Source organism: Elusimicrobiota bacterium (genome assembly GCA_041660925.1).
In the GTDB taxonomy this organism is placed as follows: domain Bacteria; phylum Elusimicrobiota; class Elusimicrobia; order UBA1565; family UBA1565; genus JBAZUV01.
This window is the reverse complement of the sequence record JBAZVI010000002.1, coordinates 513,564-556,426: the sequence shown is the minus strand read 5'-3', so window position 1 is coordinate 556,426 and position 42,863 is coordinate 513,564. Positions and strand designations below refer to the sequence as shown.

Here is a 42,863-nt window from a genome sequence, read left to right as displayed (position 1 = left end):
CCTTGCGCAGGTCGTTGGCGATGGCCACGAGCTTGTCGATGAGCGCCGGGTCCACCTTGTCGAAGAAGATGCGCAGCAGCGCCGCCTCCTCCTCCGCCGGCAGGTACTTCACGTCGAGCGTCATGCCGAAGCGGCTGGAGAGCTCGCCGCTGGGCGGCTCGCCCTTGTAGGGGGGCTTGACCGGGTTCATCGTGCCGATGACCCAGCTCTTCTTCTTGTCGTACTTGATGACCCGGCCGTCGGGGAGGCGGTACTCGCCGTTCTGGAGCACGTTGTTGAGGACCGCGATGCCCTCCAGCGGCTTGTGCATCTCGTCGAGCAGGAGGACGCCGCCCTCCTGCATCCAGCGCAGGACGGTGGAGGCGGTCAGGCCGGTGCGGCCCTTGCCCTCCTCGCCGAAGGTCTCGCGCGCGATGAGGTCCTTGTTGCGCGTGTACTCGTTCATCGAGACCATCCAGAGCTCGTTGCCGGTGAGCTTGGCGATCATCTCGGCGATGTAGGTCTTGCCGCCGCCGGTCTCGCCGATGTAGAGGACGTGCTGACGGAGCGTGAAGGCCTTCAGGGTGTCGTAGATGACCTTCTTGTTGGTCGGAAGGTTGACGGCCTTCCAGTCCTTCTCGCTGATGCCCATGGCCTCGGCCGCGGCCGGCACCTTGCGCAGTCCCAGCGCGCGCAGGAGGCCGCCCCACGTCCGCTGGAGGAAGGACTGGGGCTTCGCCTTCTTCTCGGCGAGGGGGAAGGAGAAGTCGCCGATGTGCAGGGCCCCGTCGTGGATGGACATCGGGTTCATCTGCGACCAGAGGCGCACCTTGGAGACGCCCGAGTCGAGGTAGGCCTTGGCCTCCGCGATATCGAGCTGGAAGAGCTTCGCTCCGGCCGTGAGGAAGGCCTTCTGGACGCGGGTCTCCTTGTTGTCGAGCGTGACCTGCAGGGTGATGGGTCCGCCCGCCGCGGCCTCCTGGAGTCCGGGGACCGCGAAGACGCGGTAGCGGGCGTTGAGGGAGTCCCACTCGAGGAGGCCGTCCTCGACGGCGGCGAGGTAGACGCCGCGCTCGGGGGTCTCGACGACCGACTTCACAGCGAAGGGGAGAAGGCCGACGTCGGCGACCTCGGTGTCGCTGCCCTGCCAGGACTTGCGCCAGACGCGGGTGCCCTCCTCGGTCTTCTGGAGGTAGAACTTGTCTCCCGCCGCGTGCAGGCCGGGGACGCCGCCGAACTCGTTGTAGACCTGCTCTTCGGTGACGGGCATGCGGAAGAGCTGGGCGCCGATCCAGAAGACGCGGGCGCCTTTGACGCGGAGCATGGCTCCGGAGACCGGCTTGCCGTCCTTGCCCGCGACGCTCACGGGGAGGATGGACGCCGGCCCCTCGACCTTGAGCGTGGTCGCGATGACCTTGGTGGTGTTCTTGCTTCCGAGATAGATGCGTTGGAAGATCCCGCCGACCACCGCGTAGACGAAACCGCCGTCGGCGCTCGCGGCGAAGGTCTCGACGGGGGCGGGGAAGGCGATGCGGTAGGTCTTGCCCGCGTTGAGGTCGTGGTAGCGGAAGACCCCGTCCTCGGTGAGCCAGACGAAGCCGTGCTCGACCTGGGCGGCCTGCACGACCTTGCCGGACATGGCCCACTGCGAGCGGACGACCTTGTCGTCGCTCTTTTCGGCCGAGGTCACGGTGCGGAAGGTCCCTTCCTCTTCGGTGAACTCCAGCTTCTCCTGGAAGGTCCAGTCGGCCTTCTCCTCTCCGATGAGCTCCGGCTCGCCCATCTTGTAGCGCGCGCCGACCTGCTTCTCCTGCGGGCCGGCCGCCTTCTTCCAGATGGGGGAGACCTCGGGGAGTGGGAGCGCCGGCGAGGTGCGAAGATACTCCTCGGTCCCGGCGTCGGAGACGCCGGCGCGCGAAAGGGCGGCGGAGCGCAGCTCCGAGGCGCGGCCCTGGACGGGGGAGGACCCTTCCGCCGGGGCGGTCCGGGAGCCGTCGAAGATCATCCCGAGCATGCGCTGGAGGATGGAGACGGAACCGCGGGTCTCCTTGGGGGAGACCGCCGCGCTTGCACCGCGCAGGGCCTGCACGGGAGAGGCGTCTGCGCCCTTGCCGGAGAGGGCGTCCTCCTGGAAGGAGGCGAGCTCCGAGGGCAGCTTCGGCATGCGCGGGCCGGGGTTCGAAGGGGTCGCGCGGTCGCGCGAGGGGAGGTCGTTGTCGCGGGTGCGCGGGAGTTCCGGAGTCGTCGCGGCGGCCGGGACGGAGACCGCGACCGAGGCCGCGGCCGTTTTGGGCGCGACGGTCGGGCTCACGGCCTGTAGGACCGGGAGACTGCGCTGGAGGGGCGCGATGGACGCGGGGCCGGCGATGGGCACGGCGCCGGGAAGAACCGCGTGCGCGCCGATGCCCGCGACGCCGGGGGAGGCGCTCGAGGCCCCGGCCTGGGAGCCCGCGACGGTCTGGGCGAGGGCGCCGGAAGGGCCCGTCAGCGCGAGGATGGCCGCGAGGAGCGCGGCGGGGTATCTGGAAAGGCGGTTCTGGTCGTTCATACTATGAAGGATATCGGCGGGGGCACCCCCTCGAAAGAATCGTTCGGCCTACGCTGCGCGCGTAAGAAGACCCACGGGCGCGTGGGTCGTATGGAATGGGAAGTTGTCAAACGGGGCCCGTGCGCAACAGCCGGGAATAGGTCGAAGGGCCCAGGGCCGCATATAGGTCCAAGGGGGCTTGACGATAGGCCTAAAGACCTATTAGGTTATAAGTGTCATCCGCGCATACGGAGGACTTTATGGACGACCACAAACTGCCCGGCCAGGACCCGACTTCTCCCATCATCCCCGACCTGAAGAAGAAGGATGAGGAGGAGAAGAAGAGGGGCGCCGGCTGGTTCAGCCGCGCCGGCGGCTCGGGAGCGACGGTCCGGACCGGGAGCTCCCTCCTGCGCTCTCCCTCGAGCCTCCTCGGCTCGCTCGAACGCGTCGCGCAGAGCATGGCCCGCTCGATCGGGCTCGGCAACCCGCTCGGACGCCTGCTCATGTCCAAGGCCGGGGCCTGGCTCGTCCTCGCCGCCGCCTGCGCTCCCGCCGCCCTCTTCCTGGTGGCCGGCATCCTCGGGACGCCCGACACGACCGGGCGCTACGGCTCCTCCTCGCCGCTCTCGGCGCCGCTCTCCTCCGGGCGGATCCATTCCGGACGCGCCGGAGCGGGGCTCGACATGGTGGCCAACGCGAACAAGGGCATGTACGACGAAGGGGCCTCCCCGTCCGTCGACGCTCCGGCCGCCTCGGCTCCCGCCGCGGAGAGCCCTGCGCCCGCGGAGCCCGCCGTGCCGGAGACCCCCGCCGCGCCCGCGGCGCCTGCCGGTCTCTCTCACGAGGGCTTCGCGCAGAAACTCGCCGGCGCCGTCGGAGGCGGCGGCGGCGGCGGCGGACACTACTCCGCACCGGCCGGCCAACTCAAGGACAAGGGCATCGAGATGAAGCTCGGCAACAGCTTCAAGTCTCCGCTCGCCGGCGGCGGCAAGCTCTCCTCGCTCTCCCGCGCCGGCCGCGTCCCGGCGAACAATCGGCTCTCCGCGGTGCGGGGGAAGAGCAACAAGGCCATGGGCCAGCTCAAGCTCGCCGATAACCTCTCGCGGGCCGGCGCGAAGGCCGGAGGGGACTCCTCGAAGCAGTACGCCGCCGACGCCTTCGACCAGCAGCGCAGTCAGGGCGCCGCGACCGACGGCGGAGGCCTGAACACCGGGGCCGTGACCACTCCTTCGAGCGGAGGCGCCGCGGACGTCACGGACACCCCGTCGGTCGGCGCCGGCCAGAACGTGACGCCCTATCAGGACAAGGTGGACAGCGCGAAGTCGAGCTCGAACATGGCGCTCATCCTGACGCTCATCGGCGCGGCGCTCATCGCGCTCGGCTACTACCTATACTCGCAGGCGGAGACGCTCGGGATCTCCGCGGCCATCGGGGCCGTCGTCATGGCCCTGGGGGCGATGATGGTGCTCATGGGCCTGCTCTCGGCGAACGCCGCCAAGCAGAAGGGCGAAGAGATCAAGGACAAATACGGGCAGGAGGCGCAGGGCGAGGTCATCGACGAATGCGCCGATCAGGCCACGAACAAGCAGAACTGCAATCCGAAGCCCGTGGACCAGAAGCCGAACACGGTGAAGACGGACGCGACGAAGGAGAGCAACGCGACCTACGACAACGGAGGGCCGATCAGCCAGTAGCCGCACGGAGCAGCCTGAAAGAGGAAGGGCCCGCGCGAGCGGGCCCTTCCCCTTTGTATGAGGTGCACCCTCCCTCTCGAGGGAGGGTGAACGGCTACTGAAGGGAAGCGGCGGAGGGGTCGGGGGAGAGGGAAGGGAAAGCGTTCGCCTGGGCGTCCGAGCGGCGGAAGGTCGTGACTTCCGAGTTGTAGAACAGCATCACGTTGCGGACGTAGGAGCGCGTCGAGGGCTTCCAGGAGGTCCCGTTGAGGGCGCGCGGACCGGCATGGTAGGCCGCGATGATGCGCTGCATGACCCACGGCGGGGCGTCGACGTAGCGCACTCCCTGGAGGCCGAACTTCTTCCAGGCCGAGCGGTAGAGCAGATGGATGTAGGCGGAGCCGGCGACGATGTTGGGCTCGGGATCGGAGAGGTTGTTCTTCGGGAGGCCCATCTCCTGAGCCGTGGCCGGCATCATCTGCATGAGGCCCTCGGCGCCTTTCGGGGAGCGGGCGCGGGGGTCGAACTCGGACTCGGCGGCGATGATGGACTTGAGGAGGCGCGCGTCGAGGCCGAAGCGGCGCGCCTGGACGAGCACGTGCTCGTCGAAGCGGTCGGTGAAGCGCGGATTCTCGAGGAGATGGCGGAAGGTGCGCAGATAGGCCGGCGAGGGGAGGGGGACCTTCACGACGAGCGGCATCTCGCGGCGGACCCGCTCGCCCTTCGTCAGGCGGGGCTGCGGCGCGGTCAGCGGCTGGGGCCGCACGGTCCGGTGCGCGGGGGCCTGGGCATGGCGGACCTGAAGGTAGCCCGGCTCGGCCGGCGGGAGGCCCGCAGGGGAAGCCAGGGCGAGGAAGATGAAGCCGTCGCCCGAGGGGGCGGCGGTATCGGCGTTAGTCCGGGCTTCCGCTTGCGGCGCGGAGAGCAGAAGGAAGGCCCAGACGGGGAGGGACGTCGCGAGGGACAGCAAGACGAACATTATAGCAAAACTTCGACGGGGAGAGCAGGTCCACCGGGGCTGTCTTCTCATCGCTCACATGAGTATAAGGTCCAGGTCCTCCTCCCGGTTGGGCTCAAGGGGCAGGTTTCCGGAGGCGTAGGGCCTAGGCCCCCATAGGACTTTAGGGGGCCTAGCCTCTCCCATGGGATGGGAGAGGGGGGGGTGATAATGGTTTCATAACGCCCCCCGGGGGTATCCTGATGGCATGATCGAGCGCCTGAAGGGGCTGGTCCTTGGGAAGCCGCGGGACATCCGGGACCCGGACGTCTTCCATAAGATCTCCCTGGTCGCGTTCCTCGCGTGGGTGGGGTTGGGGGCCGACGGCCTGTCGTCCTCGGCCTACGGTCCCGACGAGGCCTATCGCGCGCTCGGCGCCCATACGCATCTGGCCCTCTTCCTCATCATCATGACGGCGGTGACGATCTTCGTCATCTCCATCGCCTATTCGAACCTCATCGAACACTTCCCGGGAGGCGGCGGCGGCTATCTCGTCGCGACCAAGCTTCTGGGGCCGCGAGCCGGGGTCGTCTCGGGCTGCGCCCTGCTCGTCGATTACGTCCTGACCATCTCCGTCTCGATCGCCTCGGCATGCGACGCCCTTTTCTCGTTCCTGCCGCCGCATTGGGCGGCGACCAAGCTGGCGGCGGCGGGACTGGCCATGCTGTTCCTGCTCCTGCTCAACCTGCGGGGCGTCAAGGAGTCGGTGACCACCCTCGTGCCGATCTTCCTCGTTTTCGTGCTCGCTCACCTGGGCATGATCCTCTATGCCGTGGGCAGCCATCTGACGCGATTGCCCGAGATCTTCGCGGGGGCTTCCATGGATATGCACGCTTCCGTCGCGAGCCTGGGCTTCTTCCCCGTGGCCTTCATCCTCCTGCGAGCCTACTCCATGGGCGGAGGGACGTACACCGGCATCGAGGCGGTCTCCAACGGCGTCGTCATGCTCCGGGAGCCGCGCGTGCAGACCGGCAAGCGCACGATGCTGCTGATGTCCACCTCCCTGGCCTTCACGGCGGGCGGCATCCTGCTGGGGTACCTGCTCACCCAGGCGGTCCCGGCGGAAGGCAAGACCATGAACGCCGTCCTGCTCGAGAACCTCTACGCGAGCTGGAGTCCGGGCGGACTGCCGCTCGGCCGCGTCCTCATCATCCTGACGCTGCTCTCCGAGGCGGCGCTCCTGCTCGTGGCGGCGCAGACGGGCTTCCTGGACGGTCCCCGCGTCCTGTCCAACATGGCGGTGGATTCCTGGGTGCCGCACAGCTTCTCGCGGCTCTCCGACCGTCTCGTCACGCAGAACGGCGTCCTCGTCATGGGCGCCGCCGCCGCGGCCACGCTCCTCTATGCGAAAGGGGACATCACGACGCTCGTCGTCATGTACTCGATCAACGTCTTCCTGACTTTCTCGCTGACCGAGCTGGGCATGTCGCGGTATTGGGTCACGCATCGCGGCTCCGAGCCGCGCTGGCTCAGCCAGCTGGCCATCCACGGCACGGGCCTGGTGATGTGCGTCAGCATCCTCGGCGTCACCCTCCATGAGAAATTCATGGAGGGCGGCTGGATGACGGCCGCCATCACGAGCGTGACGGTCGCCGGCTGCTTCTGGGTGCGCGCCCACTACCGGGAGGTGGGGGAGAGTCTCCGGAGCTTCGAGAAGCTCCTGGACGCGTCCCCGCTGAGCGACGAGCCGGTCGAGCCGCGTCGGCTGGACCCCGGTGCGCCGACCGCGGTCCTGACCGTCTCCGATTTCTCCGGCTATGGTCTGCACCATGTGCTGGCCATCCAGCGTCTGATGCCGGGCTACTTCAGGAACTTCATCTTCGTCTCCGTGGGCGTGCTGGATTCCGGCAACTTCAAGGGCAGCGACGCGGTCGTCCAGCTCGAGGCGGAGAAGCGCGCGCACCTGGAGAAGTACGTGGCCTGGTGCCGCCAGCGCGGGCTCGACGCCGACTCCCGCTTCCGGCTCGGCACGGAGATGACCGACACCCTGGAAGACGCGCTCATCGAGCTCTCGCGCGAGTATCCCCGCATGATCGTCTTCACCGGCAAGCTCATCTTCAAGGAACAGCACTGGTATCAGCCCATGCTGCACAACGAGACGGCCGAGGCCATCCAGCGTCGCCTCCAGTTCAACGGCATCCAGGTCGTCGTCCTCCCCGTGCGGGTCTACTGAAAGCGCTATGATGGACGCGATGTCCGGTCTACTGAAGGAGTACGCGCTGGCGCTCGGCGCGGGCGCCGCCTGCACGGCCGTCTGCTTCGCCCTGTTCCCCGTCCTGGCGCTCACCGACCTCGTCATGGTGTATCTGGTCGGCACGCTGGCCGTCGCCCTGCGCGGACGCCGGGGACCGGCGGTCCTCTCCTCCTTCCTGGGCGTGCTCTGCTTCAACTTCTTCTTCGTGCCGCCGCGCTTCACCTTCCAGGCGGAGCACCCGCGGTATCTGGTCACCTTCGCCGTCATGCTCGCGGTGGCACTGCTCATCAGCCACCTCGCCGTCCGCGTCCGGAGCCAGGCGGAGGCCGCCAAGCGCTCGGAGGTCGTCGCCGAGACCGAGCGCCTGCGCAGCTCCCTGCTGAGCGCGGTCTCGCACGAGCTGCGCACGCCGCTGGCCGCCATCATCGGCTCGGCGAGCACGCTGCTCCAGGCGCCCCAGGGCGGGGGAGGCGATCGCCCGGAGCTCCTGGAGAACATCCGGAGCGAGGCCGAGCGGCTCGCGCGCCTCGTCCATAACCTCATCGAGACCACGCGTCTGGAATCCGGGGCCGCCCGGCTCCGTATGGAGCCGTACCCCATCGAGGACGTCATAGGGACCGCGCTCGAGCGCCTCGAGAAGCCCCTCGCCGGGCGCCCCGTCGACACCGACCTGCCGGAGAACCTTCCGCTCGTCGCCGTGGACCCCGTCCTCATGGAGCTCGTCTTCGTCAACCTCATCGAGAACGCCCTGCGCCACGCGCCCGGGGCGGCGCTCGAGATCATGGCGCGGGAGCGTATGGAGGTCCTCGAGGTCTCCGTCGCGGACCGCGGCCCCGGCCTGGCGCCCGAGGACCTCGCCCGCGTCTTCGAGAAGTTCTACCGGGCGAACGCGGCCGCCGGCGGCGCCGGCCTCGGCCTCGCGATCTGCAAGGCGGTCGTCGAGGCGCACGGGGGGGCGATCTGCGCGGAGAACCGGCCCGGGGGAGGCGCCTCCTTCCGCTTGACCCTGCCGCTGCCGAGGGGCGCGTGAGCGGCGGTGCGAAGACGGTCCTCATCGTCGACGACGAGGCCGCGATCCGGCGCTTCCTGCGCGCGTCGCTGGAGGAGAACGGCTTCGCCGTGCTGGAGGCTGCGGGAGGCCGAGCCGCCCTCGAGCTCGCCGTCGCCCGCAAGCCGGAGGTCATCCTCCTCGACCTCGGCCTCCCGGATCTCGACGGCCTGGAGGTCCTCGCCCGTCTGCGCGAATGGACCTCCGCCCCGGTGCTCGTCGTCTCCGCGCGGGGGCTCGAGTCCGAGCGCATCGCCGGCCTCGACGCCGGCGCCGACGACTACCTCGTCAAGCCCTTCGGCGTCGAGGAGCTCCTCGCGCGCATCCGGGTGGCCCTTCGGCATGCGGAGCGCGCCGCGCGCGACCCCGAACCGGTCTACGAGCACGGCGACCTCAAGATCGATCTGACGCTCCGGCGCGTCTGGGTCGCGAAGAAGGAGGTGCGCCTTTCGCCGCTCCAGTACGCGCTCCTCGCGGCCCTGGTCCGCGACGCCGGCCGCGTCGTCGGGCAGAAGAAGCTCCTCCAGGAGCTCTGGCCCGAGGGGGGGAGCACCCCCGAGGCCCTGCGCATCCTCGTCCATCAGACGCGCCACCGCATCGAGCGCGAGCCCGTCCGGCCGCGCCACCTCAAGACCGAGCCCGCCGTCGGCTACCGCCTCGAAGACCCGGACTAATAACGGTCCGATAACGGGCCGCCAATGGAGCCGCAACGGCGGCTGGGGCTACCATGAGGGCATGGCATCCCTTTTCGCCGAGTGCGGCGTGCTGGCCTGTATCCCGGAAGACGAAGCGTCCCCGGAGGAGGTCCTCCGCGCGGCGGCGCGCCTTGCCGCGCGCCTGGGAGTCCCGCTGGGAGTCGTGCACGTCTCTCCCGTGCGCGGCCGCGCCGAGCCGGACAGCGTACGGGCGGACGCCCGCGCACGCCGCTTCGGAGCGGCCTCCTGGCATCTGCGCAGCGACGCTCCGGCCGCGTCCCTGCGCGCCTTCGCCCGCCGCTGCAGGGCCGTCCACGTCGTCCTCGGTCCGGCCGGCCGGAAGACGTGGGGCGGCGAACCCTACCCCTGAGGCCGAAGCCCCCGGCGCTTCCAGAGATAGAAGACCGGCGGGTAGACCAGCAGTTCGAGCAGGAAGCTCGTGAGGAGGCCGCCGACCATCGGGGCGGCGATGCGCTTCATGAGGTCGGCCCCGGTCCCCAGCGACCACATGATGGGGACCAGGCCCATGAAGGCGCAGGCGACCGTCATGAGCTTGGGCCGGACCCGCTTGACCGCCCCGTGCACCACGGCCTCCGTCAGGTCCTCCTCGTTCCTCATGCGGCCCGCCTGGACGGCGTCCGCGTGGGCCAGGTCGAGATAGAGGAGCATGAACACCCCGGTCTCCGCGTCGAGCCCCATGAGGGCGATCATCCCCACCCAGACCGCGATGGAGACGTTGTAGTCCAGCAGCCACAGGAACCAGACCGCTCCGACCAGCGAGAAGGGCACCGCCAGCATCACGATGCCGGTCTTGGCCCAGGAGCCGGTGTTCAGGTGCAGAAGGAAGACGATGAGGAACAGCGTCAGCGGGATGACGAGCTTGAGGCGCTCCTGGACCCTCGCCATGTTCTCGTACTGGCCGCTCCACTGCAGGGAGTAGCCGGCGGGCAGGTGGAGGGAGGCGGCGATCTTCTTCTTCGCTTCCGCCACGTAGCCGCCGATGTCCCGGTCCGCCACGTCCACGTAGACGTAGCCGGCCAGGAGCCCGTTCTCGTCGCGGATCATCGAGGGCCCGAGCTTGAGCCCGATGTCGGCCAGCTCCGCCAGCGGGATGTGGGCCCCGCTCATGGTCGGGACCAGCACCCGCTTGAGTTTGTCGAGGTCGTCGCGCAGCTCTCGCGCGTAGCGGACGCTCACGGTGTAGCGCTCGCGGCCCTCGACCGTCGTCGTGACCGGCTCGCCTCCGATGGCCGTCAGGATGGCCGTCTCGGCCTCCTTGACGCTGAGGCCGTAGCGCGCGAGCTGCTCGCGCTTGAGCGTGAAGTCGACGAAATAGCCGCCGGCCGTGCGCTCCGCGTAGACGCTGCGGGTGCCGGGGAGTCCGCGCAGGAGACCCTCCACCTCGGTGCCGACGCGCTCGATCTCGCCGAGGTCGGCCCCGAAGACCTTGATGCCGACGGGGGTGCGCACCCCGGTGGTGAGCATGTCGATGCGCGCCTTGATGGGCATGGTCCAGGCGTTGGAGACCCCGGGGAAGCGCATCTTCGCGTCGATCTCCGCGATGAGCTCGTCGTAGGAGAGCCGGTCGTACCATACGCGGCGCAGCGGCCCCTTGAGGAACCCCGGCATCCACGAATACCAGCGCCGCTTCTCGCGCCACTGCTCGTGCGGCTTCAGAACGACCGTCGTCTCCATCATCGAGAACGGCGCCGGGTCCGTGGCGGTCTCGGCGCGGCCCGCCTTGCCGAAGACCCGTTCCACCTCGGGGAAGCTCTTGAGGATGCGGTCCTGGACCTGGAGCAGGTTCCCGGCTTCGGTGACCGAGATGCCGGGCAGGGTGGTGGGCATGTAGAGGATCGTGCCCTCGTTCAAGGGGGGCATGAACTCGGACCCCAGGAGGAAGTAGACCGGGACCGTCGTCAGCACGACGAGCAGGGCGGCGCCGAGGGTCTCCCGTGGACGACGCAGGACCCAGCGGCAGACCGGCTCGTAGACCTTGAAGAGCCGGGCGCTCACCGGGTGCCGCTCCTCCGGATAGTACGTCCCGACCGCGACCGCGTTGGCCGTCCTGCACAGCCAGGACGGCTTGAAGTCGAAGTCGTGCATCCGGGAGAAGAGCATGCGCACGGCCGGGTCGAAGGTGACCGCCAGCACGGCCGCGATGGCCATGGCCAGGTTCTTGGTGTAGGCCAGCGGCTTGAAGAGACGGCCTTCCTGGTCGACCAGCGTGAAGACCGGCATGAAGGCCACGGCGATGACGAGCAGCGAGAAGAACACCGCCGGGCCGACCTCCTGCAGGGCCTTGAGGCGCACCTCGTGGAAGTCCCCTCGGCGCCCGCCTTCGATCCAGAGCTGGAGCTTCTTGTAGGCGTTCTCGACCTCGACGACGGCGCCGTCCACCAGGATGCCGATGGAGATGGCGATGCCTGAGAGGGACATGATGTTCGAGGTCAGGCCCATGAGGTACATGGGGATGAAGGTCAGGAACACCGCGACGGGGATGGTGATGATGGGGATGAGCGCGCTCGGGATGTGCCAGAGGAAGAAGAGGATCACGAGGCTGACGATGACGAGCTGGAGGACGAGCTCCTCCTTGAGGGTCGCGATGGCGCGGTGGATCAGGTCGGAGCGGTCGTAGGTCGTCACGAGCTCGACGCCCTCCGGGAACGAGGAGCGGACCTCCTCGAGCCGTGCCTTCACCCGGGCGATGACGTTGAGGGCGTTCTCTCCGTAGCGCATGACGACGATGCCGCCGACCGCGTCGCCCTCTCCGTCGAGGTCGGCCACGCCGCGGCGGAGGTCCGGACCGAGGGCCACCCGGGCGATGCTCTTGATCAGGATGGGCGTGCCGCCCTTGCCTCCGCCCACCACGATGTTCTCGATGTCCTGCACCGACTTCGCGTAGCCGCGGCCCCGGACCATGTACTCCTTGCCCGAGAACTCCACGAGGCGGCCGCCGACGTCGTCGTTGCCGTCCCGGACGGCCTCGACGACCTTCGCCAGGGGGATGCCGTAGGCGATGAGCGCGTTGGGGTCGACGCTCACCTGGTACTGCTTCTGGAAGCCGCCGACCGAGGCCACCTCGGCGACGCCCGGCACGGACTGCAGGCGATAGCGCAGGGACCAGTCCTGGAAGGAGCGCAGCTCCGCCAGGGTGTGCCGGCCGCTCTTGTCGACGAGGGCGTATTGGTAGACCCAGCCCACCCCGGTGGCGTCGGGCCCGAGCTCCGTGCGGACGCCTTCCGGCAGCCCGGCCTGGATCTTGCTGAGGTACTCCAGGACGCGGCTGCGCGCCCAGTACGGGTCGGTGCCGTCCTGGAACACGACGTAGACGAAGGAGTAGCCGAAGTCGGAGAAGCCCCGCACGGCCTTCACGCGCGGGGCGCCCAGCAGGGCGCTCACGATGGGGTAGGTGACCTGGTCCTCGATGACGTCGGGGGAGCGGTCCCAGCGCGAGTAGACGATGACCTGGGTGTCCGAGAGGTCCGGGATGGCGTCGAGGGGGGAGTTCCGGACGCACGCGTACGACGCCCCCAGGGCCCCCGCGACGAGGGCCAGCACGACGAACTTGTTGCGCGCCGACCAGGCGATGAGCCGCTCGATCATGGCTTGCTCCTGGTCAGGACCGCCGAGCGCAGCTTCGACTCGGAGTCGATGAGGAACTGCGCGCTCGTGACGGCTTTCTCGCCCTCGGAGATGCCGGAGAGGAGGTCGTAGTAGCCCTCGGCCTTCTGCCCGACGCGCAGCTCCCGGGGCTCGATGCGGCCGTCGCCGAGATCGACGAAGGCGAGCTTCCGCTCGCCGGTGTCGAGGAGCGCGCTCTCCGGCAGGGCGAGCCGGCGCCCCAGCTCGACGCGGATCGCCGCGTCGACGAACATCTCGAGCTTGAGCGCGCCCTCGCGGTCGGGGACCTCGATGCGGACCTTGAGCGTCCTCGTCTCGGCCGAGAGGTTGGGGTCGACGCCGCGGACCGTGCCGCGGAAGGTCCGGCCCGGGTAGGCCGGGGTCGTGATCTCCGCGCGCTGGCCCGCCTTCACGAGGCCGATCTCGTACTCGTAGATCTGCGCGTAGACCCAGACCGAACCGCCGCCGCCGATGAGGAGGTTCACGGGGGAGCCCTCCTTCGCGCTCTTCTCGATCTGGGCATCGCTCAGTCCGAGCTGGCGCAGGCGCAGCGCGGAGGCGCGCATGAGGGCGTCCGCGCGCTCGAGGGCGTCGGGGTAGGGACTGCCCTTCACCCTTTCGCGGGCCCGGACCGCCTCCCCGTACTCCGAGATGGCGTTGTAGAGGTCCGGGTCGTAGGCCACCTTTCCGCTGGCGCGTACGAGGGCGCTCAGGTCCCTGCGCTTCAGGGGCTCCGACTTCAGGCCGATGAGCCGGCGGCGCTCTTCCGAGAGCGTGACCTCCGCCTGGCCCTCCACCCCGCTCTTGAGCGCCTTCTCCGCGTAGACGGGGACGTAGTCCATCCCCATCTCGTCCTTCTTCGGGGTCGGCGAGGTGACGTCCGGCCGCATCGGATGGCGGTAGTAGAGCGGCTTCGCATCCGGGGCGGGGTCGAACACGACGGTGCCGCAGACGGGGCAGGTCACCCTCTCGCCGACCGCGTGCGGAAGCTCCATGACGCAGTTCGGCATCCGGCACTTATGCAGGACGCAGATCCTCGGTCCCGCCGCGGAGGCCGGCTCCGGCGCGGACTCGATGGTGACGAGCGCCATGTTGCAGATCGGGCACTCGCCCGGCCGGTCCGAGGTGTACTGCGGGTGCATGGGGCAATGGTATCTCGGGGCATGCGCCGCGGTCCCCGGCGCACCCTGTCGATGGGCGCGGCGTGCGAGAAGGCCTCCGGCTCCGAGGGCCAGGACGGCGAGCGCGGCGATGAGAAGGGTCTTGCGGTTCATGTCAGAGCTCCTTTCCTGCGGCGATCTCGAGGTCCGCCAGGCGCTGCTCGTACTCCGCCTGGACCTGACAGTACTCCAGCCGGTAGCCCAGCAGCGAGCGCTGGGCGTCGAGCAGGTCGAGGAAGCCGAGGCGGTCGCTCCCATAGCCCGTCTCGGCGACGTTCAGGGACTCCTCCGCCTGCGGGAGCAGGGCGCCGCGGTAGGCGTCCAGCAGCCGGCGGGCGGTCTCCACGCGCGCCCAGGCGGTACGAAGGTCCGCGCGCGCGCCCAGACGCGCCGCCCGCAGCTCGGCCTCGGAGGCCGCCTGCCGCGCCTTCGCTTCGGCGGCGAGCGACGCCGGCTTCCAGAACCAGAGGGGGAGGGAGAGTCCGAGGACCGCGTCGTGCGTGCGTCCCCGCAGGGGGTCGCTGCGGCGGCGGTACTGGAACATGAGGTCGGGCAGGAACTCCGAGCGGGCCAGCGCGAGTTCCGTTCTTGCCCGCTCGACGCCGAGCGCGGCGCCTTTGAGGGCGGGCTGCCCCGAGAGCGCGGCTTCCAGGTCTTCGAGGCTCGCGGCGAGCGCGGGCGCCGCCGGCTCCTGGACCGGCCCGAGCCTCGCCGGGTCCTCGCGTCCCATCAGGGCGGCGAGCGCCGCCGAGGAGCTCTCGCGCTCGGCCGTGAGCGTCTCGCGCATGTTGAGCAGGCGCGTGAGCTCGACCTGGGCCTTGAGGGCGTCGGCCTGCCGGCCCCTGCCGGCGGCGAGCTTGGATTCTGAGACCTTCGCGAAGCGCCGCATCACGGAGATGTTCTCGTCGTAGATGGCGAGGCTCCGGTCGGCCAGGAACAGGGCGGCATAGGCGGAGCGGGCGCGTGCGAGGAGCTCGATGAGCGTCCCGCGCCAGCGCTGCTCCTCGATGGCGGCGTCCCGGGCGGCGGCGCCATGGCGCAGGTAGAGCGTGCTCGGGAAGGGGATCTCCTGGCGCACCGAGAAGGCCTTTTCGTCGGCGCCGGAGAACGGATCCGCTCCGGAGGGGGCGTACATCCGCTCCAGCTCCAGGCGGGGCTGGTCGGGGGTCGCGGCGGCCGCGACGCGCTTGAGCGCCGCCTCCCAGCGCAGGCGCGCGGCCTGCAGCGCGGGGTTGTCCCGGCGCACGCTCTCCAGGACCTCGCGCAGGGCGAGGGGGGGAGTCGAGCTTTCCGCGGCCTTCGCGCCGGAGGCGAGAAGAACGGCGGCGAGGACGGAGACGTGTATGCGGATGAAGGAACTCATGAGAACCTCGTCATGACGGATGGACGGACGCGTCGTCGGGAACCGGCATGCCTGCGGGATGCTCCTGCAGGCCGGGGGTGAGGCGTGGGCTCAGAGGACGGCGGGCGGGGCGCGGCAGAGGGCGGAGGAGCCGGGAGGCGCGGCGGCGGCCGGCGCCGCCGGCGAGGCGAGGGGGACGACGCGCGAGGGGAGCGCGTGAACGGAGGGGGAGAGGGCCGGGAGGAGCGCCGGCGTCGCGCTCGAGGGGAGCGCCGCGCTCAGAGAGACGGGACGGTCCTCGTCGCAGAGGTGGATGCCGGAGCAGCACTTCCTGTGCGCCCCGTCGTCTTCCGGACAGCCGCAGGGCGTGCGCGCGGGCTCCTCGCAGCGCGCCTTGTCCATCGGGCAGACGTTGAAGCCGGCCCAGAGGAGGGCGGCGGCCGCCGCGATATTGAAACAGCGTTTCAAGAAGGACATCCAAGGATATTATGGCACGCCCCCCGCCATCTGTCAATGCCTTTCATAAGTGCGGCCGCTCGTCCGTCGAGACAGACGCTATCAAATGGGGCGCGGCGCGCGAGGGGCTCGAAGACCCTCTTTCGGCGTGGGCCGTCGGCACCCCGAGGAACCCCTCTCCCGCCGTGCCGGGAGGGGGCTGGGGGAATGTGGTAACATTCCTCCAGCCCGGAGGACGCCCATGAAAGCCTTGGTCAAGAAGTTCCCGAAGAAAGGACTCTGGATGGAGGACGTCCCCGTCCCCGCGCCCACTGAGAACGACGTCCTCATCAAGATCAAGCAGACCGCCATCTGCGGCACCGACATCCACATCTACCAGTGGGACGCCTGGTCCCAGCAGACCATCCCCGTCCCCATGCACGTCGGACACGAGTTCGTCGGCGAGGTCGTCGCCGTCGGCAAGGCCGTCAACGGCGTTTCGGTCGGGATGCGCGTCTCGGGAGAAGGACACATCGTCTGCGGCCACTGCCGCAACTGCCGCGCCGGCGCCCGACACCTCTGCCCCAACACCAAGGGCGTGGGCGTCAACCGCCCCGGCTGCTTCGCCGAGTTCCTCTGCATCCCCGCGAGCAACGTCTTCCCGATCCCCGAAGGGGTCAGCGACGACGAGGCCTCCATCCTCGACCCGCTGGGCAACGCCGTGCACACCGCGCTCTCCTACGACCTCACCGGCGAGGACGTGCTCATCACCGGCGCCGGCCCCATCGGCATCATGGGCGCGGTCGTCGCCCATCACGTCGGGGCACGCCACGTCGTCATCACCGACGTCAACGAATACCGCCTGGACCTCGCGAAGAAGCTCGGCGTGAAGAACGCCGTCAACGTGGCCAAGACCTCTCTCCCGGAGGTCATGAAAGGCCTCAAGATGACCGAGGGCTTCGATGTGGGCCTCGAGATGTCGGGCAACGGCACGGCTCTCAACGGCATGATCCAGGCCATGAAGAACGGGGGGAAGATCGCGCTGCTCGGCATCATGCCGCCGGAGACGACCATCCCGTGGAACCAGGTCATCTTCAAGGGACTCTTCCTGAAGGGCATCTACGGGCGGGAGATGTACGAGACCTGGTACAAGATGTGCTCGATGATCCAGAGCGGGCTGAACGTCCGCCCCATCGTCACCCACCGCTTCCCGGTCGACAAGTTCGAGGAAGGGTTCGAGATCATGAGCGCGGGGAAGTCAGGGAAGATCATCCTCGATTGGATGAAGTAGGAGTCCCTGGACTCCCCTCCCCTTCCCGAGGGAAGGGGAGGGGAGGAAGGGTCACTTCTTCAATTCGAGTGGGAATCCCGCGTAAAAAGTCGTTCCTTTCCCTTCAGAGCTCTCGAAAGAGACGTTCCCATGAAGGTAGCGTTCGCCGAGGAGCTTCATGCTGTAGGTCCCGAGTCCACGGCCGGCGCCTTTCGTGGAGAAGGAGCGCTGGAAGACCTGGAGCTGGACCTCGCGGGGCATGACGGTCGGACCGTTCACGGAGAAGAGGACGTCGAGCCCGTCGGGGCGGCAGGAGAGCGTCACCGTCCCGCCTTTCGGGCAGGCCTCGAGCGCGTTCTTCGTCATGTTCCCGAGCACGCGGCCGAGCAGGGTGCGGTCGCTCGAGAAGGCGACGCTCGCGGCGTCTGCGGCGAGCGCGAGCGTCCGGCCCTCGCAGAGCGGGTGGGCGCGGTAGGGCGCGGCGATCCCCTCGAGCGTCGCCCGGGAGTCCAGCGCCGTCGGCTTCACGAGAAGCTCGCCGCTCTCGGCGCGGGCCAGGTCGCGCTGGGTCGTGATCTCCTCGATGAGCTTGTCGACGACCTGCGCGAGCATCCCCTGGTAGGCCCGGGACTCCTCGGGCGTCGCGTCCTTGAGGAACTCGGTGAGGCCGCTCAGACCCGAGACGGTGTTGAGCACGTCGTGGAAGAAGATCCTCTCGAGGGCGCCGCGGCGCTTCTCGTCGGCGATGTCCTCGGCGACGAAGACGGTGAACTCTCCGGCGGGCAGGCGTACGGGCGTGGCCCAGACGCGGAAGTCGAGGGCCTCTCCGTTCTCGCGCGTGATGCGGCACTCATGTACGTCCTCGCGGCCCTTGCGGCGCTGGACGGCCTGGGCGGCTCCGCAGGCCTCGCAGAACTCCGTGGTGCCGCAGCCTCCGGGGCTTTCGGAGGCGTGGGTGCAGGCCATCGCCTCGCCGTAGCGCTTGCCGCAGAGCGGAGCGCTCTCGGCAAGGCCGAGGGATTCGATGAGCGTGCGGTTGCTGTAGACGATCTGGCGCTCGGGATTGAGGATGAGGAAGACGTCGGGGACCGCCTCCGCGAGCATCTTCACCAGGGGCTCTTTGGAGAGGTCTCGCGCGGACTCCTTCACGAGGGCTTCCGAGGCCCGCTCCGCCGGCAGGAACTTCGTCTTCAGTGCCATACCCCCTCGCGAACGGCCTTCAGCGCCGGACGAGCTCCCGCGCCAGCCCATTCATACCATAAACGGCGCGCAGGGATTCGAGGATCGCTTCCGAGTGCACGGAGACGGCGCGCGCCCGCTCGCGCGCGTAGGCGTAGCGGCCGGGGAGGCTCTGGATGTTCCCGTCGAAGATGAGGCCGACGAGCTCGGCCTTCGCGTCGATGACGGGGCTTCCCGAGTTCCCGCCGATGATGTCGTGGGTGCTCACGAAGTTCACGGGGCAATCCATGCGCACCTTCCGGCGCGCCGCGGCGACGCGGCGGCTCAGGCCGAAGGGCTCGCGCCCGTCGAAGGAGTCGGCGCGGTCGTAGAGCCCGCCGAAGGTGGTCTTCCAGGGCACGAGCGTCTTGCCGCACTCGTAGCCGACCGGCTGGCCGTAGCTCAGGCGCAGGGTGAAGGTCGCGTCGGGGTAGAGGCCCTTGCCGTACACGGCGAAGCGCGCGCGGGCGATGCGGTTGCCTTCGTGGCGCTCGACGCTCTGGATGTTGTCCTCGTACCATTTGCGCATGGAGCGGTAGTGCGGGTCGGCGCGGCGGCAGAGGGCGAGGAGCGGGTCCTTCGAGGACTCGACGGCCCTGCGTCCTCCTTCGACGAGCGTCCTGCGGAAGGCGGGGTCGGGCATCCGCGTCCCGCGCAGGGCCTCGCGAGCCGCCGCCTCGGGGGTCTTCCCGGCGAGGACGTCCTTGAGGAAAGGGTCGGCGGGCCCGAGGGCCTCGAGCGATTCGCGCAGGGAGTCGGCGAGCAGGGCTTCCTCGAAGTCGGCGTAGACCGGCGCGGGGGAGAAGAGACGGAAGCGCAGGGATTCCAGGGCGGAATCGCGGTACTCCTCGAGGCGCTCACCGTTGGGCTTCTCGACCTCCGCCGTCATGCGCACGGCGTGCTCGGCGTACGAGGTGAGGCGATAGGCCGTGAGCCGGCGGTAGACGAGGCCCTTGTAGCGGGCCGAGAGCTCGGCGACGGCGCCCTCGACGCGGTCCCAGGCGCCCGCCGACTCGGCGAGCGCGGGGTCGGTCTCGACGCGGGTGCGCAGGGAGCGCTCGGCGGCTTCCTTGGCGTGGAAGATGGACGGGTCGCGCAGGCCCTCGAGCTCTCCGGTGAGCGCCTTCAGCGCGTTCTCGACGCCGAAGCGGAAGTCCTGGCTGCGGCGCAGGCGCTCGGGCGAGGAGCCGTGGCGCAGGGCCGCATCGCGGCGGCGCTTGAGCATCGCGATGCGCATGGGCAGGGCGGCGTCGCGCTGGTGCCTGAGCTGCGCGACGGTGTAGAGCCGGTCGGTGCTGCCGGGGTGGCCGGTGACGAAGCAGAGCTGGCCTTCCTTCAGCCCGCGGGCGCCGAAGGGGAAGAAGCTCTCCGGGCGCACGGGCTTGCCGCCTTCGTAGACGCGGAAGAAGGCGAAGTCGAGCGCGAAGCGCGGGTAGGTGAAGTTGTCGTGGTCTCCTCCGAAGAACGCGGCGCCGAGCTCGGGGGCCATGACGAGGCGGACGTCCGTGTGCTTCTTCGAACGGTAGAGCCAGTACTCGCCGCCCTGGTAGAGCTCGACGACGTCCGAGCGCAGGCCGGTGGTCTCCAGCGACTCCTTCTCGAGGCGGGCGGTCTCGGCCTTGCGCTGCTCGTTCTGCCGCTTCTCCGAGGCCTTGGGGTCGATGGCGGCGAGGACGCGGGCGGTGACCTCCTCCATGGAGACGAGCTGGTTGATCTCGAGGTCGGGGCAGGGCCGCTCGGCGGCGCGGCTCTTCGCGAAGAAGCCGTCCTTCACGAAGTCCTTCTTCGCCGAGGACATCTTCTGGAGCTGGCCGAGCGCCACGTGGTGGTTGGTGAGCACGAGGCCGTCCTTCGAGACGAAGGAGCCCGAGCCGCCGTCGTTGAAGCGCAGGGAGGCGAGGCGCACCCGTTTGAGCCAGTCGGCGTTCGGCGTGAAGCCGTAGTGGCGGCGCAGGAGCTCCCGGGGAGGGTTGTCGAAGGTCCACATCCCTTCGTCCTGAAGGAGGGGGAAATCGGAGAGCGCGGGGGCCTTCTCGAGGGTCGCTTTCATCCTCGGATTCTAGCCCGAATCCCTCCATCAAGCAATACTCCCCTCTCCCGCCATGCCGGGAGAGGGGAGGAGGTGAGGGGCTGCGCCGCCTCAGACCCGGAAGCGGCGCAGCCGCAGGGAGTTCCCGACCACGAAGACGCTCGAGAGGCTCATGGCCGCGGCCGCGGCCATGGGGCTGAGCGACCAGCCCAGCCACGGCTCGAGCGCGCCCGCCGCCACGGGGATGAGGACGACGTTGTAGGCGAAGGCCCAGAACAGGTTCTGCCGGATGACGGAGAGGGTCCGGCGCGCGAGCGCGACCGCCGCTGCGACGCCCGCGAGCCGCGGCGAGAGCAGGAGCACGTCCGCCGTCTCCGCCGCGACGTCGGTCCCGCCGCCCATCGCGACGCCGACCTCGGCCTGGGCGAGCGCCGGCGCGTCGTTGATGCCGTCGCCCGCGAAGGCGACGCGGTGCTTGCGCTGGAATATCCGCAGGGCCTTCGCCTTCCCTTCCGGCGAGAGCCAGCCGCTCGTCTCTGCGATGCCGGCCTCGCGGCCCGCGGCCGCGGCCGTCTCGGGCGCGTCGCCGCTGAGAAGGACGACGCGCAGTCCCAGGCGTTTGAGCCGCGCGACCGTCTCCTTCGCGTCCGCCCGCAGAGGGTCGGCGACCGCGAGGAGTCCCGCGGGGCGGCCGTCGACGGCGACGAAGATCCTGGTGCGCGCGCGCGCCGCGAGTCCCCCGGCAGGCTCCGCGAGCGCGGCGAAATCCACGCCGAGCTCCTCCATCCAGGCCGCCGAACCGGCCTCGACGCGGCGCCCGTCCACGCACGCGCGCACCCCGCGCGAGGGCAGGGCTTCGAACACGGACGGCTCGGGGACGGAGAGCCCTTCGGTCTTCGCCTGCTCGAACACCGCGCGGGCGAGGGGATGCTCGGAGCGCTTCTCGGCGGACGCCGCGAGGCGCAGAAGGTCGGCGCGCTCGAAGCCCTCGGCCGCGAGCGCGTCGGTCAGCGCGGGGCGGCCCTCCGTGAGCGTCCCGGTCTTGTCCAGGGCGATGAGACCGGCTTCGGCGAGCGTCTGAAGGGCCTCACCGCGCCGGAAGAGCAGCCCCAGCTCCGCCGCGCGGCCGGTCGCGACGAGGACGGCGGTCGGCGTCGCCAGGCCCATCGCGCAGGGACAGGCGATGAGGAGGACGGAGACCGCGTGGACCAGCGCGAGGGCGAGCGCGGGCTTCGGGCCGAGCAGCAGCCAGAGCACGAAGGTCGCGGCCGCCGCGAGCAGCACGGCAGGGACGAAGCGCAGGACCACGGCGTCGGCCAGCGCCTGGATGCGCGGGCGGCTCGTCTGAGCGGTCTCCACGAGCTCGACGATGCGCTCGAGGACGGCGTCGCGGCCGGTCGCCTCGGCCCGGAAGCGGAAGGCGCCGGTCCCGTTGACGGTTCCGCCGGTCACCCGCGCGCCCGCGGCTTTTCGGACCGGCATGGGCTCGCCGGTGAGCATCGCCTCGTCGACGAAGCTCTCGCCTTCGAGCACGACCCCGTCGCAGGGCACGCGCTCTCCGGGACGGATGAGGACGACGTCGCCGGGACGGAGCGCTTCGACGGGGACCTCGCGCTCCGCGCCGTCCTCGAGGCGGCGGGCGGTCTTCGGGCGGAGCTCGCCCAGGCGGCGGACGGCCGCGCTCGCGCGGTCCTTCGCGCGGGCCTCGAGCCAGCGGCCGAGCAGGACGAAGGCGATCACCGAGGCCGAGGACTCGTAGTAGACGTGCGCCGTCCCGGGGGGGAGCCGCGCGGGGGCGAAGGTGCTTGCCAGCGAATAGAGCCAGGCCGAGAGCGTGCCGATGAGCACGAGCGCGTCCATGCCGGGGGCGCCGCTCCGCAGGCCGCGCCAGCCGTTCGAGAGGAAGCGGCGTCCCGGCCCGAACTGGACCGCCGAGGCCAGCGCGCAGAGCAGGAGGTTGAGCGGGGTCGGACCCGCGTGCGCGTGCGCTCCCGCGAGCATGGGGGACATGGAGAGCGCGAGGGTGGGGGCGGCGAGCAGGGCCGCGGAGAGCGCGTCGCGGCGCAGCGCGCGTGCGTCCTCGGCGCGGCGGCCGTCGGCGGCCTCCGCCGACTCGGCCGCGACGGGGCGGTAGCCGAGACGCTCGACCGCACGGTAGAGCGCGGACGCGGGGGCCGTTGCGCGCACCGAGACCTTCTCAGTGGCGAGATGGACCGCGGCTTCCTCCACGCCGGGGAGGCGGCGCAGGCCCTGCTCCACCTTGGCGGCGCAGGCCGCGCAGCTCATGCCGCGGACCGTGAACGTGAAGACGTCGTTCTTCATCTTCCCTTTAGATGCGGGCGGAGGCGAAAGGATTCAGGTTCTCAGACGCCGAGAGGGAGGCCGGCGCCGGCGAGCGCGGCGGACACGGCGTGGATCATGTTCATGACGCCGCGCGCGAGCCAGAGGCTGAAGAGGAGGATGAGTCCCGCGGAGACGGCCTTCGCCCTCTTCGAGAGGACGGGGGACATCCAGACCAGGGCCAGTCCGAAGGGGCCGAGGCCGAAGAAGGTGCAGACGGCGATGCCCCAGGGCTTGTAGTACCAGGCGACGTGCTCGCCCTGACCGCGGCCGCAGAAGCGGCAGTAGGCGTCCTGGGCGTCGATGGAGCGCGAGCAGCCCCAGCAGAGGGTCGGGAGAGGGGGAGTCGTCATGGGGGAATCATAGCGAAAAAAGCGCCTCGCGCGGTGAGCTCGCCGCGCGAGGCTGTCCGATGAGGGAATCCGCCCGCCGCTCATCCACGGGGACACCGGGTGTCATCCGTCCGCTGCGGTGATGCGTGTCCCCTCGGAACCGGTGTCCAGAGGGAGGCGGCGGGCGCCTATTACTTCGTCCTCACGTAGACGCAGGAGTCCTGAAGGACGAACGCGCTCTCGACGACCTTGCCCTTGCGGATGAGCAGGAGGCCGTCCTTGAGTTCGGCCTGGAAGAACTCGCCGTTCTCGAGGGTCGGCCGGAACTTCGAGAGTTCTCCCTGGACGTAGGTCAGGACGCGGCCGTCGGAGGTCGCGAGGCGTGGACGATAGCCGATGAGGTCGCTCTGGAAGGGGAGGAGGGTCATCGGGTTCGTGTAGCGGTCGGTCTGGAGGCCGTTGTTGATGTCGAGGACCTGCTCGGCGATGAGGCCTTGCCCTTCGGGAAGGCCGTAGAAGCCGAGGTCGTCCTGGTTCTTCGAGTTCCCGAAGGTCTCGGGGACGACCTGGAGCTGCGCATAACAGGCGCCGGAGAGCTTCTTCTCGAGGCGATACTGCCCGTTGAAGGTCGTCGTCTTGGCGGATGCGGCCGCGGCGAGCGCGCAGACGAGGGCGGGTGCGAGCAGAGCGATGAGGCGCTTGGACATGGTTCCTCCGTTGCTGCGAGGGTATCCTAGCGCGTCCGCGGGGGCCGGCGTATGAGCCGAAGGGGGCCTGGGCCGGCGGACATTGGGCCCATGGCAAAGGGGGAAAAAGGACCTGAACACCTGTTCATTCCCGGGGCAGTCGCCGCGGACCTTCGCGGCGGGCGGGAGGGGCGGCGCGCCTCGTGCGAACCTCCCGCGCGGAGGAAAGAGGAAACGGACGAGCCGCCCCGGAAAGCAGGGCGGCTCGTTCGTTCAAGGTGGTGGTTGGGGAAGGATTCGAACCTTCGTAGGGCGTAGCCCGCTGGTTTTACAGACCAGTCCATTTGACCGCTCTGGCACCCAACCATACTGCGGTCAACGGAGAGTATCGTAGCTTTTTGAGTCGGGGCCCCGCAACTTCCCGCGAAAAAACGCGGAGCCGCTCCGACGAGGAGCGGCTCCGCGGACGCGTGCGGACGCTACGGCTGCGCCGTCGCTTTCCCTGCGGCTTTGTTCGCCACGAAGCCCATCGCGCTGGCGGGCACGTCGTTGACGCCTCCGGCGATCTGGGCCAGGTAGGCCGGCCCGAGCTCGCGGATGTGGCGGTCCACGTTCTGGAAGTAGTTCAGGTGCTCCTGCTCCTCGGTCATGATCAGCTCGACGAGCTTGGCGCTGATGTTGTCGCGGGCCTCGACGCAGACCTGGTGGAAGGCGTTGTAGTCCGCGATGGCCTTCTCCTCGAGCTCGACGTCGTAGTCCATCGCCTCGCCGATGCTCTGGCTCTTCTTCGTCGCCATCGAGGGGGCGGCCACGGGGACGCCGCCCAGCTCGTAGATGCGCTCGGCGAGCAGCTCGGCGTGGCGCATCTCGTCGATGGCGACGCGCTTGACGGGAGCGGCGACCTGCCCGTAGTCGCCGTCGGCCAGCGCGTAGTGCTGGGACATGTACTGGAAGATCGCCGCGAGCTCGTCGGCCCGGGCCTTGTTGAGGACTTCGATGACGGCCTGCTTGGGATCGCTCTTCGCTGCCATGAGACCTCCGTGCGACGATGGGGCGATTCTACATATTTTGTAGAATAGTCCAACGATGCTCGCCCTCCTCGCTCTTTCCGCCGTCCTTTCGACCGCCCCCGCCGCGGGCGTCCCCGTCTCGAGCGGCACCGCTCCGGCGGCCGCGGCGCAGGACATCAGCGGGGACGAGCCCGCCCCTTCCACGACGGCGCAGGCCCCGGTCGCACTCTCCGCGCAGACCACGACGGCGGTCACCGCTCCCGAAACGCCGCCGTCCAGCGTCCCGGCGGCCGCGACGGAGAAGAAGGACGGGAAGACGGCCGCGCGCAAGGAGCCCGAACCCGACCCCGACATCGCGTCCTCGGTGGCCATCTCGAGCGGCCCGGCGATGCGTGCGGTGCACCTGACGGCCTGGGTCGCCGGTGCGCCGAAGTCCCGCCGGGCTTTCCTCGACAAGCTCAAGGGCACGGTGGTCAACACCGTGGTCGTGCCGCTCAAGGAGACCGACGGCCGCGTCTACGTCCCCGGGGTGAAGAGCGCCGCGGAATACGGAACCTACGAGGCCGCCATCCCCGACCCCGAAGCCCTGCTCCGCGACCTGCGCGCGCAGAACCTCAAGGCCGTCGCGCGCATCGTGGTCTTCAGGGACGAACTGCTCTCCCGCAAGCACCCCGAGTGGGCCGTGCGCAATCCCGAGGGCGGCGTCTGGCGCAACCAGAACCGCGCCGCCTGGATGGACCCGTACCGCAAGGTCGTCTGGGACTACAACCTCGATCTCGCCGTGCGCGCCGCCGAGCTCGGCTTCGATGAGATCCAGTTCGACTACATCCGCTTCCCCACGGAGGGGAACACGCGCGCCTGCCGCTACGTGCGTTCGGACCACTCGCGGAACTCGGCCATCAGCAACCTCGTCGAGTTCCTGCGCCACGCCCGCCGCCGCATCGACCCGACCGGGAAGCCGATCTCCATCGCGGTCTTCGGCATGACCACGACCTCCAAAGACGACATGGGCATCGGCCAGGAGATCGACCGCCTCGCCCCGCTCGTCGACTACATCAGCCCGATGATGTACCCCTCGCACTACTACAAGGGGGAGTACGGGCTCGCGAGCCCGAACCGGGAGCCCTACAAGATCATCCACCGCGGGCTGCGCGACGCGAAGTCGCGGCTCAAGGAGCAGGCCCCCAAGCTCCGTCCCTATCTCCAGGATTTCTCCCTCTTCGGCGTCCGCTACGGACCCCAGCAGGTGAAGGCGCAGATCCTCGCCGCGCACCTGCAGGGCGTCGAGAGCTGGATCCTCTGGAATGCGAGCAACAACTACACCTGGTCCGTGCTGACGCCGCAGTACCTGGGACTGCCTCCGACGACGTCTGCGCAGTAGCCGCGTACACTTGCTATAATCGCACCCCGGGCTTCCGGAGTCCGGTCCTCGCGCCGGCCATCGCACCAACGCGCCCTTGGTGAAATGGATATCACGACAGCCTCCGGAGCTGTAAGTGAAGGTTCGATTCCTTCAGGGCGCAAGATATAAAGCTCTAAGAGCCTCCCGGCCCCGGGGGGCTCTTCTGCTTTATTCGAGCGGCAGCAGGTCGACGGGGGGCTCGAACTTCGAGACGGCGAAGCCGACGAGGCGGAAGCGCTTCTGGGCGCCCAGGAAGGGCTCGAGGAGGTCGAGCGCTCCGCGCTCGAGCTGGTCGAGGCGCCCGGTGGCCAGGCGCAGGGTCGTCTGGCGCGAGTGCGTCTCGTAGCCCTCGTAGCGCACCTTGACCGTGAGCGTCCGGCACCAGTGTCCCTCCGCGACCATGTCCGAGCGCACGCGGCGCACGCAGCCCAGCAGCGCGGCCTTCACCTCGTCGAGGTCGTCGGTGTCCTCGGGGAAGGTGTCCTCGCGTCCGAAGGACTTCTGCTCCCAGACCGGGTCCACGGGGCTCTCGCTGATCCCGCGCGCCTCGTCGTGGAGGTAGTCGCCGAAGCTCCCGAAGACGGCGCGCAGCGTCTCGCGCGAGAGGCGGCGCAGCTGGCGGACGGTCTCGACGCCCCTCTCTCGCAGGCTCTCCTCGGTCTTCGGCCCGACGCCGCGCAGCGCGCGGACCTCCTTGGGGTCGAGGAACTCCTGAACGCGCGAGGGGATGACGACGGTGAGGCCCCCGGGCTTCTTGTGCTCGCTGGCGAGCTTGGCGACGAGCTTGTTGGGGCCGGCGCCGATGGAGCAGGAGAGGCGCTCCTTCGCGCGGACCTCCTGCTGGAGCGCGCGGGCGAGCTCGCGCGCGGCCTCGAAGGTCGCGCGGCGGGAGACGTCGAGGTACGCTTCGTCGATGCCGACGACCTCGAGGACGTCGGCGGACGCGCGCAAGAGCTCCATGACGCGACGGCTCGCCTCCGAGTAGGCGGCGAAGCGCGGACGAAGGTAGACGGCTCCCGGGCAGCGCCGCCAGGCCGTCGAGATGGGCATGGCCGAGCGGATGCCGAAGCGCCGCGCCGGATAGTTGCACGTCGCGACGATCCCGCGCCCGCGCCCGCCCTTGGGGTCGGAGCCCACGACGACGGGCTTTCCCGCGAGGGTCGGGTCGTCGCGCTCCTCGACGGCCGCGAAGAAGCAGTCCATGTCGACGTGCAGGACGATGCGGGGAGCGGGATGGACTCTCGGAACGCGCCGGGGAGAGTCCGCTTCCGCGCGTTCCGAGGGGGTGTGCTGCGAGGGATCTGGCGCCAAAGGGGGGACTCCGATGCCTGGACGGAGCCGGGGATCCCCGTCAGGATTCCCGGCTAAAGGTGGACGAGCTCCTTCACCTTGTTGACGATCTCTTCCCAGTCGGCGTCGGGCCCGCCGCCCTGGGCGAAGTCCTTGCGCCCGCCGGCGCGCCCCTTCGTGATGACGGCGATCTCGCGGGCGATCTTCGAGGCGTCGATGCCCTTGTCCACGAGATCCTGCGTCACGCTCAGGACGAAGGAGAGCTTGTGCTCCTCGCTGGTGGCCAGGAGGACGACGCCGGTGCCGAGCTCGCGCTTGATCTGGTCGGCGATGCCTCGCAGGGTCTGGATCTCGGCCTGGGCGAACTTCTGCACGGAGAGCTTGACCGCGCCGACCTGCAGCACGACCTGCCCCATCTTGGCCTGCTGGGAGAGCTTCGACTGCTTGTGGGAGTCGAGGTCGGCGCGCAGGATCTTCTCGAGCTCGCGCAGGGCGCCGAGGGACTTGCGGACCTCCTCGAGGGGGCCGGTGTCGGCGTCCGGGATGTTCTTGACGACGTCGCGGTAGGGCTTGCCGGTCACGGACTGGATCTTCGAGGTGACCTCGATGTAGCGCTGGATGGCGTCGCGCAGGCCTTGGCGCGTCTTCTCCTCCTCGATGCGCTGGAGGTGCTCGAGGGCGGGGCCGGCGACGGCCTCGATGCGGCGGATGCCGGCGGCGACGGCGCTCTCCTTGACGATCTTGAAGTCCTGGATCTCTCCGGTGCGCTCGACGTGCGTGCCGCCGCAGAGCTCGAGGCTGTAGCGGTCGAGCGGGTCGCGGAAGCCCTTGGGGCCGATGAGCACGAAGCGGGGGCGCGCGCCGTAGTTCTCGCCGAGCAGGGTCAGGGCCTTGAGGGCCTTCGCCTCCTCGGCGGCGCGCTCCTCGACCTCGACCGGCAGGTCGCGGGCGATGGCCTCGTTGACGATCTTCTCGACCTCGGCGACCTGCTCCTCGCTCATGGGCTTCGGGTGCGTGAAGTCGAAGCGCAGGCGGTCGGGCGCGACCATCGAGCCCGCCTGCCGCACGTTGCCGCCGAGCACGCGGTGCAGCGCCTCGTTGAGGAGGTGCGTCGCCGTGTGGTGGTAGGCGGTCTTGCGCCGCCGCTCCGCGTCGACGACCGCGCGGACCTTCGCGTGGAGCTTCAGCGGCCGCTGGGCCGTGACGCGGTGCGTGAGGAGATGGGGGTGCGGCTTCTGGACGTCGTGGACGAGCGCGAACTGCTTCTTCTCGTCGACGTCGTCGAGGAGGACGCCCTGGTCCCCGACCTGGCCGCCGCTCTCCGCGTAGAAGGGGGTCTGGAGGAGGACGACCTCTCCCTCGTCGCCGGGCTTGAGCTCCTCGGCCTCCTCGACGCCGGAGGAGCCGTAGCGGAGGATGAGGATCACCCGGGTCTCGTGCGAGGTCTTGTGGTAGCCGATGAACTCGCTCTTGAGGCCGGGGTGCTTCTGGAGGAGCTTGTCGTAGTGCACCGTGGGGCGCTCGCCGGAGCCCTTCCAGCCGGCGCGCGCGGTGTCGGCGGCGGCCTCCTGGGCCTTGGCGAAGCCCTCTTCCTCGACGGAGACTCCGCGGCGCGAGGCGATCTCGCGGGTCAGCTCGAGGGGGAAGCCGAAGGTGTCGTAGAGCTTGAAGGCGGTCTCGCCGGGGAGGGTCTTCGGGTGCGCCTCGAGGATCGTCGCGAGCTCGCGCTCGCCCTTCTCGAGGGTCTCCAGGAAGCGCTGCTCCTCGGCGAGGAGGGTCTGCTCGACCTGCCCCTTGGCGGCGAAGAGCGCCGGGTAAGGGTGCGCGTAGACCGAGAGCACCGAGGGGACGAGGGCGTGGAGGAACGGCTCCTTCGCTCCGAGCAGGCGGCCGTAGCGCGCCGCGCGGCGGATGAGCCGGCGCAGGACGTAGCCGCGCTCGACGTTGGAGGGGATGACGCCCTCGGAGGCGAGCATCGCGGCCGAGCGGATGTGGTCGGAGACGATGCGGTAGGCGGTGCGCGCCTCGGCGGCCGCGGCGCTCGACTCCTTCTCCCCGGGGAGCGGGGTGCTCAGCACGGAGGAGGCGGCCGCCGCGATGGGCGCGAGGAGGTCGGTCTCGAAGGGGCTCGGCTTGCCCTGCACGATCATCGAGAGCCGCTCGAGGCCCATGCCGGTGTCGATGTTCTTGAAGGGGAGGGACTTCAGCGTCCCGCCCTCGAGCCGTTCGTACTGCATGAAGACGAGGTTCCAGACCTCGAGGTAGCGGTCGCAGTCGCAGCCGACCGTGCAGCCGGGCTTGCCGCACGACCACTCGGGGCCGAGGTCGTAGTAGATCTCCGAGCACGGGCCGCAGGGGCCCGTCGGGCCCATGGCCCAGAAGTTGGAGTCCTCGCCCAGGCGCGTGATGGGGTTCGACACGCCCTGCTTCTTCCATATCTCCTCGGCCTCCGCGTCGTCCTTGAAGACCGTGGGGTAGAGGCGCCTGGGGTCGAGCCCGACCGTGCCGGTGAGGAAGTCCCAGGCGAAGTGGACGGCGTCGGCCTTGAAGTAGTCGGCGAAGGAGAAGTTCCCGAGCATCTCGAAGAAGGTGAGGTGGCGGATCGTCGTGCCGACGCGGTCGATGTCGGTGGTGCGGAAGCACTTCTGGCAGGAGGTCGCGCGCGAGATGCCCTTCTTCATCCCGAGGAAGTAGGGCTTGAAGGGGACCATGCCGGCCGAGGTGAAGAGGAGGGTCGGGTCGCCCTCGGGGATGAGGGGCACCGAGGCGCAGATCAGGTGGCCTTTGCGGTCGAAGTATTTGAGGAAGCCGTCGCGGAGGTCGCTCATGTTGGCGGGGTATTCTACAAAAAGATAAGCTCCGCTCATGCACAAGCTGCTCGTCCGCCGGCCCGGCGGGCACCGCGCCCTCGAGTGGACGGAGACGGCCGAGCCCGTCGCCATGAAAGGCCAGGTCCTCGTGCGCGTCGCGGCCGCCGGCGTCAACTACGCCGACTGCCTCGTGCGCATGGGCTGGTACTCGGCGGCCAAGGGGCGCTATCCCCTCACGCCCGGCTTCGAGTTCGCCGGGACGGTGGAGGCCGTCGGCCCCGGGGCCGGCCGCTTCTCCCCGGGCGAGCGCGTCTTCGGCCTTCTGCGCTTCGGCGCCTACGCCGAGAAGGTCGTCGTCGACGAGCGCTGGCTCTGGCGCTGCCCCGCCGCCTGGTCCCTCGAGGACTGCGCGGCCTTCCCGACGGTCTTCCTCACGGCCTGGTACGGGCTCCTGCGCGCCGCGCGCGTCGAGCCCGGCGAGCTCGTCCTCGTCCCCTCCGCGGCGGGCGGGGTGGGCTCCGCGCTGCTCCAGCTCTGCGCGGCCTGCGGCTGCCCCGCGGTCGGCATCGTGGGCTCCGAGGAGAAGGTCGCGGCGGCCCGCGCGCACGGGGCCCGTGCCGTCATCGTCCGGGGGACGCGCGACCCCTGGAAGGCCGCGCGCGCGCACGCTCCCGAGGGCTACGACGTCGTCTTCGATTCCGGAGGACCCCAGACCCTGCGCGAGGGCTACGCCCTGCTCTCCAAGGGGGGGAGGCTCGTCGTCTACGGCTTCGCCGAGCTCTTCCCGCGCGGAGCCGCGCGCCCCAACCCGCTCGGCGTGCTCTGGCGCGGCTCGCGCGTGCCGCGCTTCTCCCCGCTCGAGCTCACCTCCGCGAACCGCGGGGTGCTCGGCTTCAACGTCGTCCACCTCTTCGACCGGCCGGACCTGGCGTCCCGAGCGATGGAGCAGCTCCTGGGCTGGATCGCGGAGGGGAAGGTCCGGCCGCTGGCGCGCACCGACTTCCCGGCCGAGCGGGCGGCGCAAGCCCACGCGGCGCTCGAGTCCGGAGCGACCGTAGGCAAGCTCGTCCTCGTCTTCGCCCCCATATAGATATCGCGTTTCTGTAATAATCCGTCCATTGACAGTTCCGTCGATGGCGGGTACAATCTGTTTGTGCCCCGCGCCTCCGAGGTGTTCAAGCGCGTCGAGCGGTTCCTGAGCAGGACCGTCACGGTCCTGGTCATACCGCACAACGACCTTCCCCTGCTCCGGGGGCGGTTCTCCCTCTCTTTCCTCGCTTTCGGCCTTCTCTTCTGGACCGGCATGACCGTCTGGGCCGGCTTCGTCGTCGGCCGCCACGCGGACTACATGGTCACGAAGGCCGACAACATGGTCCTGCGCGCCCGCATGAACTACATGGCCGAGGAGGTCGACAAGGCCCGCGAGTTCCTCAACATCGCGCGCTTCACCGACCGGCAGCTGCGCCAGCTCCTCGGCATGCGCGTGCAGAACCCCCCGGCCTCGGAGAGCCAGGCCTTCGGCGGGCCGACCGCCGCCGACCGCGCCGGGCTCATGCGCGCGCTCTCCGCCGCCGCTCCGCCCTCGCTGCCGTCCATCCACCGCACGATGAGCGAGCTCCGCGCCGAATCCCAGCAGCGGCTGGCGAGCTTCCAGGAGATCACCTGGTTCATCGCCAACCAGCGCAGCCTCATGCGCGCGACGCCGAGCATCTGGCCCGCGGCCGGCCGCGTCACCTCGCCCTTCGGCTATCGCTTCTCCCCGATCCGCCACTCGCCCGACGAGGAGGACGAGGGGCAGTTCCACGCCGGCATCGACCTCGGCAACGGCCCCGAGACCCCGATCCTCGCCACCGCCGACGGCGTCGTCCGCTACGCCGGCTGGTCGGGCGGCTACGGGCTGATGGTCCTCGTCGACCACGGCTTCGGCTACTCCACCCTCTTCGGACACACGTCGAAGACTCTGGTCCGCATCGGCGAGCGCGTCAAGCGCCGCCAGACGATCGCCCTCATGGGCGCCACGGGACGCGCGACCGGTACGCACCTCCACTACGAGGTCTGGCAGCACGGACGCCCGGTGAATCCGCTGAAGTACCTCCAGGTCCAGCCGGGCATGATCAGCTCCCTCGATTCGGAACCGTGAGCATCTTCTCCACAAAAGGCAAAATCATGGCTGAGACCAGCGACGTCGTCACCGTCGTCGGCCCGGAAGCGTATTTCCAGGGCGTCATCACCGTCCGAGGCTCGCTGCGCATCGAAGGCGAGGTCGAGGGCGACATCCACGAGGCCGCGACCGTCGTCGTCGGCCGCCGCGGCAAGGTCCGCGGCGACGTCACCGCGGAGAGCGTCGTCGTCGCGGGCTCGCTGAACGGAGACATCACGGCTTCCGTCCAGATCGAGCTCAAGACGGGCGGCCGCATCCTCGGCGACATCCGCTCCCCGAAGCTCGTCATCGAGGAGGGGGCCCACTTCGAGGGGCACTGCACGATGGGCGACGCCGCGAAGGCCGACGCCCCCGCGCACCGCCGCGTCGAGAAGGCCGAGAAGACCGAGAAGCAGGCGCTGCCCTCATGATCGGCCTCCTGCGACGCTACCGCCAGCCGCTCTTCATCGCCGTCACCGCGGTCTTCCTCATCGGCATCTTCGTCGGCCTCGGGGGCTACTTCTTCTCCGGCGCCGACCTCAGCGACACCGTCGCCGTCGTCGGCGACGCCAAGATCCCCTACTCCAAGTTCCGCAACCGGGTCAACCAGTACCTCGAGATGATGCGCGAGCAGCGCAAGGTCGAGGTCACGCAGGCCATGGAGACCGAGGTGAAGCAGGGGATGCTGCGCGACATGATCGTCGACGAGCTCCTCGCCGGCGAGGCCGAGAAGATGGGGCTGCGCGTCAGCGACATGGAGCTCTCCCTGAGCATCCAGAACACCCCCGCCTTCCAGCGCGAGGGGCGCTTCGACCAGGACCTCTATTTCCAGGCCGTGCGCTTCTCCTTCAAGACCTCCCCCGAGCAGTTCGAGCGGGACCAGCGCCGCGCGATGCTGAGCGCGAAGCTCAAGTCGATCCTCGCGCGCAGCGCGAAGGTCTCCCCCGAGGAGATCGACTCGGAGTGGGCCGTCGCGAGCAAGGCCAAGGGCGCGCCCAAGACGAAGGAGGATTTCGCGGGCCAGCTGCGCCAGAAGCGCGCGCTCGACACGATCAACTCCTTCCTCCGCGGGCTCGCCGCCTCGACGGAGATCCGCACGTACCTCGACCAGCGCGAACAAGGGGTCTGACGTGACCGGTCCCCGCGCGTCCATCGTCGTCGTCGGTTCCGTCGCGCTCGACAGCGTCCAGACCCCCTCCGGCGAGAGCCGCGAGGCCCTGGGCGGCTCCGCCGTCTACTTCTCGCTGGCCGCCCGCCACTTCGCCGACGTGCGCATGGTCGGCGTCGTCGGGGAGGACTTCCCGGCCGAGCATCGCGCGATGCTCACCGGGCAGGGCATCGACGTCCGCGGCCTGCAGGCCGTCCCGGGCCGGACCTTCCGGTGGGTCGGCCGCTTCGGACGCAACCTCAACTGCGCGAAGACCCTCGACACGCAGCTCAACGTCTTCGAGTCCTTCAAGCCCGACCTGAGCGAGGAGCAGCGCGCCTCTCAGGCGGTGTTCCTCGCGAACATCGACCCGGACCTCCAGCACGAGGTCCTCGCGCAGATGCGCCAGCCGCGGCTGGTGGCCTGCGACACGATGAACTTCTGGATCACGAAGAAGCGGGCCGCGCTGCGCAAGCTCCTCAAGCGCGTGAACGTCTTCTTCGTCAACGAAGAAGAGGCGCGCAAGCTCACGCGCCAGGCCAACAACGTCCGCGCGGCGCGGGTCCTCGCGGGCTGGGGACCCTCGGTCGTCGTCGTGAAGATGGGCGAGCACGGAGCCCTGCTGCTGGCGGCCGGGCGCGTCTACCCCTTCCCCGCCTTCCCGCTCGACACCGTCAAGGATCCGACGGGCGCCGGCGACTCCTTCGCCGGGGCCTTCCTGGGGCACCTCGTCTCCTCGGGGGCGCACTTCGACGATGTCGCGGCCCTCAAGCGCTCCATCATCTACGGGACGGTGATGGCCTCCTTCAACGTCTCGGACTTCAGCACCAAGCGGCTCGAGGCTCTCGACCGGCCCTCGCTCGACGAGCGTTTCCGCGAGTACGCGGGCCTCTTCGCCATCGAGGGAGCCCCGGCTACTCGTTGATCGAGCTCCGCGACCTCACCAAGCGCTTCGGCGACCTCTCCGCCGTCGACGGCGTCACCCTCTCCGTGGCGCCGGGGGAGATCTTCGGCTTCCTCGGCCCCAACGGGGCCGGCAAGACCACCACCGTGAAGATGCTCTCCGGGCTCCTGCGACCGAGCGCGGGCTCGGCGTCCATCTGCGGCTTCGACATCGTCGAGAGGACCCTCGAGGCCAAGCGCGTGCTCGGCATCGTCCCCGACGAGCCCTTCGTCTACCCCAAGCTCACCGGCGCCGAGTTCCTGCGGCTGAGCGGCGACCTCCACGCGGTCCCTCTCGCGACCCAGCGCCGGCGCATCCCCGAACTCCTCGAGATGTTCGAGCTCTCCTCCTGGGGCGGGGAGCTCCTCGAGTCCTATTCCCACGGCATGCGCCAGAAGCTCGTCCTCTCCTCGGTGCTCCTCCACGAGCCGAAGGCCCTGCTCCTCGACGAGCCCCTCGTCGGTCTCGACCCCAAGAGCGCGCGCATGGCCAAGGAGATCCTGCGCACGCTCGCTTCCCGCGGCTGCGCGATCTTCATGTGCACCCACGTCCTCGAGATCGCCGAGGCCATCTGCGACCGCATCGGCATCATGATGAACGGCCGCCTCGACGCCGTCGGCACGATGTCCGAGCTGCGCGCGAAGGCGGGCGCGGGCTCCGAGGGCGCGCGTCTCGAGGACCTGTTCCTGCGCCTGACCGGCGCGCAGGAGTACGCGCAGCTGCTCAAGAACCTTTGATCCTCCTCCACCTCTTCCGCCGCCGCCTCCTCTCCTCGAAGAACCGCCTCCGCTCGCTGAGTCTCTGGGAGGGGACGCGCGACGCGGCCTTCGTCCTCGTCGGACTCTGGATGCTCGCCGGCCTCCATTACGGCTTCTACCGGCTCCTCTTCTACCTCAAGGACATCGAACTCATCGGCGCCCTCCTCATCTGGAAGCTCACGGCGATGGCGCTCCTGACGACCTTCGGGATGGTCGTGCTCTCGAGCCTCATCATCTCGCTGACCTCCCTCTTCTACGCGAGCGACCTTCCCTGGCTGCTGCGCTGCCCGGCCGGGATCCGGACCGTCTTCCTCGACAAGTCGCTCGAGACCGTGTTCTTCTCGTCGTGGATGATCGCGCTCGCGCTCCTGCCCTTCATCCTCGCGCTCGGCCGCGTCCTGGGCGCCGGCTGGGGCTTCTACGCGGTCTTCTGCGCGCTGACCCCGCCCTTCCTCGCCCTCGCCGCCGTCCTCGGGATGACCTTCACCCTGCTCCTGCTGCGCATATTCCCGTCCTCCCGGACCCGGGACGTCGTCTGGGTGCTCTCGAGCCTCTCGGTGGCGGGGCTCTACATGCTCCTGCGCTTCTCGCAGCCCGAGCGCCTCATCCGGCCGGACATGCTGAAGCTCGTCGCGGAGTACCTCGCCTACCTGCAGGCGCCGACCGCCCCCTACGCGCCCTCCTGGTGGATGACGAAGGCGCTCAAGGCCTGGGTCCTCGGCGAGCGCGGGACCTTCTGGGGGCAGGCCGCCCTCCTCTGGGGCTCCGCGCTGGCCCTCTACGCGGGCCTCCTCTCGCTGGCGGGACGCTTCTACGCCGTCGCCTACTCCGGCGCGCAGGAGTCGCGGCGAGGCCGGCGCGAGTCCGACATCCCCGAGACCCCCGAGATGCGCCTGGCGCGCTTCTTCGGAGGGGGGGCGCGCGCGCGGACCATCGCGGCCCTCTTCTGGAAGGAGCGCCTCACCTTCTCGCGCGACGTCAAGCAGTGGTCGCAGCTCGTGCTCATCGGCGCGCTCCTCTGCGTCTACCTCTTCAGCATCGCCCGCCTTCCGCTCGACACCCCGGACCTCAAGAGTCTCGTGAGCTTCCTCAACATCGGCATCGCCGGCTTCGTGCTCGCGGCGCTCTGCCTGCGCTTCACCTTCCCCTCGGTGAGTCTCGAGGGGCGCAGCTGGTGGGTCGTGCGCAGCTCGCCTATCACGGTCGAGTCCGTGATGTTCCAGAAGCTGCTCTTCACGCTGGGGCCGATGCTGCTCATCGCGACGGCGATGGTGGCGGCGTCGAACCATCTGCTGGAGGCCGACGCCTTCATCAGCCGCCTCACCCTGGGCACGATCTGGGTCGCGATGGGCGCGCTCTGCGTCATGGGGATCGGACTCGGAGCCGTGTTCCCGCGCTTCCACGTCGAGAACATCCACCAGATCGAGTCCTCGGCGGGGGGCTTCGTCTACATGGCCTGCGCCCTCTCCTACGTCGGCTTCCTCGTGGCCTGCGAGGCGATGCCCGTGCGCATGCACTTCTTCGAGCGCTTCGGACGGCTCCAGCCCTGGGAGCCGGGCATCCTCCTGCTGTGCGCCGCCACCTTCATCGTCGTCAACGCCGTCGCCTACGTCGTGCCGTGGATCCTCGGCCGGAGGTCTCTGGAGAAATATGAAGGCGATTAACATCCTCTTCTCGCTCATCCTGCCCCTCAGCACGCCGACGCAGGCGGCGCAGCCGCCTGCGAGCTCCGCCGCGAAGCCGAAGATCGCGGTCGTCCTCGACGACTTCGGCCTGAACTACAAGAAGACTCCGCCGGACGCCGAGTGGGAGGCCCTGCCCTTCCCGCTCACCTTCGCGGTGATGCCCCGCTCGCCCAAGACCCGCGAGGCCGCCCGGAGCATCAAGGCCTCGGACAAGGAGCTCATCATCCACTTCCCGTTCGACCCCTTCCTCAAGCTCGAGCTCCCCAAGGACGCGGTCTCCGAGAAGGACGCCGCCGTCGTCGAAGCCCTCCTCGCGGAGAGCTTCCGGGACATCCCCGGGCCGGCCGGGATCAACACCCACCGTTCGCTCAAAGCGACGCAGAACCGGCCGCTCATGGCCCGGTTCATGAAGGGCTACAAGGCGAAGGGGCTCTACTTCCTCGACAGCGGCGTCTCGCCCAAGACCGTGGCGTACGCGGAGGCCCGCGCGGCCGGCATCCCGGCGGTCCGCAACGATCTCTTCCTCGAACCCACCGCGCACCCCGGCGTGGAGCAGTGCCGGAAGGTTCTCCTCATGGCCGAGCGGCTCGCCCGCAAGCGGGGGCACGCGACGGTCATCGGGCACCACTACCACCGCAGCACCCTGGACTGCCTGAAGGGCGCCGTCCCGGAGCTGCAGAAGCAGGGCATCGAGTTCGTCTTCGCCTCTCAGCTCGCGACGCCGGTCCCGGCGGGGGGCAAGTGAAGATGCTCCATCGACTGCTGCTGGCCGGTCTTTTCCTCTGCGTTCCCCTGGGGGTGCGGGCTCACCCGGGCGGCGTCGACGCCGAGGGCTGTCACCGCGAGAGCGCTACGGGACAGCGGCACTGCCATCCCGAGCGTGCGAAGGGCGCGGCGGCGAAGCCCGCTCCCTCGGCCGCGGCGGCCAAAGAAGAATCGTTCCGCGGCAAGGTCGTCGCGGTGCTCGACGGGGACACGATCGAGGTCATGAACGAGGGCCGCGCCGTGCGCATCCGCCTGGCGGGGGTCGACTGCCCCGAGAAGTCCCAGCCCTTCGGGAAGCAGGCCAAGCTCTTCACCTCCGAGCTGGCTTTCGGACAGGTCGTCAACGTGCTCACCCACGACGTGGACCGCTACGGCCGCACCGTCGCGGAGATCCTCCTGCACGACGGCCGCTCCCTCAATCGGGAGCTCGTGAAGGCCGGGCTCGCCTGGTGGTACTGGCGCTATTCGAAGGACGAGGGGCTCAAAGCGCTCGAGGCCGAGGCCCGGGCCGCGAAGCGGGGCGTCTGGGCTCAGCCGGATCCCATCGCCCCGTGGATGTTCCGGAAGACGAAAGGAGCCGTTTGAGTGCTAGAATGACGGCGTGGATCCGCGCGCGGATTCACGGATCGCAGCCGGCGTGGCGGAACTGGCAGACGCAAGCGACTCAAAATCGCTCGGGGCTTCGCCCCATGTGGGTTCGACTCCCTCCGCCGGCACACGATCCGATCGCCCTCGTCCCGATGGGATGAGGGAGGAGTCTCTCCGATGAAGAAGCTCTCCCTTCTCGCCGCACTGGCATTCAGCGTCGCCGCCGTCCGCGCGCAGGTGGTCTTCCACAAGATCGAACCGTTAGGGAAGGCGCTCGGCCCCTTCGACGAGGGGGGCTCGTACTTCGCGCTCAAGTGGCAGAAGGCGGCCCCGAACGGAGTGTTCCTCGCGGCGGCCGCCGATCCTGCGCGCCGCAGGGTCTGGCTCGCGGCGGCCCCCTACGGGACGAGTTCCGAGGCGGTCCTCACCGCGTTCGACGCCCACGGCGAGAAGGCCGGCGAGGTCCTCCTCCCGACGGGATTCAAGGAGTTCAAGGTCCTTGACGAGGGAGGCCCCGATCCGCTCTTCGTGGTCTACAGAGAAGCGGCGCTCGCCGCCTTCGACGCCGGAGGGAAGATGCGCTGGGAGCTCAAGCCCGCGCAGATGCGCGCCGAGTCCTTCGCGCTCGCCTCGAAGTCCGAGGGCGGGCCCTGGGTCGCCGCGACCTACTACTACGGAGAGGCCGGCCTGCGCGTGGCGGACGGCAAGGGCAAGCTCCTCTGCGAGCTCAAGGAGCCCTCGAGCCTCCGCTGGGTCTCCCGGGTGCTGGTCGGCAAGAAGGCCCGGCTCCTCGCCACCGACGGCATCGGCAAGCTCATGATCCTCGACGAGAAGGGGAAGGTGCTCGAGCGCGTGAGCGCCGGGGGCAACAGCGAGCGGGCCCTGCTCGACGCACGGAACCCGAAGGACCGCCGCCTCTATGTGCTCGACTCCGGCTTCGACACCCAGCGTCAGTCGATCGCCGTCTACCGTTCGACGGACCCCGCGAAGGGGGGCTGGACGAAGGAGCTCTCCCAGGACCTCGGGCACATCACCGTCTCGGCGCTGACGCTGGGCGACTTCGACGGGAAGGGGACGCTCCTCCCCGTGCTCGGCACGGACAACGGCTGGGTGTTCGTCCTCGACCAGACGGGAAAGGTCATCGACGAGCGCCGGCTGCATGGGCGCGTCTCCCTGCTGGCCGCCGCCGACTTCTCGGGGAAGGGCAAGGACGACCTCCTGGTCGCGACCGAAGGATCCTCCCTGAACCTGTCGTTCTATACGCGGGAAGCTCGTCCGTCCCGTTGAAGGTCCGCGCCCGGTTGTGCTAAGCTCGTCCCGATGAAGAAGATCCTGGTCGTCGACGACAACACCGCTTTCACCGAGCTGGTCGAGATGGTCTTCAGCGGCGAGTACGAGGTCCTGAAGGCCCCCGACGGCCAGGAAGGGCTGCGCATGGCCCAGACGACGCATCCCGACGTCATCCTCCTCGACGTCATGATGCCCAAGGTCTCCGGCCTCGAGATGCTGCGACAGCTCCAGGCGGACCCCGAGACGCGCGCCATCCCCATCATCGTGCTGACCGCCAGCCACTTCGACCCCTCGACGCAGGGGATGTTCAAGGAGGAGCCCAACGTGCTCTCCTTCCTGCGCAAGCCCTGCGGGATCGAGATGATGCGCAGCCAGATCCAGCTCGCGCTGCAAAGGCGCGAGCAGAACAACCCCTGATGGCTCCAAAGACGGTGCTGGTCGTCGACGACGACCAGGTGCTCGTCTCCATGCTCAAGGACGGGCTCGAGACCCGCGGCTACCGCGTCGTCACCGCCTATGACGGACTCCAGGGGATCCTCCAGGCCCATCAAAGCCGCCCCGACGCCATCCTCCTCGACTTCCAGATGCCGGCCGGCGGCGGGCCCGGAACCTACGAGCGCCTGCGCGAGGCGCAGGACACCCGCGAGACGCCCATCATCTTCCTGACCGCCGTCACCGCCCAGCAGGTCCGCGAGAAGGTGAAGTCTTCTCCCCGGACCTATTTCCTCAAGAAGCCGGTCTCTCTCGAGCAGCTGCTCTCCGTGCTCGAGCAGATCCTGCAGGCGGCGCCGGCCTCCGCGCCGGCCCCGACGCCGGCACCGCCTCCGGCGCCGGCCGCCGCCGCGCCTTCTCCGGCCCCGGCGCCCGCCCGGGCTCCCGCCCGCGCCCCGGCGCCGACGCTGCGCTCGGCGGGCGGGGGCTGGCAGACCCAGGACTTCACGCTGAGCGCGGCGGACTGCGACCCTTCGGGGGTCCTCGCCCTCCAGGGACTCTCCCGGATCATGCAGGAGAGCCGAAAGAGCCTCCTCTCCAAGGCGGGCGTCCTGCTCGACGTGCTCGAGGGCATGCGCGGTCTGCGCTGCCCGCTCTACGCGCTGGACCTCAAGCTCCGCGGCTCCGCCCGCGCGGGCGAGCGGGTCGCCGTGCGCACCCGCCTCATCCAGGTCTTTCCCGCGAGCCTCGCCTTCGAGCATGAGGTCCGCGGAGGTCCCGGCTCCACCGTGCTCGTCGCGCATTCCTTCGCGCGCCAGGCGCTCCTCGACGCCAAGGGGAAGCCCGAGCGCTGGCCGAAGGACCTCGAAGTCCTCCTCCGTCCTTTCGTCGTCGGCTAGAACCCAACCAGGGGCGTCTTCCTACTGCAATCGCGGCTTTCGGGCTGCGACATTGTTGCTCGTCCCGAACAACCAGACGGCGTAGCTTCGGGACGTCCCGAACCTACGCATTCTGGATGTTCGGGACGGGGCTTGCGTAGCCCCGCTACGCTGTGCCCCTGCGCGCCGCGTCTCGCTCCGAAATCCGCGATTTCGTAACGGAAGTCGCCCCTGGTTGGGTTCTAGACGGGGTCGTCTTCAGAAATGACAGGGGTGGCGTGCGGGTGCGCGGCGGGGAGGTTAGATGTAGGGGACGTCGAGGCCGTCGAGGGTGAGGCGGGGGGACTGCGTCTGGCTGGAGTAGTAGTCCCACGCCACACCGATGAGCGCCTTGAGGACGCAGGCGGCGGGGACGCCGAAGAGCAGGCCGATGAAGCCGAACACCTTCCCGCCGATCATGAGGGCCAGCAGGAAGACCAGCGGGTGCAGATGCATGGAGTGGCGGGAGATGAGGGGCTGGAGCAGCGCCTCGTCGGCGAGGCGGATGCCGCCGAAGAGCGCGACGACCTTGAGGGGGGCGATGACGTCGTGGAACTGGAAGAAGGCGACGAGTCCGCCCACGAGAGCGCCGATGATGGCGCCGAGATAGGGGATGAAGCTCGACACTCCGGACAGGGTGGCCACGCCGAGCGCGTAGTCGATCCCGAGGATCCAGAGCCCGACGTACGAGGCCAGGCCGATGACGCTCGCGGTGATGAGTATGCCGCGCAGGTAGTTCCCCAAGGAGGTGTCGATCTCGCTGAAGATGTGCAGGACCTGCTCGACGTGGCGGCCCGGGCAGATCTGCACGGCCTTGTCCATCAGGGCGTCGGAGTCCATGAGCATGAAGAAAGTGATGAACGGGACCAGGAAGATGAGCGAGAGCAGCGGGAAGAGCCCGAGGATGTAGGAGGGGAGCTTGGGCAGCTGCTCCATGAGCGGGTTGTACATCTTCAAGCTGAGGCGCTCGACGAGCACGTTGCCGAAGGGGAGTCGGTGGGCGAGCTCCTTCTGCAGGGATCCGAAGATCGTCTCGATGCCCGTGAAGTAGAGCTGCGCGCGTCCCTGCAGGAGCGCCAGCTCCGAGGTCATCGCCGGCAGCAGGAAGTTGGCTCCGAGGGCGATGGCCGAGGCGATGACGAGGTAGAGGCCGAGCACGACGTGTTCGCGGCGGTAGCCGCGGCTCTCGAACTCGTGGATGAGCGGGTTGACGAGGTAGGCGAGGGCGAAGCTCAGCAGGAACGGGATGAGCACCGCGTGGATGTGGTACAGGAAATACAGGAACGCCGCCCCGGCGAAGAGCGCCGGCCAGGAGAGGCTCGGGAGCTGGCGGCGGGCGGCGGTTCCCATGCTCATCCCCGGTTCAGGCGGCCGGCCGTTCCGCTTCGCCGACCGTCGCGGTCTCCCCGTGGGTGGCCTTGCGCAGACGCGCCGAGAGCAGACGCGCGAGGTGGGTCATGATGCTGACGCCGATGGCCGGGTGCTGCTGCAGGATGTCGTCGAGCTTCGAGCGGTAGAGGAGCAGGAGCGTCGAGCGCTCCTTCGCCTTCGCGCAGGCCGAACGCGGCAGCTGTTCGAGCAGCGCCATCTCCCCGAAGAAGGAGCCCGGGCCCAGCTCGGCGACGACGTGCGTCCCGCGCGTGAGCTCGACCTTCCCCGTCTCGACGATGAAGAGCGCGCGCCCGATGTCGCCTTCGAGGAAGAGGACCTCTCCCTCGTGGTAGGTCCGCGCGTGGAACATCTGCAGCAGGTGCCCGAGCTCGCGCGGGGAGAGTCCCTTGAAGAGGGACAGGGAGCGGAGGAAGTCGCGCTTGCGGACGAACTGCTTGTCGATGAAGAAGGCCTGCAGCTTGTCGAACGGCTTCACGCCGCGCTGCCGCCGGTCTCGCGGTAGGCCTTCTGGGCCGCCTCGAACGCCGCGCCGACCTGCTCCTTCTTCGAGTGGAGCAGCTCGCGCTCCTTCTCGTAGACCTCGCGGACCTTCTCGCGGCCTTCCTCGGCCATCCTGCCGATGCGGCGGCGGGTCTCCGCGCCCGAGGCGGGGGCGAAGAGGACTCCGAGCGCGGCGCCGACGACGCCGCCGAGCATGAACGCGAAGATGCACTCACCGGAATTGTTGTTCTCAGACATTTGA

36 protein-coding genes and 3 tRNA genes are annotated in these 42,863 nt (G+C 69.4%); 21 read left to right on the top strand and 18 right to left on the bottom strand.

What is annotated here, in order from left to right:
* The coding region (locus tag WC969_05125) for an AAA family ATPase (GenBank protein ID MFA6029217.1) at positions 1-2,527 on the bottom strand (2,527 nt) is incomplete at its 3' end.
* 239 nt (positions 2,528-2,766) lie between these two features.
* On the opposite strand from WC969_05125, the gene WC969_05120 reads away from it, so the two are divergent.
* Positions 2,767-4,203 (top strand): hypothetical protein, encoded by a 1,437-nt coding sequence (locus WC969_05120; protein ID MFA6029216.1) that lies wholly within the window; start codon positions 2,767-2,769, stop codon positions 4,201-4,203.
* 94 nt (positions 4,204-4,297) lie between these two features.
* Here WC969_05120 and WC969_05115 read toward each other — a convergent pair whose 3' ends face one another.
* Complete coding sequence (locus WC969_05115; GenBank protein ID MFA6029215.1) at positions 4,298-5,152, bottom strand: transglycosylase SLT domain-containing protein; 855 nt, start codon at positions 5,150-5,152, stop codon at positions 4,298-4,300.
* Positions 5,153-5,387: 235 nt separating this feature from the next.
* Between WC969_05115 and WC969_05110 the strand changes: the two genes are divergently transcribed.
* The 4 genes from WC969_05110 to WC969_05095 all read left to right on the top strand — a co-directional run bounded on the left by WC969_05110 (position 5,388) and on the right by WC969_05095 (position 9,486).
* Complete coding sequence (locus WC969_05110) at positions 5,388-7,352, top strand: APC family permease (GenBank protein ID MFA6029214.1); 1,965 nt, start codon at positions 5,388-5,390, stop codon at positions 7,350-7,352.
* 19 nt (positions 7,353-7,371) lie between these two features.
* Positions 7,372-8,403 (top strand): DUF4118 domain-containing protein, encoded by a 1,032-nt coding sequence (locus WC969_05105; GenBank protein ID MFA6029213.1) that lies wholly within the window; start codon positions 7,372-7,374, stop codon positions 8,401-8,403.
* Complete coding sequence (locus tag WC969_05100; protein MFA6029212.1) at positions 8,400-9,095, top strand: response regulator; 696 nt, start codon at positions 8,400-8,402, stop codon at positions 9,093-9,095. Before WC969_05105 ends, WC969_05100 begins: the two co-directional genes overlap by 4 nt.
* 61 nt (positions 9,096-9,156) lie before the next feature.
* On the top strand, positions 9,157-9,486 hold the full coding sequence (locus tag WC969_05095; protein MFA6029211.1) for a hypothetical protein: 330 nt from the start codon (positions 9,157-9,159) through the stop codon (positions 9,484-9,486).
* On the opposite strand, the gene WC969_05090 is transcribed toward WC969_05095, so the two are convergent.
* The 4 genes from WC969_05090 to WC969_05075 all read right to left on the bottom strand — a co-directional run bounded on the left by WC969_05090 (position 9,477) and on the right by WC969_05075 (position 15,719).
* On the bottom strand, positions 9,477-12,722 hold the full coding sequence (locus WC969_05090; protein MFA6029210.1) for a CusA/CzcA family heavy metal efflux RND transporter: 3,246 nt from the start codon (positions 12,720-12,722) through the stop codon (positions 9,477-9,479). The genes WC969_05095 and WC969_05090 overlap by 10 nt on opposite strands.
* Positions 12,719-14,014 carry an efflux RND transporter periplasmic adaptor subunit gene (locus WC969_05085; GenBank protein ID MFA6029209.1) on the bottom strand — a complete coding sequence of 432 codons (1,296 nt, stop codon included), beginning with the start codon at positions 14,012-14,014 and terminating at the stop codon, positions 12,719-12,721. Before WC969_05085 ends, WC969_05090 begins: the two co-directional genes overlap by 4 nt.
* Position 14,015: 1 nt before the next feature.
* A complete protein-coding gene (locus tag WC969_05080) occupies positions 14,016-15,263 on the bottom strand; it encodes a TolC family protein (protein ID MFA6029208.1) in 1,248 nt (415 codons plus the stop codon).
* Between the two features lie 90 nt (positions 15,264-15,353).
* Positions 15,354-15,719: a hypothetical protein gene (locus WC969_05075; GenBank protein MFA6029207.1), complete on the bottom strand. Its 366-nt coding sequence runs from the start codon at positions 15,717-15,719 to the stop codon at positions 15,354-15,356.
* A 220-nt stretch (positions 15,720-15,939) separates the two neighbouring features.
* On the opposite strand from WC969_05075, the gene tdh reads away from it, so the two are divergent.
* Entirely contained in the window at positions 15,940-16,968 is a 1,029-nt protein-coding gene (gene tdh / locus WC969_05070; protein MFA6029206.1) for an L-threonine 3-dehydrogenase, read from the top strand.
* Between the two features lie 51 nt (positions 16,969-17,019).
* Here the strand turns inward: tdh and WC969_05065 are convergent, their stop codons facing one another.
* The 7 genes from WC969_05065 to WC969_05035 all read right to left on the bottom strand — a co-directional run bounded on the left by WC969_05065 (position 17,020) and on the right by WC969_05035 (position 24,583).
* The gene (locus WC969_05065) at positions 17,020-18,147 is read right to left on the bottom strand and encodes a PAS domain-containing sensor histidine kinase (protein MFA6029205.1); all 1,128 of its coding nucleotides are present in this window, start codon (positions 18,145-18,147) and stop codon (positions 17,020-17,022) included.
* A 19-nt stretch (positions 18,148-18,166) separates the two neighbouring features.
* On the bottom strand, positions 18,167-20,215 hold the full coding sequence (locus WC969_05060; GenBank protein MFA6029204.1) for a S46 family peptidase: 2,049 nt from the start codon (positions 20,213-20,215) through the stop codon (positions 18,167-18,169).
* Positions 20,216-20,305: 90 nt separating this feature from the next.
* Positions 20,306-22,516 carry a heavy metal translocating P-type ATPase gene (locus WC969_05055; protein ID MFA6029203.1) on the bottom strand — a complete coding sequence of 737 codons (2,211 nt, stop codon included), beginning with the start codon at positions 22,514-22,516 and terminating at the stop codon, positions 20,306-20,308.
* A 41-nt stretch (positions 22,517-22,557) separates the two neighbouring features.
* On the bottom strand, positions 22,558-22,887 hold the full coding sequence (locus WC969_05050) for a hypothetical protein (protein ID MFA6029202.1): 330 nt from the start codon (positions 22,885-22,887) through the stop codon (positions 22,558-22,560).
* A 170-nt stretch (positions 22,888-23,057) separates the two neighbouring features.
* On the bottom strand, positions 23,058-23,573 hold the full coding sequence (locus WC969_05045; GenBank protein MFA6029201.1) for a hypothetical protein: 516 nt from the start codon (positions 23,571-23,573) through the stop codon (positions 23,058-23,060).
* A 258-nt stretch (positions 23,574-23,831) separates the two neighbouring features.
* Positions 23,832-23,918 (bottom strand) — tRNA-Tyr (locus WC969_05040).
* 113 nt (positions 23,919-24,031) lie between these two features.
* Positions 24,032-24,583 (bottom strand): ferritin-like domain-containing protein, encoded by a 552-nt coding sequence (locus WC969_05035; GenBank protein MFA6029200.1) that lies wholly within the window; start codon positions 24,581-24,583, stop codon positions 24,032-24,034.
* Between the two features lie 55 nt (positions 24,584-24,638).
* Here WC969_05035 and WC969_05030 point away from each other — a divergent pair, with 55 nt between their 5' ends.
* Both WC969_05030 and WC969_05025 read left to right on the top strand, forming a co-directional pair.
* Entirely contained in the window at positions 24,639-25,943 is a 1,305-nt protein-coding gene (locus WC969_05030) for a putative glycoside hydrolase (protein ID MFA6029199.1), read from the top strand.
* A 70-nt stretch (positions 25,944-26,013) separates the two neighbouring features.
* A tRNA-Arg gene (locus tag WC969_05025) sits at positions 26,014-26,085 on the top strand.
* A 47-nt stretch (positions 26,086-26,132) separates the two neighbouring features.
* On the opposite strand, the gene dinB is transcribed toward WC969_05025, so the two are convergent.
* Both dinB and alaS read right to left on the bottom strand, forming a co-directional pair.
* Positions 26,133-27,275 (bottom strand): DNA polymerase IV, encoded by a 1,143-nt coding sequence (gene dinB / locus WC969_05020; protein ID MFA6029198.1) that lies wholly within the window; start codon positions 27,273-27,275, stop codon positions 26,133-26,135.
* 53 nt (positions 27,276-27,328) lie between these two features.
* Entirely contained in the window at positions 27,329-30,082 is a 2,754-nt protein-coding gene (gene alaS, locus WC969_05015; GenBank protein ID MFA6029197.1) for an alanine--tRNA ligase, read from the bottom strand.
* A gap of 37 nt (positions 30,083-30,119) precedes the next feature.
* On the opposite strand from alaS, the gene WC969_05010 reads away from it, so the two are divergent.
* From WC969_05010 to WC969_04950, 13 genes are all read left to right on the top strand, one after another.
* Entirely contained in the window at positions 30,120-31,154 is a 1,035-nt protein-coding gene (locus WC969_05010) for a zinc-binding dehydrogenase (protein MFA6029196.1), read from the top strand.
* A 63-nt stretch (positions 31,155-31,217) separates the two neighbouring features.
* Positions 31,218-32,204, top strand: coding sequence for a M23 family metallopeptidase (locus WC969_05005; GenBank protein MFA6029195.1), 987 nt, complete (start codon positions 31,218-31,220; stop codon positions 32,202-32,204).
* Between the two features lie 26 nt (positions 32,205-32,230).
* Complete coding sequence (locus WC969_05000) at positions 32,231-32,635, top strand: polymer-forming cytoskeletal protein (GenBank protein MFA6029194.1); 405 nt, start codon at positions 32,231-32,233, stop codon at positions 32,633-32,635.
* Entirely contained in the window at positions 32,632-33,333 is a 702-nt protein-coding gene (locus WC969_04995; GenBank protein ID MFA6029193.1) for a SurA N-terminal domain-containing protein, read from the top strand. The genes WC969_05000 and WC969_04995 overlap by 4 nt, the downstream gene beginning before the upstream one ends.
* 1 nt (position 33,334) lies before the next feature.
* Positions 33,335-34,276 carry a PfkB family carbohydrate kinase gene (locus tag WC969_04990; GenBank protein ID MFA6029192.1) on the top strand — a complete coding sequence of 314 codons (942 nt, stop codon included), beginning with the start codon at positions 33,335-33,337 and terminating at the stop codon, positions 34,274-34,276.
* Positions 34,273-35,031, top strand: a complete 759-nt coding sequence (locus tag WC969_04985) for an ABC transporter ATP-binding protein (protein MFA6029191.1) — start codon at positions 34,273-34,275, stop codon at positions 35,029-35,031. The genes WC969_04990 and WC969_04985 overlap by 4 nt, the downstream gene beginning before the upstream one ends.
* Positions 35,028-36,716 (top strand): hypothetical protein, encoded by a 1,689-nt coding sequence (locus tag WC969_04980; GenBank protein ID MFA6029190.1) that lies wholly within the window; start codon positions 35,028-35,030, stop codon positions 36,714-36,716. Before WC969_04985 ends, WC969_04980 begins: the two co-directional genes overlap by 4 nt.
* Positions 36,703-37,482 (top strand): divergent polysaccharide deacetylase family protein, encoded by a 780-nt coding sequence (locus tag WC969_04975; protein MFA6029189.1) that lies wholly within the window; start codon positions 36,703-36,705, stop codon positions 37,480-37,482. Before WC969_04980 ends, WC969_04975 begins: the two co-directional genes overlap by 14 nt.
* 2 nt (positions 37,483-37,484) lie before the next feature.
* Positions 37,485-38,087, top strand: coding sequence for a thermonuclease family protein (locus WC969_04970; protein ID MFA6029188.1), 603 nt, complete (start codon positions 37,485-37,487; stop codon positions 38,085-38,087).
* A 46-nt stretch (positions 38,088-38,133) separates the two neighbouring features.
* Positions 38,134-38,218, top strand: a tRNA-Leu gene (locus WC969_04965).
* 49 nt (positions 38,219-38,267) lie between these two features.
* A complete protein-coding gene (locus WC969_04960; GenBank protein ID MFA6029187.1) occupies positions 38,268-39,377 on the top strand; it encodes a hypothetical protein in 1,110 nt (369 codons plus the stop codon).
* 33 nt (positions 39,378-39,410) lie between these two features.
* Complete coding sequence (locus tag WC969_04955; protein MFA6029186.1) at positions 39,411-39,797, top strand: response regulator; 387 nt, start codon at positions 39,411-39,413, stop codon at positions 39,795-39,797.
* Complete coding sequence (locus tag WC969_04950) at positions 39,797-40,711, top strand: response regulator (GenBank protein MFA6029185.1); 915 nt, start codon at positions 39,797-39,799, stop codon at positions 40,709-40,711. The genes WC969_04955 and WC969_04950 overlap by 1 nt, the downstream gene beginning before the upstream one ends.
* A 279-nt stretch (positions 40,712-40,990) precedes the next feature.
* Here the strand turns inward: WC969_04950 and WC969_04945 are convergent, their stop codons facing one another.
* The 3 genes from WC969_04945 to WC969_04935 are packed head-to-tail and all read right to left on the bottom strand — an operon-like array spanning position 40,991 to position 42,859.
* The gene (locus tag WC969_04945) at positions 40,991-42,079 is read right to left on the bottom strand and encodes an AI-2E family transporter (protein MFA6029184.1); all 1,089 of its coding nucleotides are present in this window, start codon (positions 42,077-42,079) and stop codon (positions 40,991-40,993) included.
* 13 nt (positions 42,080-42,092) lie between these two features.
* Positions 42,093-42,596, bottom strand: a complete 504-nt coding sequence (locus tag WC969_04940; protein MFA6029183.1) for a cyclic nucleotide-binding domain-containing protein — start codon at positions 42,594-42,596, stop codon at positions 42,093-42,095.
* Entirely contained in the window at positions 42,593-42,859 is a 267-nt protein-coding gene (locus WC969_04935; GenBank protein MFA6029182.1) for a YtxH domain-containing protein, read from the bottom strand. Before WC969_04935 ends, WC969_04940 begins: the two co-directional genes overlap by 4 nt.
* Between the last annotated feature and the right edge of the window lie 4 nt (positions 42,860-42,863).

Coding starts and splice junctions, on each gene's coding strand:
- WC969_05120 (MFA6029216.1), top strand. CDS start 2,767: ATGGACGACCACAAACTGCCCGGCCAGGACCCGACTTCTCCCATCATC.
- WC969_05110 (MFA6029214.1), top strand. CDS start 5,388: ATGATCGAGCGCCTGAAGGGGCTGGTCCTTGGGAAGCCGCGGGACATC.
- WC969_05105 (MFA6029213.1), top strand. CDS start 7,372: ATGTCCGGTCTACTGAAGGAGTACGCGCTGGCGCTCGGCGCGGGCGCC.
- WC969_05095 (MFA6029211.1), top strand. CDS start 9,157: ATGGCATCCCTTTTCGCCGAGTGCGGCGTGCTGGCCTGTATCCCGGAA.
- WC969_05090 (MFA6029210.1), bottom strand. CDS start 12,722: ATGATCGAGCGGCTCATCGCCTGGTCGGCGCGCAACAAGTTCGTCGTG.
- WC969_05085 (MFA6029209.1), bottom strand. CDS start 14,014: ATGAACCGCAAGACCCTTCTCATCGCCGCGCTCGCCGTCCTGGCCCTC.
- WC969_05080 (MFA6029208.1), bottom strand. CDS start 15,263: ATGAGTTCCTTCATCCGCATACACGTCTCCGTCCTCGCCGCCGTTCTT.
- WC969_05075 (MFA6029207.1), bottom strand. CDS start 15,719: ATGTCCTTCTTGAAACGCTGTTTCAATATCGCGGCGGCCGCCGCCCTC.
- tdh (MFA6029206.1), top strand. CDS start 15,940: ATGAAAGCCTTGGTCAAGAAGTTCCCGAAGAAAGGACTCTGGATGGAG.
- WC969_05065 (MFA6029205.1), bottom strand. CDS start 18,147: ATGGCACTGAAGACGAAGTTCCTGCCGGCGGAGCGGGCCTCGGAAGCC.
- WC969_05060 (MFA6029204.1), bottom strand. CDS start 20,215: ATGAAAGCGACCCTCGAGAAGGCCCCCGCGCTCTCCGATTTCCCCCTC.
- WC969_05055 (MFA6029203.1), bottom strand. CDS start 22,516: ATGAAGAACGACGTCTTCACGTTCACGGTCCGCGGCATGAGCTGCGCG.
- WC969_05050 (MFA6029202.1), bottom strand. CDS start 22,887: ATGACGACTCCCCCTCTCCCGACCCTCTGCTGGGGCTGCTCGCGCTCC.
- WC969_05045 (MFA6029201.1), bottom strand. CDS start 23,573: ATGTCCAAGCGCCTCATCGCTCTGCTCGCACCCGCCCTCGTCTGCGCG.
- WC969_05035 (MFA6029200.1), bottom strand. CDS start 24,583: ATGGCAGCGAAGAGCGATCCCAAGCAGGCCGTCATCGAAGTCCTCAAC.
- WC969_05030 (MFA6029199.1), top strand. CDS start 24,639: ATGCTCGCCCTCCTCGCTCTTTCCGCCGTCCTTTCGACCGCCCCCGCC.
- alaS (MFA6029197.1), bottom strand. CDS start 30,082: ATGAGCGACCTCCGCGACGGCTTCCTCAAATACTTCGACCGCAAAGGC.
- WC969_05010 (MFA6029196.1), top strand. CDS start 30,120: ATGCACAAGCTGCTCGTCCGCCGGCCCGGCGGGCACCGCGCCCTCGAG.
- WC969_05000 (MFA6029194.1), top strand. CDS start 32,231: ATGGCTGAGACCAGCGACGTCGTCACCGTCGTCGGCCCGGAAGCGTAT.
- WC969_04995 (MFA6029193.1), top strand. CDS start 32,632: ATGATCGGCCTCCTGCGACGCTACCGCCAGCCGCTCTTCATCGCCGTC.
- WC969_04975 (MFA6029189.1), top strand. CDS start 36,703: ATGAAGGCGATTAACATCCTCTTCTCGCTCATCCTGCCCCTCAGCACG.
- WC969_04970 (MFA6029188.1), top strand. CDS start 37,485: ATGCTCCATCGACTGCTGCTGGCCGGTCTTTTCCTCTGCGTTCCCCTG.
- WC969_04960 (MFA6029187.1), top strand. CDS start 38,268: ATGAAGAAGCTCTCCCTTCTCGCCGCACTGGCATTCAGCGTCGCCGCC.
- WC969_04955 (MFA6029186.1), top strand. CDS start 39,411: ATGAAGAAGATCCTGGTCGTCGACGACAACACCGCTTTCACCGAGCTG.
- WC969_04950 (MFA6029185.1), top strand. CDS start 39,797: ATGGCTCCAAAGACGGTGCTGGTCGTCGACGACGACCAGGTGCTCGTC.
- WC969_04945 (MFA6029184.1), bottom strand. CDS start 42,079: ATGGGAACCGCCGCCCGCCGCCAGCTCCCGAGCCTCTCCTGGCCGGCG.
- WC969_04935 (MFA6029182.1), bottom strand. CDS start 42,859: ATGTCTGAGAACAACAATTCCGGTGAGTGCATCTTCGCGTTCATGCTC.